Raw genomic sequence first — 56,948 nt, forward strand, 5'->3', positions numbered from 1 at the left:
GGCCGGCTCTCCGCTGGCCCGGGGCGGCACCGCACCGCCGGACCCCGTGCGCGGGATCGTCGTGCGGGCGCACGAGGTGGACGGACGGCCGGTGCGGGCGCGGCTGGCGGGTCCCTCGCCCTGGACTGCGGGCAGCCGGGCGGACGTGCTGGAGCGGCCCGGCCGGCCTCTGGACCCCGGCGCGGACGGCGCGTTGGAGCTGGATCTGACGGGTTTCGAGGTGGCCACCGTGCTGGCCTCGCCGTCGGCCGGCCCGCGGGCGGAGGGGCCCGGGATCGCCGCGCGGGAACCCGCCCAGCCGGTGTTCACCCGGTACTGGCTGCACAACTCCGGTCCGGCGCCCCGGGGCAACCTGCCCGTGGCCGTCCACCTCGCGCCGGCCGCGCTCACCGCCGACGGCCCGGTCACCGCGACGGTCCGCGTCTCCTCCGAACTCACCGACGCGCCGGTGTCGGGCACCGTGGCCCTCGATGTGCCACCCGGCTGGAGGGCCGAGCCCGCCGCACTGCCGTACGCGCTCGGCCCGGGCGGCTTCACGCTCACCGAGGTCACCGTCACTCCGCCGGCGGACCCCGTGCCGGGCCGGTACCTGCTCGCCGCGCGGCTGGCGTACGGCGGACAGACGTACGAGGACGTGGTCGCCCTGGACGTGCCCGGGGAGGCCGTGCCGGGCGGACCCGACGGGCGGACCGGGCCGGGCCTGGTGATGGAGCTGGGTGCCGACCGGATCGAGGTGCGCCGCGGCGAGCGGGTGCGGGTGCCGGTGCGCGTGCGCAACACCACGCGCGGTCCGGTGAGCGGAACGTTGTGGGCACTGTCGTCCTGGGGCACCTGGGCCGGTGTGGGGCCGGGCTGCCAGGGGTTCGCCGTGTCCGCCGGTGAGAGCACGGTGTGCGAGGTGGAGGTGGACGGTTCGGCGGTGCCTCCGGGCTCTTACTGGCTGATGGCCAAGGCGGGTTGGCACGGCTGCGTGGCCTACACGGAGGCGGTCGTCCTGGAGGTGACGTCATGAGCGGCCCCACCCTGGTGGGCGACGAGCCCGCACACGGACAGCCGGCACCGACGGCACGCCCCGCCCCGGGACGGCACGCGGCGCTGGTGCGTGGGGAGGCCGTGCTCGAGGAGCGGGTGGAGGCGGTGCTGGACGCGGTGCCCGCCCGGGAGCGGGAGGCACGCCCGGAGGCACTGGCGCGCGCGCAGCGGCAGCGCAGACGGTGGGCCACGCAGGTCGTGGTCGTCGACGAACTGGCCCGCCGCGCCTGCGCCGAGCGCGGCCTCGCACCGCCGCCCGAGGTGTCCCCGGCCCGGGTGCTCGCGGTGTCCGGGACCGAGGTCGCCGACCTGGGCAGCATCGTCGCCGTGGCACTCGCCCACTCCCCCGCCGTGCGCGCGCTGCTGGCGGCGCTGGAGGCCGAGCAGCAGGTGCCGGAGCGGGCCGCACGGGCCTACTACGACCGCAATCCGGACCGGTTCCTCACCCCCGAGGCGCTGCGGCGCGGTGTCGACCCGTACGGAGTGGCCGGTGCCGGGGACTTCCTGCCGTACGCGGCGGTCCGGGACGAAGTGGTGCGGGAGCTGCGGCGGGCGGTGGGCCGGCAGGCCTTCCTCGACTGGCTGGACCGGGCCCGCGCCGAGGTGGAGTACGCGCCCGGGCACGAGCACCCGGGCGACCCGTCGCACCCGGACCACGAGCACCGGCACTGAACACGCCGGTAACCACACGGAACCGAAAAGCAACACGGCAAGCCATTGACCTCCGATGAATTCTGGTCCACCTTTTCATCAGTCGGAGGCGAAGTTGGTGGTTTGAACCAGCAGTTCGAACCAGTGCTTCGGGCCAGCAGCCCGCATCAGCGGCTGACGGATCGCAGGAGGCAACATGCGTGCGGGAAGACTGACCGGAACCTTGGCAGGCGTCATAGCCCTGGCCCTGACCGCGGCCGGCTGCGGCCTGTCGGGCGGCTCCGACAGCGGGGACGCCACGGCCGGCGGCTGCGAGGTCGACCAGGGCAACGTCGGTTCCGGGAAGCTCACGGGGGACGTCGAGGGGAAGATCACCTTCCAGACGACCAACCTGAAGAAGGACTTCGGCGACTTCTTCAACGGCGTGATCAAGGCGTTCGAGAAGGCCCACCCCGACGCGTCGGTCAAGTGGATCGACGACCCCGGCGACAACACCTTCACCCAGCGCACCGTCGCCGACGCCCAGGCCTGTACGTTGCCGGACGTCCTCAACCTCAACTCCGAGACGGGGACGGCCCTCACCAAGGCCGGCTACCTGCTCGACCTCGGCGTCAAGGACCCCGACGCCAAGCAGCCGTTCGTCCCGGCGTTCTGGAACTCCAGCACCATGAAGGACTCCTCGGGCATGCCGCAGCACACGGTGCTCCCCTGGTACACCGGCGGCATCGTCCTGACGTACAACACCGATCTGCTGGAGCAGGCCGGGATCGACCCGGCGAAACCTCCGACGACCCTGTTCGGGCTGTTCGCCGACTACGAGAAGATCGCCAAGGCGGGCCGGGGCAAGTACTACGCGACGATGGCGAACCCGGTCTGGCGGATCCCGGCCGACTTCGACCAGATGAACATCAAGATGCTGGCCGACGACGGCAAGTCCGCCGTCTTCGCCGATGATCCGCGGACCACCGAGTGGGTCGCCTGGATGGCGAAGCTGTACAAGGAAGGGGCCATGCCGAAGGACTCGCTGTCCTCCAGCAACGACCCCTCCACGCTGTACAGCCAGGGCAAGGTCGCCTACGGCTCGACGAACCCGAGCTTCGTGCGGTTCGTGAAGCAGAACAGTCCGTCGGTGTACGCCAAGACCGGCGTCGGCCAGCAGCCCTACGACAAGCTCGGCCACACCACGGGGGCACCGCAGTACATCGGGGTCGCCGCCACCAGCAAGCACGCGCCCGCGGCGCTCGCCTTCGCGAAGTTCCTCACCGACGCCGAGAACCAGACGGCCTGGTGCAAGGACCCGGACGTGGTGATCTTCCCCACGACCACCGTCTCGCTGGACGACCCGTTCTTCCAGAAGGTGACCGGGGACGACCCCTTCTCGGAGGCCCGCAAGCTCGTCGCCGAACAGCTCAAGACCACCACCGCGTACCAGACCAACCTCTCCCCGGCCGTGCAGAACGCGATCGTGGCGCAGGTGCAGCTGGCGATGCAGGGCAAGAAGAGCCCCGAACAGGCCGTGAAGGACGCCCAGTCGAAGGCCGACGAGCTGCTGAAGCAGGCGGGCTGATCGTGGCGGCCCAGACCACGAACCCGGTGTCCGTGCCCGGTGCGGAGCGCACCGTCACCGTGCCCGGTGGGGGGCGCGCCTCCGTGCCGGGCCCGGCCCCGTCCCGGGTCCGACGCCTCGGCCGGGCCCTGTTGCCAGGACCCTCGGCCGGCGCCAACGGAGCGGCGCTGTACCGCCGTTGGTGGCTGCCCTGGCTGTGGACCGCGCCCGCCGTCGTCTGCGCAGTGGTGTTCGGCGTGTTCCCGTTCCTCAACACCGTCCTGCTGTCGTTCACCGACGCCAAGCCGCTCGGCGGCGCCGCGGACTTCGTCGGACTGTCCAACTACACCCGGATGCTCGACGACTCCGACTTCTGGCTCGCGACCCGCAACAGCGTCCTGTACGCGGTGATCGTCGTACCGCTGATGGTGCTTCTGCCGCTGATGCTGGCCGTCCTGGTGGAGAAGAACCTGCCCGGCATCGGCTTCTTCCGCTCCGCCTTCTACACGCCGGTGCTCGCCTCCAGCGTGGTCGTGGGACTGAGCTGGCAGTGGCTGCTGGCCGACGACGGGCTGATCAACACCTGGTTGGAGAAGGCCCATCTGATCAGGGACGCCATCCCCTTCCTGTCCGACTCCTGGCTGATCCTGTTCTCGGCCATGGGCCTGACGCTGTGGAAGGGGCTCGGCTGGTACATGATCTTCTATCTGGCCGCGCTGGGGAACGTGCCGAAGGAGCTGCACGAGGCGGCGTCCATGGACGGCGCCGGTACGGTCCGCCGCTTCTGGCACATCACGGTGCCGGGTGTACGGCAGGCCATGATGCTGGTCGGCACCCTGACCGGCATCGGCTCGCTGCGGGTGTTCACGGAGATCTACATGCTGGGCAGCTCCACCGGCGGGCCCGGCGGCGCCGACCGCACCCTGCCCTTCTACATCCGGGACGTCGGCCTGGACCCGCTCACCGGCAACGCCGGCTACGGCTCGGCGGTCAGTGTGGCCCTGTTCGCGCTGACGCTGGGGCTGACCCTGCTGGCGCAGCGCCTGACGAAGGAGGACGAGTCATGACGACGGCGGTGGACAGGCCCCGGCGGCCGGTGCCGCGCTGGCGGGACTACGGCCGCCCCCGTGAACTGGTCGTCCGCTACCTGCTGTTGCTCTTCGTGCTGGGCATCACCGTCGGCCCGCTGGTCTGGCAGCTCCTGGCCTCGCTGAAGAGCACGAGCGAGGACGTCTTCGGGGCCGACGCCTCGCTGCTGCCGCACCACCCGACGCTGCGGGCCTACCGGCAGGTCTTCGAGCAGGTGCCGGTGGCCACGTACATCAGGAACAGCGTGATCGTGGTCGCCCTGTCGGTCACCAGCCAGCTGCTGTTCTCCACCACGGCCGGCTACATCCTCTCCAAGCCGGGCTGGAAGGGCCGCACGGCGGTCTGGGTCGTGCTGGTCGCCTCCATGATGTTCCCCTTCGAGTCGATCATGGTGTCGCTGTTCCTGAGCATCCGCGACCTGGGTCTGGTCGACAGCCTGGCGGGCGTGTGGCTGCCCGGGTTCGTCGGCGCCATCAACGTCCTGCTGATGCGTGGCGCGTTCCTGGCGGTGCCGCGCGAGATCGAGGACTCGGCGATGCTCGACGGCGCGAACGAGTGGCAGCGCTTCCGGCACCTGTATCTGCCGTCCGCCTGGGGCGCGATCCTGGTGGTCACGGTCAACACCTTCATCAGTGCCTGGGACGACTTCCTCTGGCCGCTGATCGTGCTGCGCTCCGAGGACCACATGACGCTGACGCTGGGGCTCTCCCGGCTGCAGAGTTCGTCGTTCGGCTACGACCAGCGGGTGGTGATGGCCGGCTCGGTGATCTCGGTGGTCCCGGTGCTGGTGCTGTTCGTGATCACGCAGCGGTGGTTCTACAAGGGCGTGTCGTCGGGGGCCGTCAAACTCTGATCGCGCCCGACCTCGAGCACGAGGGGGACGGCGGTGAGCGCCTCCGCTGCCGACACCGCCACCCGGATCTCCACCGCCTGTGACGGTACGACCGTCTCCAGATCGGCGCCGACCAGCTCCAGTCGGTCGGCGCCGAGGTGTATCGCGACCGTACGGCGCTCCCCCGGCGCGAGCTCCACGCTCCGGAACGCCCGCAGTTCGAGCGTGCGCGGCCAGACGGGGGCGCGCAGCCGGCGGACGTAGAGCTGGACCACGGTGCGACCGGGCCGGGCGCCGGTGTTGGTGACGTCGACCTCGACCGTGTGCCCCGCCGACCGGGGCGGCCCGTGGTGGAACGTCGTGTACGACAGCCCGTGCCCGAAGGAGTAGAGCGGTCCGGCGTCGCCGTCGACGTAGGAGCCGTATTCGGTGTCCTTGTGGTTGTAGTGGACGGGGAGCCGGTCGGCCGAGCGCGGCACGGAGACGGACAGCCGGCCGACGGGTTCGGTGAGCCCGAGGAGCACCTCGGCGATCGCCTCGCCGCCCCACGGGCCCGGATACCAGGCGGTGAGCAGCGCGGCGGCCCGGTCCGCCGCCTCCGGAACAGCGTGCGGGCGGCCCTGGACGAGGACCACGACGGTGGGCGTGCCGGTGGCCGTGACCGCGTCCAGGAGCGTGTGCTGGGCCCGGCCCAGCCGCAGCCCGGCGAGGTCGACGCCTTCGCCGCAGGTCATCTCGGAAACGACCGTCCGCGCGGCCCCGTTGGCGTCGAACTCCGTGTCGGGGGTCCGGGCGCTGCTGCCGCCCAGCACCAGTACGGCCAGGTCACTGGCGGCGGCCGTCGCGACCGCCTCGGGGATGTCGGTGAGGTCGGCGCCGGTGAGGGCCGCGCCCCGGGCGTGGCGGACGTCCGTGCCGGGCGGGACGAGGCGGCGCAGCGCGTCGAGGACGCTCACGCCCGTGCCGGGGCGCTGTGGGGCGGTGTAGTCACCGAGCTGGTGGGCGGTGGTGGCGGCGTGCGGGCCGAGCACGGCGACGCGCCGCACGGCCGGCCCGAACGGGAGGACACCCCCGGTGTTGTGCAGGAGGGTGACACAGGCCCGCGCGAGCTCGGTGCTCAGTTCCCGTCCGGCGTCGGCGGGGACCGCCGTGCGGTGGGTGTACGGCTGCTCGAACAGGCCCAGCCGGAACTTCAGCCGCAGGACGCGGACGACGGCGGCGTCCAGGGCGGCCTCGCTCACCAGGCCCCGTTCGACGGCCTCCGCCAGGTGGGTGAAGCCCTCGTCCCAGAGGCTGAGGTCGACCCCGGCGTCGAGGGCGAGAGCACCCGCGGAGACCTTGTCACCGGTGATGCGGGCCAGCCGGTCCACGGCCAGCCCGTCGGCCATGACCAGGCCCTCGAAACCCCAGCGGTCGCGGAGCAGTCCTGTGAGCAGGGCACGGTTGCCGCAGCAGGGCAGACCGTCCACCTCGTTGTAGGCGGCCATGACGGCGGCGGCCCCGGCCCGGACTCCGGCCCGGGCGGCCGGGAGATGGATCTCGTGCAGTTCGCGCGGACCGAGTTCGGACTCGGCGGAGTTGCGGCCGCCGACCGTGGCGCCCTGGCCGGCGAAGTGCTTGAGGACGACGGGCGCCTTGTCCGCCGCGAACCGCTCCCCCGTGCCCTGCATCCCCCTGACCAGTGCCTCCGTCAGCCGGGCCGCGAGATACGGGTCCTCGCCGAAGCACTCCTCGGTGCGTCCCCAGCGCGGGTCCCGGGCGATGTCCAGCGCGGAGACGAGCGCCAGATGGCCGCCCCGGGCCCGCAGTTCGGCGGCGGCGTGGGCCGCCGCCCGCTCGTACAGGGCGGGATCCCAGGTGGCGCCGATCGCCAGGTTGACGGGGAGGACGGTGCCGTCGAGGGCCATGTGCCCGTGCGGCACCTCCTCGATGAACAGGGCGGGGATCCGCAGCCGGCTGCGCTCCAGCACCTGACGCTGGACCAGGTCCGCGAGGTCGGCGCTGTCCTCGAGGCCGGGTCCGTCGCCGTGGTCGACGCCGGACCAGGCGTCGGCGCGCATCAGACCGTAGAGGGCGCCGAGACCCGCGAAGCGCTCGGTCTCGGCGTGCAGGGCCTCGGTGAGTTCGAAGTCCCCGGCGGCTGTGCGGCGGTAGGCGTCCCAGCCGTACATCCGCTGATTGAGCTGGCCGACCTTCTCCCGCGGGGTCATCCGGGCGAGAAGATCGGCGACACGGGTGTCCAGCGGGGCGGCCGGGTCGAGGTACGGGGCGGCCGGGTGGTCCTGAGAGGGCATGGGACGTCCTTGCACGGGGCGCGTCAGGGGGCGGTGGCCCTGGAAGGGCAGGGGGTGCTCTTGCGCGGGGCGCGTCAGCGCGCAGTTCGGTGGGCAGGACGGGGATCCGGGGCGGAGCGACCGGGCGGTCCTGGAAAGACATGCGGCGTTCCTGCGCGGGGCACGTCAGCGGGCAGTTCGGTGGGCAGGGCGAGGATCCGGGGGCCGAGCGACCGGGCGGTCCTGGAAAGACATGCGGCGTTCCTGCGCGGAGCGCTTCAGCGGGCGGTGCGATGGGCGAGGCGGGCCAGGGCCACGGCGCCCGGGGAGCCGTCCGACACGGGGGTGACCGTGAGCGCGAGGTGCGCCAGGCGTTCGGTGAGAGGGGTGAGCAGGGGACCGTGCGGGGCGAGCAGGCCGCCGGTGACCACCAGGGGTTCGCCCGGGCGCGGGGCCAGGGCCGTCACGGTCTCCGTCAGCCGGCGCGCGGCCTCCCGCAGGATCTCCCCGGCGACGGGGTCCTTCTCCTCGGCGGCCCGGACGACCAGCGGCGCGTGGTCGGCCAGCCGGACCGGCGGCCGGTCCATGACGGCGGGCAGCAGATGCGCGCGGTAGGCGGTGCGCAGGACCGCGCTCCAGGCGGCGTTGTCCGTGACGCCGTAGGCCTCGGGGGGCAGGACGCCCGGCGGCAGCCCCAGCTCACGGCCGACCGCGCGGGCGAGGACGGTGGGCGCGCCCCGGCCGTCCGCCGCCCGCAGGGCCGAGCGGACGGCCGCGCGGCCGATCCAGAAGCCGCTGCCGTCGTCCCCGAGGAGCCAGCCGTCGCCGCCGGAGGTCGCGGTCGGCGCCCGGGCGGCGATCCGGGCCGCGACCGCGCCGGTGCCGGCCACCAGGACCAGGCCGTCGGCGGGATGACCGGGGGCGGTGGCGAACGTGGTCTCGATGTCGCTGTGCACGTCGACCGTCGGGGCGGCGATGCCCAGCCGGGCGAGCGCGCCGGACAGGGCCGTGCGGGCCCGCACCCGGCCGGGCTCGTCGGCGCCCTGGCGCTGGTGGCCGGTGCCGGCGAAGCCGCCCGCCACCGCGGCCACCCGCCCGCGCAGCGGTTCGGGCACCGCCTGAGCGAGAGCCTCGGCGAGGTGGTCGGCGAGCTCGGGACCGGGCACGGTGAGCGCGTTGCCCGGACCCGCCGTGCCCTCGCCCCGGATCCGACCGTCGCCGAGGTCCGCCAGGACGGCACGCGTGCGCGTGCCGCCGGCGTCGAGGCCGACCACGAGATCGCGGTCTTGGTTCAAATCACTATTCATTGCATCCCATGGTGGTTGATACATTCGCCCGAGACAAGGTCCGTCTCGCGAGGAGGACACCATCGACACGCACCGGTCCGCGCCCGAGCTCCGCTTCGGTGTCAACTACACCCCACGCCGGGGCTGGTTCCACGCCTGGCACGACTTCGATCCCGGGCTCGCGCGCGAGGACCTGGCACAGATCGCCGGGCTGGGTCTGGACCACGTCCGCGTCTTCCATCTGTGGCCGCTGCTCCAGCCCAACCGCACGCTGGTCCGCGCGTCGGCCGTGGACCAGCTCGTCCGCCTGGTGGACCTGGCCGCCGAGTGCGGCCTGGACGTCCTGGTGGACGGCGTCCAGGGGCATCTGTCGAGCTTCGACTTCTACCCGGAGTGGACGCGCAGCTGGCACCACCGCAACGTGTTCACCGACCCGGAGGCGATCGAGGCCCAGGCGCTGCTGCTGCGCACGCTGGGCCGCGCGCTGTCGGGTCACCCCCGTCTCCTCGGGCTCCAGCTCGGCAACGAGCTCAACAACCTGGTCGAGCACAATCCGGTGTCGGTGACCGAGGTGGACCACTACCTCGACACGCTGCTGGCCGCCGCGCGGGAGGGACTGGGCGACGGCGCGGGCCTGGTCACGCACTCGGCGTACGACGCCGCCTGGTACGGCGACGACCACCCCTTCACCCCGCAGGCCTCGGCCCGCAAGGGCGACCTGACCACCGTCCACCCCTGGGTGTTCTCCGCCGACTGCGCGCGGCGCTACGGTCCGCGCTCACCGCAGGTGCACCATCTCGCGGAGTACGGGACGGAACTGGCGGCGGCCTACGCCACCGATCCGGCCCGCCCGGTCTGGGTCCAGGAGACCGGGGCGCCCGAGCCGCACATCCCGGCGGCCGACGCCCCCGACTTCGCCCGCGCGACACTGCTCAACGCGGCCGGCTGCGCGCGGCTGTGGGGCGTCACCTGGTGGTGCTCGCACGACGTCGACCGCTCACTGGCCGACTTCCCGGAGCTGGAGTACACGCTGGGCCTGTTCGACTCCGCGGGCCGGCCCAAACCGATCGCGGAGGCGCTGTCCGCCACGGTGGCCGACCTCCGCGCCGCCCCCGGCCCTCCGCCGGCCCGGACCACGGCCCTGGTCCTGCACTGCACCCCGTCCACGCGTTCGGTGTCCGGCCCCGGCGGCGCGTTCTTCGACGCCTGGATGCGGTTGCGCCAGGAGGGGACCCGCCCGGCGGTGGTCCTGGCGGAGCGCGCGGCGGACACGGCACACCTGGCCGCGAGGGGAATCACGGAGCTGATCGACGGGAAGTGAGACGCCCGGGGGGCGGGGGCGGGGGTGGAGGCGAGGGGCGAGCGGCGAGGGCGGAGGGCGGGGGCCGGGGCCGGCCGGAACTCCGACCCCGGAGTCTCCGCCCCGGTCAGGAGGTGCGGCCCGTCAGCACCTCCGCCAGCGCCCGCAGGTTGACCCGCCCCCTGCCGTGCGCGCACACCGCGCTGCCCGGCTCCGGCAACCCGGTGGAGACCAGCAGGGCGTCCGGTCGCGCCGCCAGCAGCGCGTCCCGCAGGCGCCCCTGCCAGACGTACAGCTCGGCGTCGCACACGGCGACGACCAGCGGCCGCCCCTCGGCCGCCCGCAACACCTCCTCGACGACGACCTCCACGACGCCCCCGGCGTCCTCCGGCTCCCCGGCGAACGCCGTCCCGGTGACCGTCGGGTCGAGGGCGTGCCAGGCGGTCAGGAGGTCCTCGCCGCCCCAGTTGAGCGCGGGGTGCGGGGCCGGGAAGAGGTCGACGACATGGGCGCCCGGACCGGGTCTCGGCGACGGCCCCGCACTGCGCACGGCCCGCCGCGCCGCGGTCGGCCCGGCCTCCGTGTCCCACGCGGCCACCGCGCCCGGCCGGTACGGCAGCGCGTAGCGCAGCGCGAGCCGTCGCACCCGCTCCGCGGCCTCGGTCACCCGCGCCTCGGGCAGCTCCCCCGACCGCAGCGCGTCGAGCACGGCGTCCCGGCAGGCGAGGGTGACCTCCAGGTCCGGTACGGCGACGATGACCTGGTCCGCTCCCGCGGCGAGCGCGAGACGCGCGCCGGCCGCCTCGCCGTAGCGGTCGGCGATGGCCTTCATCTCCAGCGCGTCGCTCACCAGCACGCCGTCGAAGCCGAGTTCACCGCGGAGCAGGTCGGAGAGGATGCGCGGACTGAGGGTGGCGGGCCGGTCCGGGTCCAGCGCCGGAAACACGACATGGGCGCTCATCAGCATGGGCACACCGGCCTCGACGGCCGCCCGGAAGGGCGCGAGGTCGAGCCGCTCGTAGGGCCGCGGGTCGACCGCGAGCTCGTGATGGCTGTCGGTTACGGTCCCGCCGTGCCCGGGGAAGTGCTTGGCGCAGGAGGCCACGCCGCGTGCCTCGGTGGCCCCGATCCAGGCGCGCAGATGCCGGGAGACCAGCTCGGGGTCGGACCCGAAGGCACGGGTGCGCACGATGGGGTTCTCGGGCCGGCGCTGGACGTCGGCGACGGGGGCGTAGGAGGCGGTGATGCCGAGCGAGAGCAGGTGTCCCGCCAGGGCGTCGGCGCAGGCGGCGGTGAGCTGCGGGTCGTCCGTGACACCGAGCGCCCAGGAACCGGGCACCTCGGGGGCGCCCGCGGCCACCAGGTGCCCGATGCCGCCGCCCTCGTTGTCGATGGCGATCAGCAGGTCCTGGCGCAACGTCCGGAGTGTGCCGGTGAGTTCGCGGACCTGGTCGGCGTCGCGGACATTGCGCGTGAACAGGATGACCCCGCCCAGTCCGCGGTCGACGAGCCGTTTCAGGGTGTCGGGGACGGTGGTCGTGCCGTCGAAGCCCGCGACGAGACAACGGTGGGCCGCCTCGTCGAGGTCGGCGGAGAGTGCCGGGCCGGTGGGCCCGGGGGCGGAGTGCGTCACCCCCGGAATCCTCTGGCTCGTCAAGCCGAAAGTCAATATTGCGGTGGATTAACGATTCACTCTGCCGTCCGCGGCCGCCGTCGCCGTCGGATCCCGGGGCTATCCGGCGCGCCTGGACGGGCTCCGGCAGGAAAGCCGGGACCGCACGGCGACTCGCCGGATGTCGGGCACGTCGGGCCTCGGCGGCGCCCCGCGCGGGGTTACTGTCGCCGCCATGGACCGTGATCACCGAGGATGGCTCCCCTGTCTGCTCGGCGGAGCCGTCTTCGCCGTGTGCATGGCCGGCACCACGCTGCCGACCCCCCTCTACGGCCTCTACCAGGAGAAGTTCGGCTTCTCCGAGCTGACGGTCACCGTCGTGTACGCGGTGTACGCCTTCGGGGTCATCGGTGTGCTGCTGCTGGCCGGCAACGCCTCGGACACCGTGGGCAGACGTCCGGTGCTGATGGCGGGCCTGGGCTGCGCGGCGGCGAGCGCCGTGTCCTTCCTGGCCGCCACGGGGCTGGGCTGGCTGTACGCGGGACGGCTGCTGTCGGGGCTGTCCGCCGGGCTGTTCACCGGGGCCGCCACGGCGTACGTGATGGACCTGGCTCCGCCCGGCGGCGCCTCCCGGGCCACGTTCGTCGCGACGGCCGCCAACATGGGCGGGCTGGGCTGCGGTCCACTGCTCGCCGGAGTGCTCGCGCAGTACGCCGACTGGCCGCTGTACCTGCCGTTCGCCGTGCATCTCGCCCTGGTGGCCTGTTCGGTCGCCGTCGTGGCGTGGCTCCCGGAGACCGTGCGGCACCGGAAAGCGCTGAGCACCGTACGGCCGCAGCGGCCCGGCCTGCCCCCTGAGGTGCGGGCGGTGTTCGGGCCGGCGGCGATCGCCTCGTTCGTGGGGTTCGCGCTGTTCGGCGTGTTCACCTCGGTCAGCCCGGCGTTCCTCGCCGACTCCCTCGACGTGGACAACCACGCCGTGAGCGGTCTCATCGTCGCGCTGGCCTTCTTCGCCTCGACCGCCGGGCAGCTGGTCGTCGGCCGGGTCGGGGTCGGGCGCTCGCTGCCGCTGGGCTGCGCCGCGCTCCTGGCCGGGCTCGCGCTGCTCGCGGGCGCGTTGCGGTGGGAGGTGCTGGCGCTGGTGGTGCTGAGCGCGATCGTCGGCGGGGTCGGACAGGGGCTGGCGTTTCGCGGGGCTCTGTCCGCGGTGGCCGGGGCGTCTCCCGGGGACCGGCGCGCGGCGGTGATCTCGACGCTCTTCGTGGTCGCCTACGCGGGCATCTCGGTGCCGGTGATCGGCGTGGGTGTGCTGGTGGGTCCCCTCGGCCTGGAGGGTGCCGGGCTGGTGTTCATCGGGTGCATGGCCGTACTCGTCTCGACGGCGGGGGCCTATCTGCTCCGGCGGCCGGTACGGGTGGAGGACGTGAACGCCTGAGTCCCCGGACGCGGCGTATCGCGCCGGGGCACGGCACCGGGGTCGCGGGACAGGGTGGCACGCATACACGCTTGGCCGCATCCGTACGGGTGGGGTCGGCCCCGGGGCGAAGCGACAGGGGCCCGACCGGCGTTGTGCAGAACCCATCCGTCATCACCGGAAAGGCCCCTCGATGCGACGTACCGCCTTCCTCGCCGTCTGCGCCCTGCTCAGCGCCGCGGCCACGGGATTCTTCACCACCAGCGCCGTTCGCAGCCGCTGAGAACCGGGAGCCGGGGAAGCCTTCCGGCTTTCCCGGCTCCCGGCTACCGGCTCTCGTCCGACGCCCGGCGCCCGTCACCCGTCGTCAGGAATGGGAAGCCCGGTCACGGGTGGGCGAGCGGTCGTCCGACGGCACGTCCGTCCGTTCCGTGCTCGTGCCGCCGGGGTGCCGGAGCGCGCACAGGTATCCGACGCCCAGGGCGATCGCCATCCCGTAGAACACCCACTGGTTGGCCTCGGCGAAGTCCATCCGGATCGCCGACATCGAGTCCTGCACCGTCCGCGCGACCGGGCCGTCTCCGCTGAGCTGCCGGTCGTCGGCATTCCCGGTGATCGCCTCGGCGACGTTCCTCGCCGCGCTCTCCGCGGCCCCGGACGGCACTCCGCGCGACTGGAGCGTGTCGGTGACGTTGTCGGTCATGCGATGGGTCAGCACGGTGCCGAAGAGTGCCAGGCCCACGCTCGCGGCGTAGTTGCGGATCGTCTGGGTGATGCCGGTGACCTCACCGTAGGAGGCGTCGATCGCCCGGTTCACGGCGTCGGTGGAGGCAGGCGCGAGGATGAAGCCGATACCGGCCCCCGCGAGGGCCGCGTAGGGCCACTGGTCGTGCATGGACAGGTCGGTCAGCTTCCCGGCCCAGAGCGCGAAGCCCACCGCTCCGACCACGCAACCGATCTTCATGGCCGGCCGCGCGCCTCGCTTGTCCAGGATGCGCCCGCCCCACTGCGAGGCGAGCGCGAAGCCCACGAAGAAGTACAGCAGGTACAGGGCCGCCTGGTTGGGCGAGGCGCTGAGGGACACCTGCGCGTAGACGGAGGCGAAGAAGAACAGCGGGACGAACGCGAACATGGCGAAGAACAGCACGAGTCCGTCCGCCACGAAGGCGCGGTCCCGGAAGACCGCGAGCTGGACCAACGGGTGGGCCGTGCGCAGTTCGTAGCGGCAGAACAGCCACAGCACAGCCAGACCGCCCACGATGCAGACCCAGGTGAGCACGCTGTCCCAGCCCCACGCCGACGCCTGCTGGAAGCCGAGCACGCTCGCACCCATACCGACCGCGATCAGCACCGCGCCCCGCACGTCCAGGGACTCGTCACGGCGTCGATCGGACACATGGGCGAGCGCGGTCAGGATCAACGCGACGATGGCCACGGGCACGTTGACCCAGAAGATCGCCCGCCAGGTCCAGTCGGTGAGCCAGCCGCCGAGAAGCGGCCCGATGGCGGTCAGGGCCCCGGTGACACCGAAGAACAGGGCCAGGGCACGGCCGCGTCGCTCCACCGGGAAGACGGCCACGACCACCGCGAGCGCCGCCGGGAAGAGCAGGGCCGCGCCGAGCCCCTGGGTCGACCGGAAGACGATGAGCCACGTGAGCGCGAAGTCGCCGCTCGGTACACAGCCGCACAGGACCGACGAGACGACGAACACCAGGGTGCCCGCCACGACGACGCGTCGAGGACCGAACAGGTCCGCCAGCCGTCCGCCGAGGGCGAAGAACGCGGCCAACGCCAGCAGATAGGCGTTGACGACCCACTGCATACCGGAGGCGGACAGGCCGAGTTCGTTGACGATGTCCGGTGCGGCGATCGCCACGATGGTCTGGTCGATGAACGTCATCGCCACCGCGAACATCATGGCCGCGAGCGCCACCGACTGCGAAGGCCTGCGCGGGCCCTCCGGCGCACTCCCCGCCTGCTGTTTGGTGTACATGCCAGTCACGCCCTCAGTCTGAACCCGCTCGGCTGACGACGCATCCGGTGCACATCTCCGTCAGCAGGGCCCGTCAGCGCAGGGGCAGGCGCGCCCGGCGTGGACACCTGACCGGTCGTGGCGGCGGCCACGAACAGGGCGGGGAGGCGGGGGGTGCCGGCAGGGACCGACCGCGAGCGGTGGACGCGGGGCCCGTACGGCCGCGCGGGCGCGCTCGCCGCTCCCGGGGCCCGCTACTCCGGTTGAGTCACCGTCAGCGACCACCGGACGGCGTCGGCCGAAGCGTCCACTCCCACGGTGAAGGAGCCCGCCCGCACCACGCCGGCGGCCATGGTCGCCGAGCCCACCCCGGCGCTCCCCGCCGGGCAGTCGACCGAGAAGGCGGCGACCTCGGCCTCCTGCGACCGCATCGTCACCCGCACGCTGCCACCGCCCTCGCAGGCCACCGTGAGGACGGTCGGCAGGCCCTCCCAGGCGCCTCCCGACGCGACGCCGCCGTCCCCCGTCCACTCCTCCACCCACACCAGACCGTCCGGACCGGGGTGCGGCAGCAGCGGATCCCCGGCCGCGGCGGCGGGCGCCGTACCGGCAGCGGTCAGCGCACAGACGGCCAGCACCGTCACGACCAGGGATTTTCTCGCTCGGCTCATGTTCGCTCCTCCGTGATGTGTCATGAACCCCACACTCTGCCGGGGTGATCGTCCCCGGACCTGAGTACGCGTACTCAGGGGAGATCAGGTTGGCCGGAACCCGGCCCTGCCCCGGCTCCCCGCCGTCGGGATGCGCGGGAGCCCGGCCGGGTGGACGCTGATGATCATGGCGCGAAAGGGTGCACGACCCGCTCCACCCACTGCGGGGCAGGACGTGGAGCCGATGCTCGACGAGCTCTACGCCGCACCGCCGTCCGACTTCGTCTCCCGACGGGAGCAGCTGGCCGCCGAAGCCAAGCGCGACGGGCGCGGAGACGATGCCCGTCGGATCCACGCCGCCCGGCGCCCCACGCTCGCGGCCTGGGCGGCGAACCTGCTGCTGCGCTCGCGGCCGCAGGAGAGCGGGCGGTTCCTGGAGCTGGGACGGGCGCTGCGCGAGGCGTACCGGTCCCTGGACTCCGACGGGATCAGGGAGCTGTCCGAGCAGCGCCGGAGCATCGTCTCCGCGCTGTCCCGGCAGGCCGCCGAGCTGGCCCGTGAGGCCGGGCACCCGTTGTCGGGCGCGGCTCGGCAGGACGTCGAGTCCACCCTGCGCGCGGTGCTCACCGACGAGGACGCGGCGGAGCGGTGGGCCACCGGGCGTCTGGAGAGCGCCCTCACCCCGCCGGCCGACTTCCCCTCCCGTGACGCGGGGGCCGCCGGCCCCTCGCACCGGCCGCCCCGACCGGCTCCCGCGGCGCCGGAAGAGCGATCCCGGGCGAAGGACGAACTCGCCGAGCGGCGCCGCCTACGGCAGGGGCAACTCGGCCGGGCCCGGCGATCGGCGGAGGCCGCCGACCGGCGGCTCCGTGCGCTGAGCGACGGACGGGCCGATGCCGACGCGTCGCTCCAGCAGGCCCGCGAGCGGCGCGAACGGGCCCGTGAGCACGAGTCCGCGGCGGAGGAGCGGCTGCGCCGGGCGCGCCAGGAGCTCCGTGAGGCCGAACAGGAGCAGAAGGAGGCCGAGGAACGGCTGCGGACCGCCGCTCAGGCGGTGGACCGGGCGGAGCGGGCGGCCCGGGACGCCGCGCAGGAGGTGGCCCGGCTGGAGGAACCGATCAAGTAGCCCTCCTGGTGTCCGGTCGCCCGGCGACCGCCGAACACCGGGACGCGCGTGCGCGGGGACGGGCGGTCGGCCCGCCGCCTGACGGCCCCGCGGACGGCGCCGCCCCCGCCACGGATCACGCGTCGACTCCGTGCCGGCGCTCATGGTCGGCGGCGTCGCTTCCCGCATGGTGAGGGGCGTCCGGTGGTGCGACGCTGGAGGCAAGGGCGTCCGACACAGGGCAAGCCGGGAGGGCCGATGGGACGTGACGTCCCGGCGCTGGTCTTCACCCGCGAGGACCGCCGCCGGTACCGGATCAAGATGCAGGAGTGCCTCGATGTGTTCGCGCAGATGCTGCGCGAGTCGCGGTTCGAGTCCGAGCGGCCCCAGGTGGGTCTCGAGATCGAGCTGAACCTGGTCGACGACGAGGCCGAGCCGACGATGCGCAACAGCGACGTGCTCGACGCGATCGCGGATCCCGCCTGGTCCACCGAGCTCGGCCGCTTCAACCTCGAGATCAACGTGCCGCCTCGCCGTCTGACGCAGGGCGGTCCCGACGCCTGGGAGGCGGAGATCCGCGCCGCGCTCAACCACGCCGAGGAGCGTGCCCGCACGGTCGGCACGCATCTGATCATGATCGGTATCCTCCCGACGCTGCGGCAGGAGGACGTCGGCGAGTCGGCGCTGTCGGAGAACGCCCGCTACCGGCTGCTCAACGACCAGGTGTTCGCCGCGCGGGGCGAGGATCTGCACATCGAGATGGACGGTGTCGACCGGCTGCGGACCTACGCGGACACGATCACCCCGGAGGCCGCGTGCACCAGTACGCAGTTCCATCTCCAGGTCTCCCCCGACGAGTTCGCCGCCTACTGGAACGCGGCGCAGGCGGTCGCCGGCGTCCAGGTGGCGCTGGCGGCCAACTCGCCGTTCCTGTTCGGGAAGGAGTTGTGGCACGAGACCCGTATCCCGCTGTTCGAGCAGGCCACCGACACCCGCCCGCAGGAGATCAAGGTGCAGGGCGTACGGCCCCGGGTGTGGTTCGGGGAGCGGTGGATCACGAGCGTCTTCGACCTCTTCGAGGAGAACCTGCGCTACTTCCCCGCACTCCTGCCCCTGTGCGACGAGCAGGATCCGCGCGAGACACTGGCCGGAGGGGACGTTCCGGAGCTGGGCGAGCTGACCCTGCACAACGGCACCATCTACCGCTGGAACCGTCCGGTCTACGCCGTCGCCCACGACCAGCCGCACGTACGGGTGGAGAACCGCTGTCTGCCGGCCGGTCCGACCGTCGCCGACACCCTCGCCAACGGCGCCTTCTACTACGGCCTCACCCGGGCCCTGGTGGAGGACGAGCGGCCGGTGTGGTCGCGGATGTCCTTCCGGGCCGCCGAGGACAATCTGCACACGGCGGCGCGGGACGGCATCGACGCCCGGCTGTACTGGCCCGGTATGGGCGAGGCGCCGGTGGCCGAGCTCGTTCTGCGGCGCCTGCTGCCGCTCGCCCACCGGGGGCTGGAACTCTCCGGGATGGACGCGGCCTGGCGGGAGCCACTCCTCGGAATCATCGAACAGCGGTGCGTCACCGGCCGTAACGGCGCCGTCTGGCAGAAGGAGATGTTCCATCGCATCACCGCCTCCGCCCAGGCCGGCCGCCACGAGGCGCTGCGGCGGATGACGCAGCTCTACATCGACTACATGCACCTCAACGCCCCCGCCCACACCTGGCCGGTCGACTGAGCGGCGGCCCTCGCCGACCGCCCCGATCGGCGACTGTGAGGGCCGACACGACCCCTCGATTCGGCAGGGCCCGCTCGACCGTGCAGGATAGAACCATGACGTTCAAGATCTACTTCGACATCACCATCAACGACGAGCCCGCCGGGCGGATCAACTTCAACCTGTTCGAAGACGTCGTCCCCAAGACGGCCGAGAACTTCCGCGCGCTGGCCACCGGCGAGAAGGGCTTCGGTTTCGCCGGCTCTTCCTTCCACCGGGTCATCCCCGACTTCATGCTCCAGGGTGGCGACTTCACCCGCGGCAACGGAACGGGCGGCAAGAGCATCTACGGCGAGAAGTTCGCCGACGAGAACTTCCAGCTCAAGCACGACCGGCCCGGCCTGCTCTCCATGGCCAACGCCGGCCCCAACAGCAACGGCTCGCAGTTCTTCATCACCACGATCGTCACCGACTGGCTCGACGGCAAGCACGTGGTGTTCGGCGAGGTCGCCGACGAGGCCAGCATGGCCCTCGTCAAGAAGATCGAGTCCTACGGCTCGCGCAGCGGTTCGACCTCGGCGAAGATCACCATCGCGGAGTCCGGCCAGCTCTGACCCCGGTCTCGAGCGCCCGCCGGCCGGGGTCACCCCCGGCCGGCGGCGCGAGCGCCGTCGTGTCGTACGGGGCGCAGGTGTGCGGGTGGGCTCGACGTGGTCAGGCCAGGCTCACCTCGACCGGCAGCTTCTTGATGCCGTTGACGAAGTTGGACCGCACGCGCGGGACCTCGCCGGCCGGCCGGATGCCGGCCAGGCGCGGGATCAGCTCCTCGAACATGATGCGGCTCGGTCCATCGGCGGCGACGCGACCACGTCCGTCTGGCTCCAGCTGACCGTCCCGGTGGTTCTGGTCCTGGGCCTCGTCGTGGCGAGGCTGACCCGGCGGAGTCCGACCTCAACGGACTGACCTCCGGGGTTCCGGTGCCCGGCACCTGGTGGACGCCGGGCACCGGAACCCTCCGTAGTGCTCCCCGCCAGTCATGATGCGCGACCCGCGCGGGCCCGCGCACTGCCGGGTTCCGGCAGTGTTCCGCAGGGTCTCGATGCCGGTGGGCCGCCGGCGTCGGACGTCAGCGGTCGCCGGCGTCGGACCTCGACGCCAGTCGGGGTCGCACCTCAGCGGTAGTCGGGGTCGCACCTCAGCGGTAGTCGGGGTTGGGCGCGTCGAAGCGGCAGCCCGCGTCCCACTCCGAACGCTGGTTGCCGTGGGCGGGGACGCCGCCGTTGCGCTTGAGCAGGGCCGCGAGGTGCATCAGGTTCCACGTCATGAAGGTCGTGTTGCGGTTGGTGAAGTCGTTCTCCGGACCGCCCGAACCGGGATCCAGGTACGAAGGTCCGGGACCCGCCGGACCGATCCAGCCGGCGTCCGCCTGCGGCGGGATCGTGTAGCCGAGGTGCTGGAGGCTGTAGAGGAGGTTCATCGCGCAGTGCTTCACGCCGTCCTCGTTGCCGGTGATCAGACAGCCACCGACCCGACCGTAGAAGGCGTACTGCCCCTGCGGGTTGAGCAGCCCGGAGCAGCTGTAGAGACGCTCGACGACCTTCTTCGTCACGGAGCTGTTGTCGCCGAGCCAGATGGGTCCGGCCAGCACCAGGATGTCGGCCGCCATCACCCGCTCGTACAGGGCCGGCCAGGCGTCGGTGGCGAAGCCGTGTGCGGTCATGTCCGGGTAGACGCCGGGGGCGATGTCGTGGTCGACGGCCCGGATCTCGTCGGTGGTCACCCCGTGCGCGTCCATGAGGGCCCGGCTCTTGTCGACCAGGCCCTGGGTGTGGCTGAGCTGCGGAGACGGTTTGAGGGTGCAGTTGACGAACAGGGCGCTGAGGTCGGCGAAGCGGTACGTGTCGCCGGAGGAGGGCGAGGCTGCCATGACGGTCTCCCTTGCTGAAGGCCTGGGAAGCGTCTCGCGGAGAGTCCGTTCCGTCCCGGTCCGACGCGCGCGCTGCGTCTTACGGAGTGATGACGTGCCGGTCGGGTCGCGGGTCCCGGCCCGGCCGCGGCCCTAGCGTGGCCGTATGCGTGTACTGGTCACCGGCGGTGCCGGCTTCATCGGGTCCCATGTCGTCGACGCCCTGCGTGCGCGCGGGCACGAGGCACTCGTGTACGACGTCCGGCAGGACCCCGCCGCCGACGTGCGCGACCCCGTCGCCGTCGCCCGCGCCCTCGACGGCGTCGACGCCGTCTGTCACCAGGCCGCGATGGTCGGTCTCGGCGACGGGGTCACCGACGCGGCGGAATACGTCTCACGCAACGACCTGGGGACGGCCGTCCTGCTCGCCGCCATGGCCGCGGCCGGCATCGGACGGCTCGTGCTCGCCGGATCGATGGTCGTCTACGGAGAGGGGCGCTACGAGTGCCGGGAGCACGGGGTGGTGCGGCCGCGGCCACGGGCCGTCGCCGATCTCGACGAGGGACGGTTCGAGCCGCCGTGCCCGGCGTGCGGCAGGGCTCTCGCCCCCGGGCTCGTCGCCGAGGACGCCCCCGCCGATCCGCGCAACGTGTACGCCACGACCAAGCTCGCCCAGGAGCATCTGGCCGCCGCCTGGGCCAGGTCGACGGGCCGGACGGCCGTGTCGCTGCGCTACCACAACGTGTACGGGCCCCGGATGCCCCGTGACACCCCGTACGCCGGAGTCGCCTCCTTCTTCCGCTCCGCGCTGGCCCGGGGCGAGGCCCCGCGCGTCTTCGAGGACGGGCGGCAGCGGCGGGACTTCGTGCACGTACGGGACGTGGCCGCCGCCAACCTGGCCGCGCTGGACGCCGACACGCCGAAGGGCGCGCTGACGGCGTACAACACCGGAAGCGGGGAGCCGCACACGGTGGGCGAGATGGCCCGGACCCTGGCCGCCGCGTACGGCGGGCCCCAGCCGGTCGTCACCGGCGAGTACCGGCTGGGCGACGTCCGCCACATCACGGCGGACTCCGCCCGGCTGCGGACCGAGCTGGGCTGGAAGCCCCAGGTCGGGTTCCAGGAGGGAATGCGGGAGTTCGCACGGGCCGGCCTGCGCGGGGAGTGAACGACCGGAGCGGGCGCGGTGGGGGCGGAAGCGGCCGACGCGGAAGCCGTGGAGACGGAAGCGGCCGACGCGGAAGGCAGCCGGCGCGGAAGCGGCCGGAAAGGGAACGAAGGGGACCGGCTGGTCTCTTCCCGGCCGCTCTGATGCCGGTCGTCTCCGTCCCGGGCCACCTCCACCCCCGGTCGTTCCCGGCCTGGTTGCTCCCGTCCCACGCTGCACGGGGACGAGAGCCGGGCGTCCGGCGTCCGGCGTCCGGCGTCCGGCGTCCGGCGTCCGGCGTCCGGCGTCCGGCGTCCGCGGAGTCTCAGGGGGCCGTCGGCAGGGTCACCTCGAAGCGGCAGCCGCCCGGGATGTTGCGTACCGTGGCCCAACCCTGGTGGGCCTCCACGATCCCCCGCACGATGGCGAGGCCCAGCCCCGCGCCGGCCGGCGGCGTCCGGGCGTGCGTGCCGCGCCACCCGGTGTCGAAGACACGCGGCAGATCCTCCTCGGGGATGCCGCCGCAGCCGTCGGTGACGGAGACGACGACCCCGGCAGGAGAGCGTTCGGCGGCGACGGCGACCGTGCCGTCGGTGGGCGTGCGCCGGATGGCGTTGACGAGCAGATTGCCCAGCACCCGGCTCATCTCCTTGCCGTCCACCTCGACCGGAAGGGGCTCGACCCGGCCGCCGACGAGCCGTACGCCGTGTTCTCGGGCGAGCGGATAGGCACCGGCGAGGGCGTCGCCGACCAGGTCGTACACGGACATGCGCGAGGTGGACAGGGCGAGCGCGCCGGCGTGTATGCGGGAGAGCTCGAACAGGTCGCCCACCATGTCGTTGAGCCGCTCCACCTCGGTGCGGATCTGGCGCAGATAGCGGTCGGGGTCGGCCGCGACGCCGTCCTCCAGCGCCTCCGACATCGCCCGCAGTCCGGCCAGCGGAGTGCGCAGGTCGTGCGAGATCCAGGCGACGAGTTCGCGTCTGGACGCCTCCAGCGCGCGTTCGCGGTCCCGGGACTCGGCGAGCTTCCCGCTGGTCGCCGCCAGCTCACGGCTCAGCGCGTCCAGTTCGGCGGTGGTCGGGCCGTCGGGGGCGGTGAAGGCGCCGCCGTCGCCGAACGAACGGGCGGCACGGGTGAGTTCACGGCTGCGGGCGACCACCCAGCGGCCGAGCAGAAGGGCGGTGGCCAGTGACACCACCGCGGCCATGGCCACGACCGTCGTCACGACGCTCAGGTCGTGCCCGGAGAGGAACATCGCCTGCGCCACGGCCAGTGTGCCCGCCAGCATCGCGGTCACGGCGACGGCGGCCACCACGGTGAGCGACGCGGTGAGCGAACGGCGGCGCAGCAGCCACAGCGCCCCCGCGCCGAGCAACCCGGCGAGCAGGGCGCCGAGAAAGGCGAACAGGGCGATGAGCAGGGTGTCGCGCACGGTCACTCCCCCTCTCGGTCGGGTCCGGGTTCTCGGTCGGGTCCGGGTTCGAAGCGGTAGCCCACGCCCCACACCGTCCGGATCAGCCGCGGCCTCGCCGGGTCGTCCTCGACCTTGCCGCGCAGCCGGCGCACATGGACGGTCACGGTGGACAGGTCACCGAACTCCCAGCCCCACACCTCGTGCATCAGGTCCTCCCGGCCGAACGCCCGCCCGGGATGCCGCAGGAAGAACGCGAGCAGGTCGAACTCACGCAGGGTGAGGGCGAGTTCGTTGCCGTCCTTGGTGGCGCGGCGGGCGCCGGGATCGAGGAACAGGCCGGCCGCTCCCAGCACCCGCGCACCGGTGGCGGGCCGGCTGCGGCGCAGCACCGACTCCACCCGCAGCACGAGTTCACGGGGGCTGAAGGGCTTGGTGACGTAGTCGTCGGCGCCCACCTCCAGGCCCAGGATCCGGTCGTCCTCGTCGCCGCGCGCGGTCAGCATGATGACCGGCACGGGCCCGTGCCCGCGCATCCGGCGGCACACCTCGAGACCGTCCATGCCGGGCAGCATCAGGTCCAGCACCACCAGGTCGGGCCAGTGCGCGGCGGCCCGGGTCAGCGCGGTCGGGCCGTCGTCGGCCCGGTCGACGACATAGCCGGCCCGGTCCAGGTATCCGGCGACGACCTCCGAGACCGTGGGGTCGTCGTCCACGACCAGGACCCGGGCCGATGCCGGTGGAGGGGGCGGGGACTCGTGCGGCTGCTGCATGCGCCCAGCCTCGCACCGCGACCCGGTCCGTGCCGCGCCTCGGCCGCCCCGGCGCCCGGACGTCCGCGTTTCGTAAGGAACCGAAGACCGGTTTGTCCGGTTCGCGTTCGTAGGGTGAGGACCGTGACCACGGACGTAGAAGTAACGGACGTAGAAGTAGATGTCGTGCTCCCCTGTCTCGACGAGGCCGAGGCACTCCCCTGGGTTCTCGCCCGCGTGCCGAGCGGCTGGCGGGCCATCGTCGTCGACAACGGATCGACCGACGGCTCGCCGGAGATCGCCCGCGCACTCGGCGCGAGAGTCGTCCACGAACCGCGCAGGGGCTTCGGTGCCGCCTGCCACGCCGGACTGACCGCGGCCACCGCCGACGTCGTCTGCTTCTGCGACTGCGACGCCTCCCTCGACCCGGGGCAGCTCGCCCCGTTCGTCCAGGAGGTCCGCGCCGGCACCGCCGATCTGGTGCTCGGCCGCAGGCGGCCCAGCGGCCGGGGCGCGTGGCCCGCGCACGCCCGGGCCGGCAACCTCGCGCTCGCCCGGCTGCTGCGCCGCCGCACCGGGCTGCGCCTGCACGACCTCGGCCCGCTGCGGGCCGCCCGCCGTGAGCCGCTGCTCGCCCTCGGGCTCACCGACCGGCGCAGCGGCTACCCGCTGGAGATGGTGGTGCGCGCGGCCGACGCGGGCTGGCGGATCACCGAGCACGACGTCCCCTACCTGCCCCGTACGGGCGTTTCGAAGGTGACGGGCACCTGGCGTGGCACCTGGCAGGCGGTCCGGGACATGAGCCGCGTCCTCAACGGCGTTCCGGCGCGCGAAGGAGTCGCACGGTGACCACGCTGCTCGTCATCGCCAAGGAGCCGCTGCCGGGCCGGGTGAAGACCCGGCTCACCCCGCCGTTCACCCCACGGGAGGCGGCCGCGCTGGCGGAGGCGGCGCTGTCCGACACCCTGCGGGTGGTGGCGGCCACGCCCGCCTCCCGCCGCGTCCTGGTGCTGGACGGCGCCCCCGGACCCTGGCTGCCGTCCGGCTTCGACGTCGTACCGCAGTGCGCGGGCGGACTCGACGAACGGCTCGCGGACGCCTTCGCCCGGTGCGACGGCCCGGCCCTTCTCATCGGGATGGACACCCCGCAGGTGACGCCGGAGCTGCTGACCGCCGACTTCGACGGCTGTGACGCGTACTTCGGCCCGGCGCGGGACGGCGGCTTCTGGGCGCTGGGGCTCGCCGCGCCCGATCCCGCTCTGCTGCGGGGCGTGCCCATGTCGACGCCTTCGACGGGGGCCGCGCAGCGGGCGCGGCTCGTCGGCGCGGGGCTGCGGGTGCGCGACCTGCCGTGTCTGCGGGACGTGGACACGGCCGCGGACGCGACGGCCGTCGCCGCGCTGGCCCCGCACAGCCGCTTCGCCGACCGTCTCGCCGGGTGCACGGCGGCGGTGGGCCGATGAGCACCGCCTACGACCTCACCGGGGCCGGCCCCGCATCCGACGGCGACGCGGCAAGGGTAGCGGGTGCCGTGGAAGCCGCGGGGGTCGCCGCCGACTGGGCCGCCGCCGACCCGTACAGCGCCGCCCTGCGCACCGGCCGGGGCCCGCTGTTCCTGCGCCGCGCCGACGGCTGGCTGCTGCCGCTGGAGGTGGAACGGTGGTGCGCCCGCGCCGACCCGGCCGATCTGGCGATCCTGGACCGGTGCGAGGGAGCCGTGCTCGACGTGGGCTGCGGGCCAGGCCGGCTGGTGGCCGAACTCGCCGCCCGGGGACGGCCCGTGCTGGGCATCGACGTCAGCGAGGCCGCCGTCGCCCACACGCTGGAGCTGGGCGGCCAGGCGCTGCGGCGGTCGGTCTTCGACCCGTTGCCGGGCGAGGGGCGCTGGGCGACCGTGTTGCTCATCGACGGCAATGTCGGCATCGGCGGCGACCCGCTCGCCCTTCTGCGCCGGGCTGCCGCTCTGCTCGTCCCGGGTGGCCTGCTGATCGCCGAGACCGCGCCGGTGGACGTGGACGAGCGGGCCGAGGTCGAGGTCGTCGGCCTTCCCGAGGCGGGCGGCACCGGCCGGGCGTTCCCCTGGGCGCGGCTCGGCACGCCGGCCCTGCTGCGGTACGCGGGCCGCGAGGACTGGCGGACGGCCGGTCAGTGGACGGCCGGCGGCCGCTGCTTCCTCGCCCTGCGCAGTCGCAGCGCGAGGAGCAGCGCCGATCCGCCGAAGAGCACCGCGGTGATCAGCAGCCAGTGGGCGAGGAACCCGTCCGCCGAGCGGCCTGTCGCCGACCGGTAGCGGACTTCCACCCTCCCGCTGATCAGCGGGAACCACACGAGCAGCAGCAGCCCGGAGAGCGCGGCCGGCACCCGGACGTACATCGTCCGGCGTCGCTGACCGGTCGCGCCGAGCCCCTGTACGACGGCCCGGTCGGCCGCGGCGTACAGGGGCAGCAGCACGAGGTCGTGCAGCAGCGCCGCCCCCACCCACCACAGCGCCACGCCGAACCAGTCGTCGGCGAGAAGACGTACGCCCGCGTAGGCGGCGAGCGCGAACGAGCAGGCGAGCAGGAGGATCTGGAAGGGACTGCCGATCACCGGCCGGCGTCGCACGGGCGTCATCGCGTCTCTCCGAAGGTCATCCGGGCCACCCATTTGGTGTTGAGCACGCCGGGCGCGGCGGGCACGATGACGCGCGCCGGGTAGCCGTGGTCGGGGGTCAGGGCCTCGCCGTTGACGTACAGGGCGAGCAGGGAGCGCGGGTCGGCGACCTGGTTGGCGCGCAGGGCGGCGTGGCGGAAGGCGCCGCGCCGCTGGAGGGACTCGACGAACACGTCCGGCGGGTCGTCGTAGCCGACGAGCGCGGCGAGGTCCCGTAGCCGTACGCCCCGCCACCACTGGTCCGAGGTCGACCAGCCCTCGACGCAGGCGATGGGCAACGCCGCACTGTGCAGCGGGAGTTCACGGAGAGCGGCGCGACCGAGACGGAGGGTGCCGGTGCGCCCCGTGACGACGAGGCGCCAGGCGTCCTCGTCCGTCTCCGGCGCGGTGATCCCGGCGTAGGCGGCTGTCTTGTTGATCTGGAAGCCGTTCGGGCCGCTGCCCGGATCGGGTCCACCGTGCGGAGCGAGCAGGGCGGTGCGCCGCAGCGGTCCGTCGAAGCTCTGGCCGGCCGTCGTGGCGAACAGCAGCAGGGAGCCGCCTCCGACGAACCACAGCGCTCCGCGTCGGGAGACGGTCGCGGGGTCCGGGCGCGGGGAGACGAGCTCCTGCTCGGGCGCGGGCTCCTGCGACGAGGCCGGCTCCTCCGCCCGCAGGCGGCGCAGATTGCGTACGGCCGCCGGAACCTTCAGGACGGCGTGGGCGACGAACGCGGCGAAGAAGACCCATGCGCCGTAGAAGTGCAGGGGGTAGAAGGAGCCGGGGAAGACGTAGTCGAGCTGGACGTTGAGGACGCCGGTCGTGAACTCGAACAGGGCGCCGCCGACCAGCAACAGCAGGGAGAGCCGTTCGAGCGCGTGGGCGAGCGAGCGGGCCGGCGGCAGCGTGAACAGCCTCGGCACGACCGACCACAGCTTGGCCAGCAGGACGGGGATCAGGGTGATGCCGAGAGTGACGTGCACGCCCTGGACGACCCGGTACAGCCAGTGCGGGTCGGTCGGCCAGGAGAAGAGGTAGAAGCCGAGGATCCCCTTGTCCGGGGTCTTGTCGTTCACCGGGGAGAGGTCCGGGTTGTAGGCGGCGTACGAGACCAGCCCCGTCACGAACAGCACCGTGATGCCGACGAGCAGCACCAGGCCGAGCACCGAGGTGAACCAGGGGCCGCGCAGCGGGCTGCGCCAGAAGCCGGGGGAGGTGGGGAGCCGTGAGTCGTCTCGCATGATCCGACCGTAGGCCGCGGCACCCCCGGAAACGGGTGCGCGACCCATGACGAAACGCTGACGTCCGGCCCGGACGGCGGCCCGCGACCCGCCGCCCGGCCTAGCGTGCCGGTGTGAACAGCACCCTGCGCTCAGCCGAGCCGCGTGTCCGACGCTCCGGCGGCATCACCCGCGACCTCCGCCGCGACCTGTACGCGGTGGGCGCCGCCGCCCTGCTCGTGACGGCGGCCGTGCTGATCGGCCACCACATCCAGCACACCCATCACACCTTGCGCGTCAACTGGCCTCCTTTGTTGGGAAGTTGGGGCCCTCATCTGGGACCGGGCACGCCGGTGGCCGTCGTGGTGGCGGTCGTGACCGTGGGGTACGGTCCCGCCCTGGCCGCCCGCCTGCCCTGGCGGGCCCTGCTCGCGGCGGCCTGGGGCACCGCCACGGCCTGGATCCTTTCCCTCGCCCTGATCGACGGCTGGCAGCGGGGCGTCGCCGGCCGGCTCACCTCCCGCCACGAGTACCTCCAGGTCGTCGGCCGTTTCCACGACGTCCCGGCGGCACTGCGCGACTTCACCCACCACATCCTGCTGGAGTCCCCCGACAACTGGCCCGCGCATGTCGCCGGTCATCCCCCGGCGGCCACGCTGACGTTCGTCCTGCTCGACCGGATCGGGCTGCGGGGCGGAGGCTGGGCCGGAACCTGGTGCGTCGCCGTCGGCGCGACGGCCTGTGTGGCCGTCCTGGTGGCGGTGCGGGCGCTGGCCGACGAGGGGCTCGCGCGGCGGGCGGCACCCTTCCTGGTGCTGGCTCCGGCCGCGGTGTGGATGGGGACGTCGGCGGACGCGTACTTCGCCGCGGTAGCCGCGTGGTCCGTGGCGCTGCTGGCCCTGGCGGTCACGGGACGGCGGGTCAGGAGCCGGGCGCTGGGTTCAGGCCTGCTCTTCGGTCTGACCTGCTATCTCTCCTACGGCCTCACGCTCTTCGCGCTCATCGGCGCGGCGGTACTGCTGCTCGGCCGGGGGCGCGTCCGGGAGCGTCCGGAGCTGCTCGTCCTTCTGCTCGCCGGGGCGGCCGTCGTGCCGACGGCGTTCACCCTCGCCGGATTCGACTGGTGGGAGGCGTACCGGCTGCTGGTCACGCGCTACCGGCAGGGCGCGGGCGGGATCCGCCCGTACGGCTACTGGGTGTGGGCCAATCTCGCCTGCACGGTACTGATCACGGGCCTGGCGACGGCGGCCGGGCTACGGCGGACCGGCGCGACGCTCCGCCACCACCGCGGCGAGAGCCCCGCGCGGCCCGACGGCCCGCATCGCTCCGGCGCGGACGCCCGTCTCGCCCTGCTCGTGGCCGCCGCCCTGCTCGCCCTGCTCGTCGCCGACCTGTCCGGCATGAGCAAGGCCGAGACGGAACGCATCTGGCTCCCCTTCGCCCTGTGGCTCCTCCCGTGCTGCGCTTTCCTCACCCGCCCGCGTGCCTGGCTGGCCGCCCAGGCCGCCCTGGCCCTGCTGGTCAACCACCTGTTGCTGACCGGCTGGTGAACCGGGGCACGACGGGGCTCATCCGGCGAGTTCTCCGAGGAGTGCCCAGGTGCGGCGGCGTGCGGCTTCCCCGGCGATGCCCGTGCCCGAGAACACCACCTCCGTCGCCCCGGCGTCGCGGTAGCGGCGCACCTCGGCGGCGACCGTCCGCTCGTCGCCGATCACCGCCACGTCGCCGGCCCGCCGGCCGCCGGAGAGTGCGACGACCCGCGCGTAGGACGGGAACTGCTCGTAGAACGCGAGCTTCTCGGTGGCCTTCTCCCGTACGGCGTCGGCGTCGTCGGTGACCACTCCGTACACCAGGGCGACGATCCTCGGCGCGGGACGCCCCGCGGCCTCCGCCGCGGCGTTGACGGCCGGGACGATGTGCTCCTCCAGGGCGCGCGGTCCCGCCAGATACGGCAGGATCCCGTCCGCCAGCTCGCCGCTGGCCCGGAGGGCCTGGGGACCCATCGCGGCGACGAGCAACGGCACGCCGGCCTCGGCTCCCGGCACCCGCGCCGGGAGCGGGGTGGTCGCGGTGAGCAGTTCACCGTGGAAGTCGGCGGCGCCGGTCTCCGTCAACTGCCTCAGGGCGGTGAGGAATTCACGCAGGCGGGCGATGGGCCGTTCGAAGGGGATGCCGAAGCCCGCCTCGGTCAGGAGCTTGGTGCCGAGCGCCAGTCCGAGGTGGTAGCGACCGTGCGTGGCCGCCTGGGCGGTCTGGGCCTGGCTGGACACCAGCAGCGGGTGGCGGCCGAAGACGGGAATCGCGGAGGTCCCCACGTGCAGGCCGGGCACTTCGCGCCCGACGATCGCCGCGAGCTGGGGTGAGTCCGCGCCGAAGGTCTGCCCGAACCAGGCGGAGCGCAGCCCGGCCGCCCGGGCCTCCTGTGCGAGCCGCACGGTGGCGTCGATCTGGTTGTCGGCGTCGGTCGCGTCGAGTGCTACTCCCAAGGTCATGTCAGCGAGAACCAGGGGCGGCCGGCCGGGCATTCCGGTCCTGTGTGACGGCTCTTTGTCAGTCGTGTGAACGAGCCCGTGACGCGCGTCCGTCGGCCGGCCCGACGGAGTCCGCGCGCCCGTTCGCGACCGCCCGAGGAGGCCGGGCACACTGACGCCACATCGAGACGGAAAACAGTGCAACCTATGGGGCAATCAGGTTGTCTCTGTTTTTAACCGACACATCACCACACACGTCCCTCGGGGGAGATCATGGTGCGAAACAGAACACTCTGGGCCACCGCCGCTCTGCTGGCCGCCGCCCTGGGTGTGGCCGCGGTCCCGGCCACCGCCGCCCCGGCCACGGCCACCCGGGCCGCCACGGCCTGCCCCACCGGCTGGGGCAGCCTGGACAAGACGTACTTCGCCGGCACGGCGACGCCGCTGACGAACGTCAGGACCGGGCGTCACGACTGTTACGACCGGTTCGTCGTCGACGTGCCGGGCGCGGGCGCCGCCGAACTCGGCTTCTCGGTCGCGTATGTCGACCGGCTCTACCAGGACGGCTCGGGCCGCCCCATCGCCGTCGGCGGCGGTGCCATCCTGGAGGTGCGGGTCAACGCGCCCTCCTACAACCCCGAGACCGGCACACCCACCTATCCGGGACGGGTGGCGCAGCCGCTGCCGGGCGTGAACCTCACGGGGTACAGCACCTTCCGGGACACCCGGTACGCCGGGAGCTTCGAAGGGGTGACGCAGTTCGGGCTCGGCGTTCGCGCACGCCTGCCGTTCCGGGTGCTGCGCCTGGCCGACCACCTCGTGGTGGATGTCGCGCACACCTGGTGACACCGGCCGTCCGGACCGTCCCCGGCGCCCGGCCCCCTGGAGCCGAGCGCCGGGCGCGGCGCGCGTACGCAGGCCGTGAGCGCGTGTTCCCGCGGCACCCGGGACATCCCGGCCGGGATTTCGTAGGCTGTCGGTCGCCGTTCGCCACCCCCACCGCGCCCCGCAGAGGACCGGATGCAGACCTTCAGACTTGTCAAGTACCTGACATCGGCAGCCGTGGTTCTCACGCTGCTGACCCCGGCACCAGCCGCTGCCGCCGCGCCCCCGGTCGCCGCCGCCCACGACGCCGTCGCCGCCGCGTCCGGCACCGAGGCCGCTCCCCCGGCGGCGGAGGACTGGCAGCCGCCCCTGTCCACCCGGGGCCGCTACATCGTCGACGCGCAAGGGCGCCGCTTCCGCCTGAAGTCCGCCAACTGGGACGGTGCCCAGGGCTCGTGGTCGGGAAGCGGCAGCGCCGCCGATCCCGCCGACCACCACGCCGGCCAGAACTCCTCCGGCATACCCCTCGGCCTGGACCGCGCCCCGCTGTCCGAGCTGCTCGCCGACTTCCACCGGCTCGGCATCAACAGCATCCGGCTGCCGTTCTCCAACGAGATGATCCGCACGACGACCCCGGTGCCGGACACCGCGGTCGCGGCCAACCCGCGACTGCGCGGCAGCACACCCCTGCAGGTCTTCGACGCCGTCGTGGCCGCCCTCACCGGCGACGGGTTCGCGGTCATCCTCAACAACCACACCAACACCACCCGCTGGTGCTGCGGCGTGGACGGCAACGAACGCTGGAACAGCGGTCAGACCACCCGGCAGTGGACGGACGACTGGGTCTTCATGACCCGCCGCTACTCGGCCGACTCCCGTGTCGTGGGCGCGGATCTCTACAACGAGGTACGCCGTGACATCCTGGACGACCCCAACTGGGGCCTCGGCGACGACCACGACTGGTACGCGGCGGCCCAGCTCGCGGCGGACCGCATCCTCACCGAGGCCGACCCCGACCTCCTCATCGTCGTCGAAGGCATCAACTGGACCGGGCTGCCCGTGGACGGGCTGCCGCACGAGCGCCCCACCCTCACGCCCGTCCGCACGCTCTCGCACACGCTCCTGGACGCGCACAAGCTGGTCTACTCCGCCCACTTCTACGGCTACACCGGCCCCCGGCACAGTGGTGCCACCGGGATCGGCGAGACCCACGATCCGCGCTACCAGGACCTGACCCGCGACCAGTTGTCCCAGGTCCTCACCGACCAGGCCTTCTTCGTCACCGCGGAGGGACAGCACTACTCCGCCCCCGTGTGGATCAGCGAGTTCGGCATCGGCGCACAGGAGACCGGCGCCGCCGCCCGCACCTGGTTCGGCAACCTCACCGACCACTTCGCCGACCACGACGCCGACTTCGCGTACTGGCCCCTGGTCGGCTGGGAGGGCCACGACGACTGGGCGCTGCTGCGCTACGACACGACGGGGCGCCGGTACGGCATCCTCGACCAGGCCGACTGGCGCGCCGCCGCCTGGGATCGCCTGATGACGTCCGCGACCCGCACCGGGACCGTTCCGCCGGTGCCGGTCCGGCGCATGCTCGCCACCGACCACGGCGACGCGGTGCGGTCCCTGCGGGTACGAGCCGGCGGGGACTGGGATCCCGGAGCCTTCAAGGCCGCCTGCCCGGACGGCCTTCGGCTGATCGGTCTCAGCCACACCGGCGGCCGGGGTCTGTGCACCGACACCACCGGCGGCGACCTGCGGGCCCCGGGCGGCACGCAGACGGTCGTCGCCGACGAACGCCACGTCCCCGCCGGCGGCGACTGGGCCGGCGGCCACACCAAGCTCCAGTGTCCCGCTGGTCAGTTCCTCATCGGCTACAGCCGCCGCGGGGAGCGCGTCTCGGCCGCCCTCTGCGTGCCCGCCCGCACCGCGCTGGGCCGGGCCGGACGGACCGTCTGGTTCGACCGGTCCGACAACCGGCCCGCCGACACCGGCGGCGACTTCGCCCAGGGCCGCTACAAGGGCCAGTGCGCCGCCGACGAGTACGCCGCGGGCATCGCCTTCACCACCCGCTTCGGCAGCACACCGGGCCCCGCCGCCCTGCTGTGCGTCCCGCTGGGCCCCTGAACAACGCGCCCCCGACGGGCGTCGCACAGCTGCCCGTTGGGGGGCGGACGTCCATGCGTCCCGGAACCCCTGCGAAATTGTCCGTGATCGGTAACAGGCGGATCCCGCCGGGTCTTTTCCCCGTCCTGACAGCTGCACGGGATCACCGGGGGCACGGGATCCACCGACACGACACGAACAGGGCAGACATGGCGCGGCATGGCGGGCGGGGATGGTACGGCCGGGTTATCGCGGCGGCGGTCGGTGTGACGGCGATGGCCGCCGTCACCTCGGTATGGACCGCGCAGGCCGGACCGGTGGGCGGAGGGCAGGCGGGAGCGGGCGCCTCGGCGAGCCCCTCCGCGGGTTCCGCTCCGGCCCGGGTGTCGGTGGACATCGCCCATGCCTCGGACCACGGTGCCCGCGGCGTCAACATCACGATCGACGACGGTCCGGACCCCGACTGGACGCCGCAGGTCCTTCAGGTGCTGCGGGACAACAGTGTGAAGGCGACCTTCTGCATGGTGGGCACGCAGGCCGAGGCCCACCCGGACCTGGTCAAGGCCGTGGTGGCGGACGGACACCGGCTGTGCAACCACACGGTCTCGCACGACACCACCATGGACACCAAGCCCGACTCCTACCAGTCGCAGCAGATCCTGGACGCCGAACGGATGATCACCGAAGCCTCCGGGGGCGTCCGCCCGGTGTACTACCGGGCGCCGGGCGGTGCCTTCACCCCCTACAGCCGCGATCTCGCCGCCTCCCGCGGGATGCGGCCGCTGGGCTGGAACGTGGACACCAAGGACTTCGAGCGGCCGGGCGCCGCCGCCATCGTCGCCACCGTCAAGAGCGAGGTGTCCAACGGCCCGACGATCCTCTTCCACGACGCGGGCGGGGACCGCTCACAGACCGTGGCGGCCCTGCGCGAGATCCTGCCGTGGCTGAAGCAGCAGGGATACTCCTTCGGCTTCCCGGTGCGCTGAACGCGCGGTCACTGCGCGCCACGCCTGTCGTCCTCGCTCCAGGCACGGGTGTCCCGGGGCCGGACGTACGGTTCCTCGCCCTCGGGCAACCCTCCGGCCACGGCCCGCTGCCGGGCCAGCTCGGCGTCGAACTCCAGGCCGAGCAGGATCGCGATGTTGCTGATCCACAGCCACACCAGGAAGACGATCACGCCTGCGAGCGTGCCGTAAGTCTTGTTGTACGAGCCGAAATTGGCCACGTAGAAGGCGAAGCCGGCGGAGGCGACCAGCCAGATCACCAGCGCCAGCACGCTCCCGGGCGTGATCCACCGCAGTCCGCGCCCCCGGACGTTCGGCGTCGCCCAGTACAGCAGGGCGATCATGATCGTGACCAGGAGCACCAGCACCGGCCACTTCGCGACGGACCACACGGTCAGCGCCGTGTCCCCGATGCCCAGCGCGGCGCCGGCCTGCCGGGCCAGACCGCCGGTGAACACCACGATCAGCGCGCTGGCGACCGCGAGCACCAGAAGCACCACCGTCACCCCCACCCGCAGCGGCAGCACCTTCCACACCGGCCGCCCCTCGGGCATGTCGTAGACCGCGTTGGCGCTGCGGATGAAGGCCGCCGTGTAGCCGGAGGCCGACCACACCGCCAGCACCAGACCGACGATCGCCATGAGCGAGCCGACACCGCCCCGCCCCTGCAACTGCTGCACCGCGTCGCTGATGATGTCGCGGGCCGAGCCGGGCGCCACCTTGCGGAGGTTGTCCAGGACCTCGTCGGTCGCCGACTTCCCCGCCAGCCCCAGGAGCGACACCAGCACCAGCAGGGCCGGGAACATCGACAGCACCCCGTAGTACGTCAGCGCCGCGGCCCGGTCCGTGAGTTCGTCGTCCTTGAACTCCCGCAGGGTGCCCTTGAGGACGGCCGGCCAGGAGCGCTTCGGCAACTGTCCGGGACCGTCCGGCGTCCGCCGTTCCACCTGCTCGTCCGGCCCCGACGTGACCGCCCGACCGGTCGCCGACGGCGTGGTGTCGTCATGGTCGGATCTCGATGTGCGTGCCATGACGACGGAGTAACCGCGACCGGCCGTTCCATGCGTCGACCAGGGCAGCGGCCGGAACGCATCGGCTCCCCGGGCGCGGGACGGCGCGCGGAGCCGGTCGGGTCCGCTCAACGCGGGGCGGCGCACCGGCCGTAGTGGCGGGCCAGGGCGTGGAAGGCCTGCTTCGGTTCCCAGTGCCAGCCGGCTTCCGGACGGCCGGGGCGCCTCTGCACGGTTCTGGTGACGGCGTAGGACGCCATGTCGAGGTCGTATCGCGGGTCGTCGGCACGGTGCGGGGCGTCCGGGGTGACGAACTCGAAGGCCATCGCCGCGTACAGTCCCATCGACTCGAAGACGTCGAGGAGGGTGCTGACGTAGTCGGCCTGGGTGCGTTCGCTGCGGACGAGGTGGCCCTTGATCTCCTCGGGGTCCTTGTCGTGGTCGACCACGTCCCACCCCATGCCCCCCGTGTCCGGGGCACCCACATAGGCGCAGGTGCCGAACTCGGTGACGGCCAGCGGCTTCCCCCAGCGCGTGTGGCGGCGCAGCTCCTTCACATGGTCCGCGGGTCGCGGGTAGGAGGAGTAGTAGTCGATGCCGACGACGTCGAACAGCGACCAGTCGACCTGGTCGTCCTGTGCGGCGGCGTAGGACAGCCGGCCGTCGAAGACCGAGCGTCCGGTCCTCGCGGCACGCGCGGTGAAGGCGTCCAGACGGCGCTGCATGACCACGGGGTCGTAGGTCCCGTTCATGAGGTTGCGTACGCGCTCCAGCACCGTCTCCCCCGGCACGATGCCGGGCACGAAGAGCCAGAACTCGCAGCCCACGCTGAAGTCCACGCTCGCGCCCTGCCTGCGCAGCCGCTGCGCCACCCGGCCGGTCTCCGCGAGGTGTTCGAGGATGTCCCGCACCGGGACGTCCCCGAGCGTGGGCTGAAGCCATACGTGCAGGCCGTGTTCGGCGGCCTCGGTCGCGGTCGCGGCGAGGCGTTCGACGCCGTCGCCCGTGACGTCGACCGTGTCGGCGTGCAGGTCGTGGCGGATGGCGCGCAGGTCCGCCCGCATCCGCTCGGCGGTCCACCCCGTGGCCGGGGTCTCGCCCTCCCCCACCGTGTAGACGACACCCCGGTGCCGCAGCCCGCTCCCTCGTCCCGTGGCGTGCGCCCGTCCCGCCGGTCCGAGCACGGTCGCCGCGCCGACCGCCGCCGTCCCGGCCAGGAACCTGGCCCGACTGATCCGATTGGTTCGCTCCATGCCCCCACGGTGCCGGTGGCGCGCGGAGGACGCAGTCGGCCGATGGTCTGGATCGGCGCGCCGAAGGTCGGTGAGGGGGCCGGTCCTGCGGTCGTTCCGGCGGCCGGGACACGTCCGAAAGGCGTCGCCCGGAAGGTGCGGCGCCCCGGCCCCCGTTCCCTCAGCCGATCGTGCCCTGCCCGTACGGGACGAGCCGTACGGGTCCCACGAGACCGAAGTCCTGTCGGGCGACGGCGCCGAAGACCGCGGGCTGGGCGACTCGGAGCCGGTTGACGAGCGGGATCGCCACCTCGACCTCGATCACGTTGCGGCCGCGTCGGAGCAGGGGGCCCACGTCGACGACCGGGTGGAGACGGTCGAGGGGCGGGGCGCCGGTGCCGTTGACGGTGACGCGGGCGGTGTCGGAGACCTGGCCGAGTTCCAGACGGGCGCCGTGCGCGGAGGTCCACCCGGCCGGCAGGTCGATCGTCGTCCGGTAGCGTCCGATGCCCGCGGAGTCGGCCAGTTCCGGGATCTGCGACCAGGGCAGCAGCGTTTCGAGGGTCAGCGTGCGGTGCACGTGGTCGGTCCGGGTCGGGGAGGATCCGGGGTACCAGTCGTCGACGTCCAGCTGCCAGCGGCCCGGGGTGACGGGGGCGGGTACGGACGCGATGGTCGTGGCGACCGTACGGCCCGACGAGAGCCGGGTCGTACGGGTGCCCGCCTCGGTCGAACGGACCGTCAGCGAGCGCCCGTCGAAGAGGACTTCGGAGGCGTCCGTTTCGACGACGTGCGGCTTGGCCCCGTTGCGGTCGCCGAAGAGTCCCGGACGTCCCAGTGCGACGATCATCACCTGGCCGGGCTGGAGGGCGACCCGCACGGTGACGTCGCCGTCGTCCTCGGTGTACCGGGCGATCCGTGTGGCCTCTCCCGTCCAGGGATCGAGCAGGTAGGGAATCGTCGTCCCGCCCCGTGTGCGGCGGGTGTGGCGCAGTGTCACCTGGTGGTCGATCGCGGCCACGGGCGGTTTGACCGTCTCCGCGTGCTTGCCGTTGCAGAGGTAGTAGAAGTCGGCGTCCCGGGTGACGCGGTGTGCGTTCAAGAGCGTCGAGGCGGTGGCGTGGTGTACGTCCGGGGTGACTCCGAGCCCGGCGAGGGCGTCGCCCACGGCGGCCTTGTCGGTGATCCGGGTGACGTGGGGCAGAGCGAGCAGCCGGGTCAGGAGCTCCCGCAGCCGGTCGGTCTCGCCGTCGTCGGGGACCCCCGGGGTGAGCGGCTGGTCGAAGGCGCCCAGCAGGACGATCGGCAGGCCGGCCTCGGCCAGCGACAGCAGGCGGCGGGCGTCGGCCGTGGCGAGGGTGGGCGTGGAGGAGTAGAAGAAGTCGCCCTCGACGAACAGGGCCTTGTAGGCAGGCCCGTTCGGGGCGAGCCGGCCTCCCGAGACGGTGGCGTTCGGCAGGTCGAGCAGCGGACCGCTGAGGAACTGGTGGGTCCAGCCGAGCGGGATGCCGGTCGCGGTGAACCAGGACGCGCCGATGCCGGTGGCGGCGTAGCCGGTCTGCCGGAAGACGGCGACGTCGGCGCGGGCGGTGCCGGACTGGAGCACGCCGTGCACCCGGCCGAGGTAGGCGGCGATGTCCGCCACGTGGTGCCAGCTGGGCTGCCGGGGTCCCCACGACTCGCCGTACCCCGAGGCGCCGTTGTACGGGCTGAAGGCGGCGAAGCCGGGCCAGCTCACGCCGGGCGCGGTGGCGTAGGAGAACCCGTGGACGACGGTCTGGTTGACGCCCGCCGCGTAGGCGCCGCCCATGGTGCGCAGGAAGCGGTCCCAGGTGGTGCCGTACGCGGAGCCGTTGTAGGCGCCCGACTCGCAGGACAGCACCGTGTGGCCCGCCATGTCCCTGCCGCCCGCCAGGCAGCGGAAGTCGTCGAGGTTCTTGAAGCCGAGGGATTCGCCCTCGGGGATGTCGAGGATCGCCGCGGACTCGATCGCGTCGGTCTGGAGTCCGTAGGGCTGGGCGCGCAGGGTCATGCCGAGGGAGTGGGCCCAGTCCCGCAGCGCGCGCACGTGGTGCCGGTTGAAGAGTTCCGAGAAGGTCTCCCAGAAGTCGTGTCTGATCTGCCGGGTCAGCTGCGCCTCGAAGGCGAACACCTGGTTGCTGTCGCTCAGGACGAGGGCGGGCAGGTAGGGCAGCAGGGGCCGGCCGGTGTGCTCGGCGAAGGCGTCCGGCAGGGACGGGGTCCAGGTCAGGCCGTCCGTCTCCAGCTCCACGGAGTCCTCGAAGAAGGCGCCGCCGGCCGCTTTCAGCAGGCTCCGCACGGTGGGGGTCAGCACGTGCTGCTCCCAGAAGCCGGTGACGGCCGCGGTCCCCGCCGGGTCGAGGTGGTCGACGACGTAGGCGGCGGGCGCGGAGTGCGGGCCGGACTCGGGCTGCTGACCGCTGCCGCGCGTCCAGTAGGAGATCAGCGTCCACTCCCCCGTGTCGGGAGCCGTCCAGGTCAGGGTGCCGTCCTCGGCGACGTTGGAGGTGAGGTCGCGGACGCTGGAGAGGTCGAGTCCGGTCTCCTTGCGCGTGGAGTACGCGGGCTCGACGCGGGCGGCCTGTACGGCGAGGAGTCGCTGCCGGGTCACACCGGCGGCGGGGGCGTGCACGGGTGGCGGCACCGGTCCCTGGAAGGTGGCTCCGCCGCTCAACGAGGCCCGGCCGTGGACGAGTTCCTTGGCGGCGGCGGCGTCGTCCGGAGTGACGCCGGGGACCGCGACGGGCCAGCTCGGGCCGAGCGTGAGGTCGATGGTGAGGCCCCGTCTCGCGGCCCGGCGCAGGGCGGCCTCGACGCCGTCGCGCCACGGCCGACTGCCCCACCCGTGGTGCGCGGTGTCCAGGACCGACTTGTCCTTGATGCTGTGATGGACGGCGGCGATCTCCGCGCCGCCGAATCCCGCGTCCGCGATCTGGTCGACCTCGCGGGCGATCTCGTCGGTGTTCACCAGACCGTCCGGCCACCACCAGCGGAACTTGGGCCGCACCGAACGGGCGGGAGCGGCGAACCAGTCGGCGGCGGGTCCCGGCGTCCCGGTGACTGACGGCGCCGCCGCGGCCGCCGTCCCGGATCCCAGGGCGGCGACGATCCCGGCCGCGATGCCCACCGTCGTCCCGGCGGCGAGAACCGCCCGCCGTGACATTCCGCCGCCCTGCTCGACCTGCTCGACCGGTTCCCGCATGAGCGCTCCCAGATGATCGTTCTCGGTTTTGAATCGTTTCAATTCGACTCGAACGCGGGAACGCTAAGCCTCGGCTCGGAGCAAGGTCAAGATGTCGGACGGATCAAGTCGAGAAGAGGACGCGGAGGGTGGCGGCCAGGTGGCGAGCACGTCACCGGGGTGGGCGGCGAGCACGATGGACTTCGAAACTCGATCGCGGCACGAACAGCGGCGCGGTTCTCGGTGACCCCTTCGCGACGGGTGACGGCGATGTGCGGTTTGCCGATGGGAAGTTGCACAGGGTGGGAGGCGACACCGAAGGAGTTCGGGCACGGCAGGTCGACGTCGAAGCGGCGCTTCCCCGTCAGGCAGGCAGCGTGCGGCGCCGGCTGGACCCTCCGGACCGGCAAAACGACCGCCGCGTCGACGGGCGGAGCTTGAGTGGAGCGGAGCCCACGGGTCTCTCCGCATGTGGCGGGGATCACGTCGGGAGGAAAACCTGCGGTCCGGCTCGGGCGTCTAGCCGGTGTGAGATCAATCAGCAAGGCACCGCGCGCGCCGGACGAGGAGCGTCTCGTCCGGCTGGTGGCCAGAGGTGACCGTGCCGCGTTCGAGGAGCTGTACCGCCGTACTTCGCCGTGGTTGGCGGTGCGGCTGCGCCGCCGGTGCGCGGACGAGCAGATCGTCGCGGAGGTCATGCAGGAGACGTATCTGGCGGTGTGGCGCGCGGCGGGCGCGTTCGCCGGGGCCGCGGTCGGAGGATCGGCCACCGGTTGGCTGTGGACGATCGCGGCGCGCCGTCTCGTCGACGCGTTCCGGCGCAGGGCTCACCACGCGGAGCCGCCGCCGGCCGCCGCCGTGCCCGAGGCGGCGCCCGCCGCCGAGGAGGAAGCCCTCGCGGCGGCCGTCGGCGGCGATGTCGGGGACGCGCTGCGATGCCTCGCGCCGGAGCTGAGACAGGTACTGCAGGCGATGGTGCTCGACGGACTGTCCGTCCGGGAGACCGCGATCCTGCTCAAGTTGCCCGAGGGAACGGTCAAGACCCGTGCCCGCCGGGCCCGGATCGCGATGCGGAGGGCGCTGGCATGAACAGGGAACACGCGTCGAAGCGGATCATCGACGGCTACGCGGGCGGCGGCCCGGACCTCACCGCCGACGAGGTGTGGGCCGTGGAGGCCCATCTGGAGACCTGCCGTATGTGCCGTGACCGGCTGGCCGCCACCGTCGAGGCCGAGGTGCCCGCCGTGGCGGCGCTGGTCGACACCGTATGGTCCGGCCTCGAACCCCGGTTGGCGGTCACCCCCACGATGCCTCGCGGCCGGCGCTGGTCGGCGCCGCTGTCGCGATGGATGACGCCGACGATGGTGCCGTGGCTGGCCATGGTCGTGGGCGTGACACTGCTGGCCCTGCTGCTCGACCTGGCCGACACCGGCTACGGCGAGGTGTCGCTGGTGCTGCTGCTCGCGCCGGTTCTGCCGGTGCTCGGCGTCGCGGCGTCCTGGTCGCGCGGTCTGGACCCGGCCTACGAGCTGACGGCCTCGGTGCCCAGGGCCGGGCTCTATCTGGTGCTGCGACGCACCGCGTCCGTGCTCGCCGTGGTCGTCCCCGCGCTGCTGGTGGGCGGATGGGTGACGGGGGTGATGGTGGCTCAGTGGCTGCTGCCCTGTCTGGCCTTCACGACGACGACGCTGGCGCTCGGCGGTGTCGTCGGTGTGACCCGCGCCGCCGTCGTACTGGCTGCCGTGTGGGCCGCCGTGGTCGTGGCGCCGACCCTGGCCACCAGTCGTACGAGCTTCGCCCTGCAGACGGGCGGCCTGCCCGCGTGGGGGCTGATCCTCGCACTCGGCACCGGTGTCGTGATCGCCCGCAGAGGCGCGTACTCCCTGCTGGGAGCCCATCGATGACGATCCGGAAGGAACACCACATGACGTCCGCGGTGAGTGCGGCGGAGATCGCACCGACGACCTACGCCTGGGAGATCCAGGCGACCGGGCTGAAGGTCAGGGTCGGCAGGAAACGGATGGCCGTCAACGGCCTCGACCTCTCGCTGGGCACCGGCGTGCACGGCCTCCTCGGCCCCAACGGGGCAGGCAAGACCACGCTCATCCGGACGCTGGCCACCGTACTGCGTCCCACCGAGGGCACCCTGGAGATGCTCGGCGAGTCCGCGGGCGGCACGGGCGAGCACCGTGCGCTGCGCCGCCGGATCGGTTACCTGCCGCAGGAGTTCGGCTACTACAAGCGCTTCACGGTGCGCGAGTTCGTCGAGTACATGGCGTGGCTCAAGGAGGTGCCCAAGGCGGACATCCCGGCCGCCGTGCAGCGCGCCGTGGAGCGGGTGGGTCTGGCCGACCGCGCCGACGAGAAGATGAAGACCCTGTCGGGCGGCATGGTGCGCAGGGTCGGCATCGCCCAGGCGATCGTCAACGACCCGACGATCCTGCTGCTGGACGAGCCGACGGTGGGCCTGGACCCGGCGCAGCGGCTGCGCTTCCGTGAGCTGCTGCAGGAGTTGGGCACGGACACCTGTGTGGTCGTCTCGACCCATCTGGTGGAGGACGTCGCCGCCGCCTGCACCGGTGTGGTGCTCTTCGCCGAGGGCCGGCTGGTCTTCCAGGGCCCTCCGGACGAACTGGCCTCGGTGGGCGGCCCGGAGCACGTGGGTGACAGCCCACTGGAGCGCGGCTACTCGGCGCTGCTGCTCAACCCCGGTCAGGGAAGGGGAAATTGGTGAACGTCCGTGTCCTGCGTATCGAGCTGAGGCGCTCCGTCGCCCCGTGGGCCGGTGTCGTGGTCCTGGTGCCGGCGCTGGCGTTCCTGTACCTGATTCCCGGATCGTGGTGGACGGGGACCACGGCGTGGACGGCCCAGTGGACGTCCATGGCCCTGTGGACCCGCTCCCTGCTGTTCTACCTGTGGCCGCTCGCCGTGGGGCTCGGGGCGCTGCAGGGTCTGCGCGACCACCGCTCGAAGATGTCCGAGCTGCTGACGAGCACGCCGCGGCCCGCCCGGCACCGCGCGGCCGCGCTGGCGGGCCCGACGGCGGTCACACTGACCACGGCGTTTGCGCTTCTCGTCCTCGTGGGCGCGGTCCAGGTGGTCGCCAACACCCGGTACACGCACTTCGGGTGGCTGCCGATCTCGCTGGTAGGGGCACTCTCTCTCGTCGCGGGGGCCGTGCTGGGCATGGGGGCCGGGCGGGCCCTGCCGTCCGTGCTCACCCCGCCCGCGCTGGCCATGAGCGCCTTCGTGTTCACGGCCCTCATGCAGATGTCGTTGGGCCGCACGGAGACGACCACGGCGACGGGGATCCCGAGCACGGAGCCGAACCAGGTCTCCCTGCTGTCACCGGCGGTGCAGGACGCCCGCAACGCACTCGTCACGCTCTCCGCCTCCGTGCACGTCGGGCAGACGATCTGGCTGCTCGCCATGGCCGCGACCGGCTTCGCGCTGCTGGTCGCCGCGACCCCACGTGCCCGGCTGATCGCCCTGACACCCGTCCTGGCGGGCGCGGCGCTCGCCCTGCTCGTCCTCCCCTCCGACCCGCACCGGACCTACGTCGTCGACGAGGCCGCCGCGGAGCTGGTGTGCGACGGCCCGGTGTGCGTGACGAAGACACAGCAGGGGCGACTCGCCGACCTCGCGGGCCCTGGCAAGGAGGCGCTGCGCCTGCTGCATGCCGCCCTGGGCAGCCAGGCGCCGGTCGCGGTGCGGGAGAACGCCACCGTGCTGCCGGAAGGCTCCACGCCGCAGTGGTCCCGCAGGACCGTGCTCTTCGACTTCGACGACGACATCATCGCCGCCGCGAAGGGCGAGGAGCTGACCCTGGCCCTGATCGCCAAAGGCATGGTGCCGGGATGCTCCCCCGTCGGCTGGAGCAGCTTCGGGAACGACGAATTCGCGCAGACCGTCGCGGCGGGCTGGGTCCTCGGGGATCTCAGGCCGCTTCCCGGCACCCTGTCGGCGGGGCTGCGCCGCGAGGTCGACACCGAGACCCGCCCGGTGTGGAAGGAACTCGAGGCGCTGCCGCGGGCCGAACAGCTCTCGCGGATCAACGCGATGCGCACCGCCGCGTTCTCCTGCAAGGGGGACGCGTTCGACGCGCTGAACGGCGGTGCGTCCCGGTGAGATGGCTGACTCTGTACGCGCGCTCGCGTCAGGTACCCGCGTCGCTCGCCGCGGTGGTGATCAGCGCGGTGGCGGTGTGGTCACTCGCCCGGGACGGCAGCGGGGAGCCCGGCGATCCGCGGCTGCCCGCGCTCGTCCTCGCCACGGGAGCGATGGCGGCCTCGATCGGGCTCAGCGGGCAGGACCTCGCGCTGGACCGGACGGCCGCGATCCGCTGGGTGCCCCGCAGGGCGGCACACGTGCTGCTCTGCGGGGCGGTCGTCGGCACGGTGCTGCCGGCAGTGCAGTCGATGGGCGAGGACATGGCCACCACCGCGTTCGTCGTCCGGGACAGCGCGGGCCTGACGGGGCTGGTCGCCCTGGGCGCGGCGTTCTCGGGCGGCCGGTACGCCTGGACGCTGCCGTTCGCCTGGCTCTCGTTCTCGTTCTTCGCCCCGCCCCCGACGAATGCGCCGATGCGGGTGATGAGCTGGATGCTGCTGCCGCCCGGCACGGCAGCGGGCACCTGGACGGCCCTGGTCCTCGCGGTCACCGGCACCGCGGCCTACGCCGTCGCGGGACCGAGACGGTGACGAGCGCGGCGGGAGCGCGTGCGGCGGGGCCGGGGGGCGCGTGCGGCATGCGCACGCATCGGACAACACGCCGACACCGGGGCCGGATCTGCGGAACTGCTTCACCGTGTGCAAGGAACAGTTGAGCAGTCGGCCGGTGACGCGGGGGAGGCAGCGGCGGACCGTGCGTGGCCGCGCCCCACCTCGTCAGGGTTCACGGCAAGGGCTGCGGGCAGCCTTGTGGCGTCATCTCGCGAACTCGCACCGAAGGAGACCTGCATCGTGTTGCGCCGATCTGCCCTCACCCTCTTCACCGCAGCGGGCCTGGTCATGTCCGCGGCGCTGACTGCGCCGGCCGTCGCGGCGGCACCGGCCACGGCCGCCGCCTACCCCACCACCCCGGTCTACGTGGCCGACGGCGCAGGCAGTTACATCTCGGGCACCCTGACCTGGTACAACCGGTCGGTGGACTTCAAGGGGACGCTCAAGTCCGTCGGCTGCCGCAGAGCTTGGTACAGCGTCTTCGACGGTTATGCCAACCCGCTCGGCCCCAGGAGCAGCAGCACGCACTGCAACACGGTGACTTCGGTGCCCGCCACCCTGCCCGCCGATGTCGTCGGCGGGGGCTCGTACGTCGGGGTCTGCCTCGACGACGCGAACGGCAAGCCGGTGACGTCGTGCGGCGTCTACCCCCGTCCGCGACCGATCACCACGCGGTGAGGGGCCGCTCGATCTTTCCTCGGTGCCGCCCGAGTCGTTTCGAGGACGCGCCGCCGGGACGGCGATCGGGATGTCAGTTCGGGGCATCGCCGGTCGGCGAAGGCACGGCGTGTGGGCGCAGGACCATGAGTGAGCCTTCCAAGGTCGCCACCATGGCGAAGGGGAACCGGTCGACCTCGAGGCAGAGCGCGACGTCGTCGGAATGGACTCCTTGACGCACCCCCTCCGACAGTTCGGTGGCGGCGCGCGACTCGGCAGCGCGGCGGAGGAACTCAGCAGCGTCCGTCCCGGCCTCGGTGACCCTCCGGGCGATGTACTGAGCACACGCCAGATCTTCCTCGGCCCGGCCGTCTTCGCCGGTGACCACGAACGTGACACGGTCGCTCCTGCGCGTCCGCAGGAGCTGAGCCGTCGCCTCCGCCACCACGAAGCCGGCGCACAGCACCAGCGACGCCTCCTTGACCGCCAGGGCGCCGACCGTCCCTGCCGTGGTCTTCTGCACAACGGTCCGTCCGTCGAGGTCGACCGACCGCAGCAGGCCCGGGGAGTTGACGGCGTCGAACCCGGGCGCGGGCGGACCGTCCTTGAGTGTCACCCAATCCGGGTGGCGAGCCTTGAGCGCCAGGGCTTCGTCCAGCGACCCGGCAAGAACGATCTTTTCCGCCCCCTGGGCAAAGGCCCAGGCAGCCACGGTGAAAGCACGCATGACGTCGACCACGACCGCCACGGAAGGGACTTCGACCAGATCGGCGATGCCGAGGAAACGAGCGTCCATTCGGCTCATGATCGCGTACCCCCACCCGAAGCACCAGGAGGGTGGCACGCTTCACATCGACGGTCTCACTGGAACGCGACGCCTCCCGCTGCGATGCGTCCCCCGCTGCAGATCTGACGACCTGTGCGCGATCGGGCCGGGCACGACCCGGCCCCCGGCGGGAACCCGCCGGGGGCCGATCTCCTGACCTCGACCTGAAAGGGTCAGATCCGACCGCCGGTGAGCCGGGTGAGAGGGCCCTGCGGGTGGCGGCCGGAGCGACGGCCCACGGCGTACGAGGCCGCGGTCAGCGCGGAGAGGCCGGCGCCGACACCGGCGGCGATCAGCTTCCGGTGCGCGATGACCGTCCAGGCCGTCTTGGCGGTCGCGGCGACCTGGCCCGACGTCGCGACGATCGCCTGACGGCCCGCCTCGACACCGCGTGAGGCACTGTGCGCCGCGCTCTGCACGGCACCGGTGGTCGCCTCGGCCGAGCGCTGGACTCCCGACCTGGTGGCCGACGCGGCGTCGTCCGTCTTCGTCGCGGCGCTCTTCGCGGCCCGGGCCGCCGGAGCGGTCGCCTTGTCCGCGGTGCGCCGGGCCTTGGACGCGGTCACCCGCTCGGCTGCGGACTGTTCATTCGTCTTCCTGTTCGGTTCACTCATGGACATCGCGTTGCCGCTCACCGCGACGGCAAACCCGTCCGGTCGCGCGACATGGACGGCGAAGTCCCCTGGACGAGATCGGCGATCAACCGCTCACCGGTCACGGCCGGGTCGTCCTTGTGCGCTTCCCACCGGGCGAACGTCTGCGCGGCCGCCTCGGCGAAGACGGACGGTACGCCCACTTCCCGGCAGGCCTGGGCGATCTCGCGCATCTCCGGCTCCCAGCGCCACGCCCGCGGCCCGGCGGCGGCGAGGTGTTCCGTGCCGGCCAGCGGGGTGTCCGGCAGCATCCGTTGCGCCAGGTCGAGCAGGTCGTCCAGCACACCGTGACCGTCGGCCAGCGCGCAGGCCTGGGCGGCTAGGGCGTACGAGATCTTGTTGTACGCGGCGAAGGCCAACTTGAGCGCCGACGCCCGCCCGATCGGCCCCGCCAGGGTGACCGGAGTGAGCGCGGTGCCGTCGAACAGGGCCGAGACCCGTGCCACGGCCGTGTCGTCGCCCGAGAGATAGAGCCGGGTCCGGCCCGACTCGTGCGGGGGCGGTCCGGTGATCCCTCCGTCCACCACGGTCACGGCACTGTCCGCGAACACGCCGGTGATCTCGGCCATCCGCTCGGGACTCACCGCGTTGGCATCCACGTAGACGCCCCGGAAACCGGCCGCCGCCACCTGTCCGGCTACATCGAGCGCGGCGGCTGGAGGGCAGACGCTCAGCACGACCTCACAGGTCTCGGCCAGTTCCCGGATGCTCGCGGCGGACCGCAGTCCGTACTCGACGGCCCGGTCCCGACTCGCCGCCGACCGCCCTTGCGGCAGCCACCAGACCGCGGCTCCCGCCGTCACCGCCTGCGCCGCCACGCGCGCGCCCATGGCTCCCGGATGCAGAATTCCCACGTCTCGATGCCCCATGTGCGGACCCTAACCGGCAGGCCGCCCCCTCGAAGCACCAAGTTCGGGGCGGGTACGCGCGCTCGACCTCGGCGGGCGCACCCTTGTGGAGAAGACCGCGAGCGGCACGGCCGGGCGCCGGGCGCCCGCCCCGAGCATCGCGGACAAGCCGACCACCCATGGCCCGTCACCCGTTCGCGCCTGACGGCGAGTCACGCCTCAGCCGCCGCCCGGAACCGTGCCGCCCTTGAGGCGTTCCAGGTCCGAGGGCCGGACCTGGATCACGATGATCGCGATCAGAGCGGCGAGGACCGTGAAGATCGCCGCCATGACGAAGGCGGCCGAGACACCGGCCGTGAGGACCTCGTCGGACCAGGGGGCCGGGAGTTGGCCGGTGCGCCGGAAGTTCAGGCGTTCGGCCGGGGTCGCCTGGGCCAGGAAGTCGGGGATCTGCTTCTCCGCCTCGTTGCGGCTGGCGGTGCCGTACATCGTGACCAGGATGGACAGGCCGAGCGAACCGCCCACCTGCTGAGTGGCGTTGAGGAGTCCGGAGGCCGCGCCGGTCTCCAGTGGGGACACGTTGGAGAGCGCCATCAGCGTGAGCGAGACGAACTCCATGCCCATGCCCAGGCTGAAGACGAGCATCGGGCCGAGAACGCTGCCCGCGTACGTGGAGTGGACGTCGGTCAGGGTCAGCCAGGACAGGCCGCCCGCCGCGAGGATCGCGCCCACCACCATGAACGGCTTGGGGCCGTACGTGGGCAGGAACCGCGAGGCGAGGCCGGCGCCGACCGCGATGACCGCGCTGACCGGCAGGAAGGCGAACCCGGCCGCGAGCGGGCTGAAGCCGAGCACGTTCTGCACGAAGAGCGTGAGGAAGAAGAACATGCCGAAGATCGCCGCGGCGAGGCACAGCATGATGCCGTAGGTGCCCGCTCTGTTGCGGTCGGCGAACATGTGCAGCGGTGTGATCGGCTGCCGGGAGCGCCGCTCGACCAGGATGAACACCGCGAGGACGACGACGGCCGCGACGAACGAGGCGATCGTGAGCGCGTCCCGCCACCCTTCCTGCGCGGCTCTGATGAACCCGTACACCAGCAGCACCATGCCCACGGTGGAGGTCAGCGCGCCCGCGATGTCGAAGTGGCCGGGGTGGCGCTCGGATTCTTTGATGAAGCGGGGCGTGGCGAGGGCGATGAGCAGTCCGATGGGAACGTTGACGAACAGCACCCACCGCCAGTTCAGCCACTCGACGAGGATCCCGCCCGCGAGCAGGCCGATCGCGCCACCGCCCGCCGAGACCGCGGCGAAGACCCCGAACGCCCGGTTGCGCTCGGGTCCTTCCTGGAACGTCGTGCTGACCAGGGACAGGGCGGTCGGGGACGCGATGGCGCCGCCGACGCCCTGAAGGGCGCGCGCGGCGAGGAGTTGGGCCTCGTTCTGGGCGAGTCCGCCGAGCAGGGAGGCGAGGACGAAGAGCAGCACTCCGAAGATGAACACCCGCCGTCTGCCGAGGATGTCGCCGACCCGGCCGCCGAGCAGCAGCAGGCCGCCGAAGGTGAGGGTGTAGGCGTTGACCACCCAGGCCAGGCTGGTGGTGGAGAAGTCCAGGGAGCGCTGGATGTCCGGCAGCGCGATGTTCACGATGGTGATGTCCAGAACCACCATCAGCTGGCACGAGGCGATCACCAACAGCGCCATCGCGTTGCCCCCGCCACCCTGTCGGGCGGTGGTCCGGGGCGCTGAGGTCGGCTGCGGGAGGCTGCTCATGACGTGTCGCCCGCTCGGGAGCGGGCCCTGGGGAGAGGTCAGTGGACAGAGGCGTCCGCTGTCGGGTCCACCGTTCGACGGTACGCCCGTGGCCGGACCGTCACCACTCGATCATCCGCGGCCCATCCGCGGGCCCTACGTGGGCCGTCCGTGAGCGGTGCGCGCGGGCGGGCGGGTCCGTGCCGTGCCAGGACTCCCCCGTCGTCCTGGCACGGCCCCCGTTGTCGCGGCGGTGCGCCGCGGTGATCACCAGGATGCGGGAGAGGCGGGTGGTGTGTCGTTGGCGGACGGTCCACATCTGCTTGGCGGAGCGTCCACCGGTGGCGCCGGGGAAGGTCGAGAGGCAGCCGGGAGTGAGCCGCGGGGAACCCCGAAAAGCAAGCCGTCCTACGCCTCGGTCAGCGCCTGTTCGCGCAGTTCGCTGGGCGGGATCCCGTAGGCGGTGCGGAAGGCCCGGGTGAACTCGGCGGCCCGGGGGTAGCCCCAGCGGGCGGCAACGGCGCGGATGGGCAGGGCGCGCAGCCGGGGGTCGGCGAGGTCGCGGCGTGCGTGCTCCAGCCGCTGGTCGCGGATGTAGGACGCCACGGTGAGGCCTTCGGCCTGGAAGACGCGGTACAGATAGCTGCGGGAGACGTGGTGCGCGGCGGCGATCCCGGCGGGAGTCAGGTCCGGGTCGTCCAGGTGCCGGTGGATGAACGTCTTGACGTGGAGGACGAGGGTGCGGTCACGGGTCTCCGGCGGGAGCCGGAGGTCGGCGTCCACGGTGTGCGCGAAGAGGGCCGTGACCAGGTCGGCGACGACCGTGCCCAGCCGTGGTGCGTCCGAGGGCTGGTACGAGGAGGTGTCCGCGACCAGTTGGCGGAGGAACTGCGAGAGCAGCGCGCCGATCCCCTCGCGGCCCGACAGGAGGCTCCCCAGCACCTGATCCGCCCGGTCTCCGGGCACGGCCACCAGAGCACGCGGGACCTCGACGCCGAGGACGGTGACGGGCTCGGAGCCGGTGAGCACCTCCCACGACCGCGAGGAGGAGTTGATGTGGAAGTCGTTCATCCGGTAGGCCGCCTGCTGTCTGCCCCAGTCGGCCGCTCCCTCGCCCTTCAGCAGGAGGGACAGGTGGTAGGTCTCGGGGTCGGACTCGCGGATGAGTTTCGGCGTACGACGGAAGACCAGTTGGTCGAAGGTGGCCGGCCACACGACGACGTCGCCCAGCGCTATCACGCGTTGGGAGCCGCGGTAGTCCGCGTGGCGGTCGCTGCTGAGCCGCATGGGCGCGTGGGTCCGGCCCATGCGCTCCGCCCACGCCTCGAACCGGTCGCTCACCGGCAGGTCCGTGGTGCGGAAGACCGACTCGTGCAGCACGAGCGTAGTCAACCACACCGGCGACACGGGCCTGTTGGCGGCGGTCGGATCAGCCCAGATGAGCGGTGTCGACGGTGACGGAGTCGGTGTCGGAGGCGGTGAAGGTGAGGTAGCCGGGGTCGCCGTTGCGGTCGAGGTAGCACACCGCGTATCCGATGGAGACGGACGTCTTGCGCACCGGGTCGTCGGTGACGGCCTTCCGGCAGCCCTCCGCCGTCGGCACCTCGGACGAGCCCCATGAGGCGAGCCTGCCGTTGGTGGACATCAGAAGGCCGCCCTGGACGTAGAGAGCGTCCGTGCCTGCGTCGGCGACCACGGGAGGTGTGGGGGTGAAGTCGTAGCCCGTGGGGGCTTTCTGGCCGTCCGACAGTTCCATGACGAAGCCGCGCACCAGCGCGGTCGAGGGCGAGGACGTCGCGTCGGGCAGGGCTGCCGTGACCGCGGCGCCTCCTCCCCCGACGACCGCCACGGCGGTGAGTCCGGCGATCAGCGGATGGGCGTACGCCATGCTGAGCAGGGGCCCGATCACCGGGATCGAGAACTTCATGTGGGTGTTCTTCTGCGTGATCCTGGCGCTGCCGCTCGCGGTCGCCGTCTGCGTCGAGGAGTGGTGGGTGCCGGGCTGGGGTGGCACGAAGGCGTCGTCACGGGAGTCGTGGTCGCCGAGCTGCGCGCCGCGTGTGCGGTCGGTGTTCATGGCTCGGGACGCTAGCGACAGGCGACCCCGCGGTCTTGTTTTGTCGGAGATTGCCGCCAAGGGGCCGCTTTTGGCCGCCCTTTGTGATGCGAGTGATCGACGGAAGGACAGCTTCGAACTTGCTACTCGGCAGTCATATTACTGAAACGTAACCTACCGACCGCTACCCGAGGTAACCCAGCTCTCGCTACGGTCCTGACAGTTCGTCTAAGAGCGGTACGGGGCAACGGTGGACGACCGGGGCCCCGTGCCGCTCGGTCGTCACGGTCCGCACCCACCGGGCCGTCCGCCACCCGAGCCGCAGACGAAGGCTCGGCCTCCCCCTCACCGGAGGTCCGCCATGCCCGCCCCCACCCGCCTGCTCGCCGCAGCCGTCACCGCTGCCGCCTGCCTGGGCGTCACCGCCGTACCCGCCGACGCGACCACGCAGTCGGACGCCGTGGTCTCGCGCGGCGTCACCATCCCCACGTTCTACAACCCGCCCGCCGCCCTTCCGGCGGCCGACGGCACCCTGATCCGCTCCGAACCGCTGCCGCTGGCGTTGAGCCTGCCGGGCATCGACGGACCGCTGCCCGGCACGGCGACCCGCCTGATGTACAAGTCCACGGACTCGGCCGGCCGGCCCATGGCCGTCACCGGCGCGTACATCGAACCGACGGCCCGCTGGACGGGCAGCGGACCACGGCCCCTGGTCGTCGTGGCACCCGGCACGATGGGCCAGGGCGACCAGTGCGCCGCCTCGCTCGGTCTCGAACATCCGCTCGTCGTCAACGGCCAGACGCTGTCGGTCGGTTACGAGGACCTGGCGATCTACCGTCTGCTCGCGCGGGGCATCGCCGTCGTGGTCACGGACTACACCGGGCTGGGCACGACCGACCGGCTGCACACCTACGTCAACCGGGTCGACGAGGCCCACGCCGTCCTGGACGCCGTCCGCGCCGTCCGCTCCCTCGACGCCACGTCACTGACGTCCGGCTCCCGGGTGGCGCTGTTCGGTTACAGCCAGGGCGGCGGGGCCACGGCCGCCGCCGCCGAACTCCAGCCCTCGTACGCCCCCGACGTCAGCCTCGCCGGGACCTACACCGGGGCTCCGCCCGCCGACCTGGTCGCCGTCACCAAGGCCATCGACGGCAGCGACCTGGCCGGCGCGCTGGGCTGGTCGGTGAACGGCTTCCTGGAGTCCGATCCGGCTCTCGTACCGATCGCCGAAGCGCACCTGAACGCGGCCGGCCGCGCCGCGCTCAAGGACCTGTCGACGATGTGCGTGGGCGACGCCCTCCTCTCCTACAACTCGGCCAGCAGCACCGACTGGACCACGGACGGTCGCTCACTCAGCGACATCGTCCAGTCCGAGCCGGCCCTCAAGGCGTTCCTGGCCGACCAGCGCATCGGCGCCCTCGAGCCGGCGTCCCCCGTACGGGTGGCGACCGGCACCGCCGACGACCTGGTACCGCACGCGCAGGCGCGCGCCCTGGCCGTCGCATGGTGCGCCAAGGGCGCCGACGTCACCTACAAGCCCGTGATCCTGCCCGGTCTCGGCCGGTCCCTGATCAACCACTTCACGCCGTTGCTCGTCGACCAGGGCGACGCGATCTCCTGGCTGACCGACCGGCTCAACGGCAGGCCGGTCACGTCCAACTGCGCCACCCTTCCTCTCCAGCCCTGACACGAGTCAGCGGCGGCCGGTACGCGCAGTCGCGACGTACCGGCCGCCGCCGGGTCACGGATACGGGCCGGGCACAGGCGCATGACCGTCCGCCGGAGTCCGCCGAGTCGCTCCGCGTCGCGTCGGCCGGCCTCGGCCCGCGTCAGTCCGACAGACCCAGGCGGGCGACGATCCGCTTGCCGACCGGCTCCTGCGCGACGACGAAGTTCTCCACCACGGCCAGCACGATCTCCAGGCCGTGCCGGCCCACCCTCGTCGGATCAGGCGCCTGGGGCACCGGCAGCACCGGATCGCTGTCCCAGACGACGATCTCCACCGCGGCCCCGGCGATGCGCAGCTGGAGCAGGACCGGACCGGGCGCGTATCTGAGCGCGTTCGTGACCAGCTCGCTCACCACGAGCTGGGACAGATCCATGGCCCGGTCCGACACGGCGAGGCCGTCCCGGCTCTGCACGCGACGCAGGAAGTCGCCCGTGAGGCGGCGCGCCCGGGCGATGCAACCGTCCTTGCCGTCCAGCGCCACCGTCGTCTCGACAGGGTCCCCGCCGGGAGCGGAAGAACCCTGGTCGGGCGGGACAGGTTCCATCCGGACCGCCTTCAGTACCCCGTTCATACCGGCGCGACTACCCGCGAACCCACCCCTTACGCACCAGCCGCACCACTCACCCCTTCATCGGGCCCCTCGTCGTCCGAGGTGTCACCCGGAGAGGCACCCGGGTCACCGTCCGCGCCCGGCACGGGCCTCGCCCGGTCCCGGCGGGCCGCCGCGTACCCGGCCGACGCCACGAGGGCACCGGCGCCGACCGCGAAGACGACGACGCACGTGTTCAGCGTGTCGTAGACGCCGCTGCTCTCGTAGGCGGTCCCGTCGTCGAGTACGCAGTCGAAGGCGGGCGGGAAGTAGGAGGCCCGGTGGGTCACGAGGCGCAGACGGGTCTCCCGCGGGACCTCCTCCCCCCGGCAGGCGGGCGCGGGGGACGAGTCGGCGCCGGACCGGGACTCGTGCTCGGCGAACGCCACCGCTCCGCTCGAGAGCAGGTAGCAGCCGACGGCCGCCGCGACCGCCATCCCGGCCGACCAGCGCAACAGGTGCGCGGCCCGGTCCGGCCGCCGTCCCGGCAGTGCTGCGGAGACGAGCTTGACGAGGACGGCGATGCACCAGAGCGGGCTCGCGAAGAGAGCCGCCAGTCCCAACAGGGCCAACACGTCCGAGAACTCTCCTTCCGGCGTGTACCGCGCCCGGCAGGTGTCGCACGGATCGCTTCTGTCATGCACCGAGTGATCGGTTGCGTGCTCGACAGTGCCACGCTTTCGCTCGGAACCTCCGTCTCGAACCGGGCCCGGGTTCTTTCTGTAACGCTTTTCGCACCTCGTTCCAAGAACGGGTGTAGCGCCTTTGAAGGACCCGAGAAGGAGACGCCTGTGGACGACGCGGAACGGTTACCGGGTGGGCCCGCCGCGGCGGTACGTGACCCGCGGCTCTTCGAGGAGTTCTACCGCCGCCACCTGGAGGCGGTGATGCGGTTCGTGGCCCGGCGCGTCGACGACCCGCACACCGCGGCCGACCTGACGGCCGAGATCTTCCTCGCCGTCCTGCGTTCGGCGCACTCCTACCGGCCGGACCTCGGCAGCGAGACGGCCTGGCTGTTCGGCATCGCCCGCAACGTGGTGTCGTCGGAACGACGCCGGGTCGCCCGGGAGACGGAACGCGACCTGCGCTTCTCCGGGCGGCGGCTGCTGGAGGCCGACGACATCGTCCGCATCGAGGACAGACTCGACGCGGAGAGCCCGGGGCGGCGCGCCCTGGCCGCGCTGGCGAGGCTTCCCGAGGGCGAGCGGGCCGTCATGGAGTTGATCGCGGTGGACCAGCTCACGGTCACGGAGGCGGCGGCCGCACTGGGGATACGCCAGGTCACGGCCCGCGTACGACTGCACCGGGCACGCAAGGCGCTGCGGCGGGAGGCGGAGGCCCAGGCCGCGGAGGCGACTCCCCCGGCCGCCCGCACCAGCTCCACGGAAGCCACGACACCGGACGTACCGCTGCTGTACATCGCGAGGGGGGAAGCATGAGCACGAGGCGGACGTTCGAGGACCGGCTCCTGGGCGAGCTCCAGAGGGAGATCGAGCTGCGTGAGGCAGGAGTCCGCCGGACCGGGCCGGCCACGGTCGAACCCGGTGGCGGCGGAGCGAGGGCGTCCGTGCGCCGGTTGTTCACCCCGCTCCGGATCGCCGTCGTCGCGGCCGCCTGTGCGGCGGCCTGGTTCGGCGCGGCGGTGCTGCCCGGCTCGTCGCCCTACTCGACGGCGTACGCGGTGGAGCGCCACGGAGACGGCACGGTCACGCTCACCGTGAAGGAGCAGACGATCGACGTCGCGGCCCAGCGCGAACTCGCGACGAGGGTGAGCGCGTGGGGCATCGAGGTGACCATCGACGTGCTGGCTCCGGGCTATGTCTGCGAGCGCAGCAGGTTCACCCCGTTTCCGGTCTGGGCCGTCGACAGGCTCGGCAACCGTGTCCCCGTCATCCCGATCAAGGCCGGTTGGGACTTCACCCTGCGCCGGGGCAACGTACTGACCTTCGAGAACATGGAGGGCATGTCCCGGCCGCGTGCGGTCGAGTTGTACTCCACCAGGAGCCAGGCCGAGCCCTGCGTTCCGATGAAGGTAGCCCTGCCCGACGACTAGGGCCCGTCCCGGCCTGACGAACCTCTCACCCGCACAGAATCCGGTCCCCGTATGCAACCCCCGCCCCTGGTTCCTCCACGCCCGGAGAAGTCACCCTCAGTAATTGAACGGTCACTCACTCCGCTCCCGTCGGCGCGGTTGGGCTGGCTCGACGCGTTGCGCGCCGTCGCGGCTCTCGCCGTGGTCTTCGACCACTCGTCGTACGCGTTCCTGCCGGAGTTCCGGCAGGAACTGATGCCGCAGTTCACCATCGGACGGTACGGCGTCATGCTGTTCTTCCTGGTGAGCGGGTACATCGTCCCCGCGTCACTGGAGCGCCGGGGGTGCGTCCGGTCGTTCTGGATCGGACGGGTGTTCCGCATGTACCCGCTGTGGGCGGCCGCCGTCACCGCGGTGCTCGCGCTCGACCTGCTGGGCGTCGCCGAGCTGCGCGCCGGTCTGGGCCGGCAGAGCCTCACCACGGTCGCCGTCGCCCATGTCACCCTGTTCCAGGAGCTGCTGGGGACGCCGAGCGTCCTTCTCGTCCTGTGGACCCTCTCCTACGAGATGGCCTTCTATCTGCTGACCGTCGCGCTCTTCACGGTCCGTCTGCACCGTCGATCTGCGGCGATCGCCTGCGCCCTGGCCGCACTCGCCGCCGCGAGCGCGGCAGTGGGGGGCCGACTGCCGGTCTCCGCGCTCTCCGGCGCGGTCGGTACCGGCCCGCTGGTCGCGCTCGCCACGGTCGCCCTGGTGTTCGCCATCTGCTGCGCGAGCTCCGGGGCACCCGTGCTCCGTGTGGCCGCAGGTGTGCTGGGCGGGGTGTCGGCGCTCGTCCTGGTCGCTTTCAACGGCACGGTCGCGATGTGGGAGGGGCTGGTGATTCTCGCCGTGATGTTCCTGGGCACCGGGGTGCACCGGGCCGAGAACGGCGGGGGCGGACGGTGGTGCGTGGCCGGCACGGCGGCCGTGGTGCTCGCCTGCGCCGTGGGGAGTGCGTACGGGCAGGGCGACGGCGCCCACTTCACCCGGCGCGGCTGGATCCTGGCGTTCCTGGCGGCCGCGTTCACCTTCGGCGCCGGACTGGCGGCACGCCGTCTTCGCGTACCGCGATCGCTGGCCGCGCTGGGAACGATCAGCTATTCGGTCTACCTGGTGCATCCGGTGCTGCTGGCGGTGACCGACGGCACGGTCGGCCGGTGGCGGCGGGATGTGCCCGCGCTGGAGGCGGCGTTCTTCGCCGTGCTGCTGCCGCTGTGCGCACTGACCTACCGGTACGTCGAGGTACCGGGCCAGGCGTGGGGCCGCAGACTGGCGCGCCGCCTCCAGCCGGGATCACGCGGAGGCGGTCAGCCGATGCGGTAGCTGTCGCCGTACACCTTCCAGTCCAGGGGCGGGTCGAGGTCGAGGTTGCCGTTGCGCAGGAAGACTCGCTGGGCGGTGTCGACCCGACTGGTGTCGCTGTGCGCCTCCTCCTGCTTCATGGCCCAGACCCGGGCATCGAGGAAGGCGTTGAGATACGTCGTCTCGTTGCCGCCCTGGGCCGGCGGCTTCGCCTTCGACAGCGCCCGCTTGCGGATGTTGCGGAAGCTCGTGGGGTCGGTTCCGTCGCCGTGCATGACGATGGCGTCGTAGTAGGCGAACTGGCCGAGGACCCGCAGGCCGTCCGTCTTGCCCTGCCGGACGG

General features: G+C 72.6%; 50 protein-coding genes (2 of these 50 only partly in view). 28 read left to right on the forward strand and 22 right to left on the reverse strand.

All coding sequences use genetic code 11. The annotated features are described in order from the left end of the window. The 5 genes from OG736_RS03090 to OG736_RS03110 form a co-directional block, all read left to right on the forward strand. A protein-coding gene (locus OG736_RS03090; protein WP_327181018.1) for a glycoside hydrolase family 38 N-terminal domain-containing protein crosses the window boundary here: on the forward strand, positions 1-1,012 show its 3' end. It extends 3,254 nt beyond the left edge of the window; the window shows 1,012 of its 4,266 coding nt (coding positions 3,255-4,266); the start codon falls outside the window, past its left edge; the stop codon is at positions 1,010-1,012. After that, complete coding sequence (locus OG736_RS03095) at positions 1,009-1,704, forward strand: peptidyl-prolyl cis-trans isomerase (protein WP_327181019.1); 696 nt, start codon at positions 1,009-1,011, stop codon at positions 1,702-1,704. Before OG736_RS03090 ends, OG736_RS03095 begins: the two co-directional genes overlap by 4 nt. A gap of 175 nt (positions 1,705-1,879) precedes the next feature. Continuing rightward, positions 1,880-3,250 (forward strand): extracellular solute-binding protein, encoded by a 1,371-nt coding sequence (locus OG736_RS03100; protein ID WP_327181020.1) that lies wholly within the window; start codon positions 1,880-1,882, stop codon positions 3,248-3,250. Then, the gene (locus OG736_RS03105) at positions 3,250-4,296 is read left to right on the forward strand and encodes a carbohydrate ABC transporter permease (protein WP_442817153.1); all 1,047 of its coding nucleotides are present in this window, start codon (positions 3,250-3,252) and stop codon (positions 4,294-4,296) included. Before OG736_RS03100 ends, OG736_RS03105 begins: the two co-directional genes overlap by 1 nt. Continuing rightward, positions 4,293-5,171 carry a carbohydrate ABC transporter permease gene (locus OG736_RS03110; RefSeq protein WP_327181021.1) on the forward strand — a complete coding sequence of 293 codons (879 nt, stop codon included), beginning with the start codon at positions 4,293-4,295 and terminating at the stop codon, positions 5,169-5,171. The genes OG736_RS03105 and OG736_RS03110 overlap by 4 nt, the downstream gene beginning before the upstream one ends. Here OG736_RS03110 and OG736_RS03115 read toward each other — a convergent pair. Both OG736_RS03115 and OG736_RS03120 read right to left on the reverse strand, forming a co-directional pair. Then, entirely contained in the window at positions 5,135-7,444 is a 2,310-nt protein-coding gene (locus OG736_RS03115) for a glycoside hydrolase family 3 N-terminal domain-containing protein (RefSeq protein ID WP_327181022.1), read from the reverse strand. The two genes, OG736_RS03110 and OG736_RS03115, sit on opposite strands and share 37 nt — an antisense overlap. Positions 7,445-7,701: 257 nt before the next feature. Next, positions 7,702-8,730 carry an N-acetylglucosamine kinase gene (locus tag OG736_RS03120; RefSeq protein WP_327181023.1) on the reverse strand — a complete coding sequence of 343 codons (1,029 nt, stop codon included), beginning with the start codon at positions 8,728-8,730 and terminating at the stop codon, positions 7,702-7,704. Positions 8,731-8,998: 268 nt separating this feature from the next. On the opposite strand from OG736_RS03120, the gene OG736_RS03125 reads away from it, so the two are divergent. Continuing rightward, the gene (locus OG736_RS03125; protein ID WP_327181024.1) at positions 8,999-10,030 is read left to right on the forward strand and encodes a glycoside hydrolase 5 family protein; all 1,032 of its coding nucleotides are present in this window, start codon (positions 8,999-9,001) and stop codon (positions 10,028-10,030) included. Between the two features lie 106 nt (positions 10,031-10,136). Here the strand turns inward: OG736_RS03125 and OG736_RS03130 are convergent, their stop codons facing one another. Continuing rightward, positions 10,137-11,642: a glycoside hydrolase family 3 N-terminal domain-containing protein gene (locus OG736_RS03130; RefSeq protein ID WP_327181025.1), complete on the reverse strand. Its 1,506-nt coding sequence runs from the start codon at positions 11,640-11,642 to the stop codon at positions 10,137-10,139. A gap of 214 nt (positions 11,643-11,856) precedes the next feature. On the opposite strand from OG736_RS03130, the gene OG736_RS03135 reads away from it, so the two are divergent. Continuing rightward, positions 11,857-13,056 carry an MFS transporter gene (locus OG736_RS03135; RefSeq protein WP_327181026.1) on the forward strand — a complete coding sequence of 400 codons (1,200 nt, stop codon included), beginning with the start codon at positions 11,857-11,859 and terminating at the stop codon, positions 13,054-13,056. 346 nt (positions 13,057-13,402) lie between these two features. Here OG736_RS03135 and OG736_RS03140 read toward each other — a convergent pair whose 3' ends face one another. Beyond that, positions 13,403-15,028: an MFS transporter gene (locus OG736_RS03140; protein WP_327187497.1), complete on the reverse strand. Its 1,626-nt coding sequence runs from the start codon at positions 15,026-15,028 to the stop codon at positions 13,403-13,405. Between the two features lie 233 nt (positions 15,029-15,261). Further along, positions 15,262-15,678: a hypothetical protein gene (locus OG736_RS03145; RefSeq protein WP_327181027.1), complete on the reverse strand. Its 417-nt coding sequence runs from the start codon at positions 15,676-15,678 to the stop codon at positions 15,262-15,264. A gap of 166 nt (positions 15,679-15,844) precedes the next feature. Here OG736_RS03145 and OG736_RS03150 point away from each other — a divergent pair, with 166 nt between their 5' ends. The 3 genes from OG736_RS03150 (at position 15,845) to OG736_RS03160 (ending at position 19,092) form a co-directional block, all read left to right on the forward strand. After that, positions 15,845-16,783: a hypothetical protein gene (locus OG736_RS03150; RefSeq protein ID WP_327181028.1), complete on the forward strand. Its 939-nt coding sequence runs from the start codon at positions 15,845-15,847 to the stop codon at positions 16,781-16,783. A 237-nt stretch (positions 16,784-17,020) separates the two neighbouring features. Further along, positions 17,021-18,499, forward strand: a complete 1,479-nt coding sequence (locus OG736_RS03155; protein WP_327181029.1) for a glutamate-cysteine ligase family protein — start codon at positions 17,021-17,023, stop codon at positions 18,497-18,499. 95 nt (positions 18,500-18,594) lie between these two features. Next, positions 18,595-19,092 (forward strand): peptidylprolyl isomerase, encoded by a 498-nt coding sequence (locus tag OG736_RS03160; protein ID WP_171395077.1) that lies wholly within the window; start codon positions 18,595-18,597, stop codon positions 19,090-19,092. Positions 19,093-19,673: 581 nt separating this feature from the next. On the opposite strand, the gene OG736_RS03165 is transcribed toward OG736_RS03160, so the two are convergent. Continuing rightward, positions 19,674-20,405 (reverse strand): flavodoxin family protein, encoded by a 732-nt coding sequence (locus OG736_RS03165; RefSeq protein WP_327181030.1) that lies wholly within the window; start codon positions 20,403-20,405, stop codon positions 19,674-19,676. 145 nt (positions 20,406-20,550) lie between these two features. On the opposite strand from OG736_RS03165, the gene OG736_RS03170 reads away from it, so the two are divergent. Then, positions 20,551-21,552 carry an NAD-dependent epimerase/dehydratase family protein gene (locus OG736_RS03170; protein WP_327181031.1) on the forward strand — a complete coding sequence of 334 codons (1,002 nt, stop codon included), beginning with the start codon at positions 20,551-20,553 and terminating at the stop codon, positions 21,550-21,552. A gap of 304 nt (positions 21,553-21,856) precedes the next feature. Here OG736_RS03170 and OG736_RS03175 read toward each other — a convergent pair whose 3' ends face one another. Further along, complete coding sequence (locus OG736_RS03175) at positions 21,857-22,966, reverse strand: sensor histidine kinase (RefSeq protein ID WP_327181032.1); 1,110 nt, start codon at positions 22,964-22,966, stop codon at positions 21,857-21,859. A gap of 2 nt (positions 22,967-22,968) precedes the next feature. After that, entirely contained in the window at positions 22,969-23,718 is a 750-nt protein-coding gene (locus OG736_RS03180; protein ID WP_327181033.1) for a response regulator transcription factor, read from the reverse strand. Between the two features lie 114 nt (positions 23,719-23,832). Between OG736_RS03180 and OG736_RS03185 the strand changes: the two genes are divergently transcribed. The 3 genes from OG736_RS03185 to OG736_RS03195 are packed head-to-tail and all read left to right on the forward strand — an operon-like array spanning position 23,833 to position 25,987. Next, positions 23,833-24,546 (forward strand): glycosyltransferase family 2 protein, encoded by a 714-nt coding sequence (locus tag OG736_RS03185; RefSeq protein ID WP_442816995.1) that lies wholly within the window; start codon positions 23,833-23,835, stop codon positions 24,544-24,546. Continuing rightward, the gene (locus OG736_RS03190) at positions 24,543-25,160 is read left to right on the forward strand and encodes a TIGR04282 family arsenosugar biosynthesis glycosyltransferase (protein ID WP_327181035.1); all 618 of its coding nucleotides are present in this window, start codon (positions 24,543-24,545) and stop codon (positions 25,158-25,160) included. Before OG736_RS03185 ends, OG736_RS03190 begins: the two co-directional genes overlap by 4 nt. After that, positions 25,157-25,987, forward strand: a complete 831-nt coding sequence (locus tag OG736_RS03195; protein WP_327181036.1) for a class I SAM-dependent methyltransferase — start codon at positions 25,157-25,159, stop codon at positions 25,985-25,987. Before OG736_RS03190 ends, OG736_RS03195 begins: the two co-directional genes overlap by 4 nt. Before the next feature lie 319 nt (positions 25,988-26,306). Here OG736_RS03195 and OG736_RS03200 read toward each other — a convergent pair whose 3' ends face one another. Further along, positions 26,307-27,569 (reverse strand): molybdopterin-dependent oxidoreductase, encoded by a 1,263-nt coding sequence (locus tag OG736_RS03200; RefSeq protein ID WP_327181037.1) that lies wholly within the window; start codon positions 27,567-27,569, stop codon positions 26,307-26,309. A gap of 164 nt (positions 27,570-27,733) precedes the next feature. Here OG736_RS03200 and OG736_RS03205 point away from each other — a divergent pair, with 164 nt between their 5' ends. Further along, the gene (locus OG736_RS03205) at positions 27,734-29,098 is read left to right on the forward strand and encodes a hypothetical protein (RefSeq protein ID WP_327187498.1); all 1,365 of its coding nucleotides are present in this window, start codon (positions 27,734-27,736) and stop codon (positions 29,096-29,098) included. 18 nt (positions 29,099-29,116) lie between these two features. Here the strand turns inward: OG736_RS03205 and OG736_RS03210 are convergent, their stop codons facing one another. Further along, the gene (locus OG736_RS03210; protein WP_327181038.1) at positions 29,117-30,040 is read right to left on the reverse strand and encodes an LLM class F420-dependent oxidoreductase; all 924 of its coding nucleotides are present in this window, start codon (positions 30,038-30,040) and stop codon (positions 29,117-29,119) included. 252 nt (positions 30,041-30,292) lie between these two features. Here OG736_RS03210 and OG736_RS03215 point away from each other — a divergent pair, with 252 nt between their 5' ends. The 3 genes from OG736_RS03215 to OG736_RS03225 all read left to right on the forward strand — a co-directional run bounded on the left by OG736_RS03215 (position 30,293) and on the right by OG736_RS03225 (position 33,939). After that, entirely contained in the window at positions 30,293-30,865 is a 573-nt protein-coding gene (locus tag OG736_RS03215) for an AMIN-like domain-containing (lipo)protein (protein WP_327181039.1), read from the forward strand. A gap of 174 nt (positions 30,866-31,039) precedes the next feature. Then, on the forward strand, positions 31,040-32,974 hold the full coding sequence (locus tag OG736_RS03220; RefSeq protein ID WP_327181040.1) for a glycoside hydrolase family 5 protein: 1,935 nt from the start codon (positions 31,040-31,042) through the stop codon (positions 32,972-32,974). A 188-nt stretch (positions 32,975-33,162) separates the two neighbouring features. Continuing rightward, positions 33,163-33,939 (forward strand): polysaccharide deacetylase family protein, encoded by a 777-nt coding sequence (locus OG736_RS03225; protein WP_327181041.1) that lies wholly within the window; start codon positions 33,163-33,165, stop codon positions 33,937-33,939. Between the two features lie 8 nt (positions 33,940-33,947). Here the strand turns inward: OG736_RS03225 and OG736_RS03230 are convergent, their stop codons facing one another. The 3 genes from OG736_RS03230 to OG736_RS03240 all read right to left on the reverse strand — a co-directional run bounded on the left by OG736_RS03230 (position 33,948) and on the right by OG736_RS03240 (position 39,422). After that, positions 33,948-34,988, reverse strand: a complete 1,041-nt coding sequence (locus tag OG736_RS03230; protein ID WP_327181042.1) for a YihY/virulence factor BrkB family protein — start codon at positions 34,986-34,988, stop codon at positions 33,948-33,950. Positions 34,989-35,095: 107 nt separating this feature from the next. After that, positions 35,096-36,220, reverse strand: a complete 1,125-nt coding sequence (locus OG736_RS03235; RefSeq protein WP_327181043.1) for a glycoside hydrolase family 113 protein — start codon at positions 36,218-36,220, stop codon at positions 35,096-35,098. Between the two features lie 160 nt (positions 36,221-36,380). Further along, the gene (locus tag OG736_RS03240) at positions 36,381-39,422 is read right to left on the reverse strand and encodes a glycosyl hydrolase (protein WP_327181044.1); all 3,042 of its coding nucleotides are present in this window, start codon (positions 39,420-39,422) and stop codon (positions 36,381-36,383) included. A gap of 507 nt (positions 39,423-39,929) precedes the next feature. Between OG736_RS03240 and OG736_RS03245 the strand changes: the two genes are divergently transcribed. From OG736_RS03245 to OG736_RS03270, 6 genes are all read left to right on the forward strand, one after another. Then, positions 39,930-40,490 (forward strand): RNA polymerase sigma factor, encoded by a 561-nt coding sequence (locus OG736_RS03245; RefSeq protein ID WP_327181045.1) that lies wholly within the window; start codon positions 39,930-39,932, stop codon positions 40,488-40,490. Beyond that, on the forward strand, positions 40,487-41,305 hold the full coding sequence (locus tag OG736_RS03250; protein ID WP_327181046.1) for an anti-sigma factor: 819 nt from the start codon (positions 40,487-40,489) through the stop codon (positions 41,303-41,305). Before OG736_RS03245 ends, OG736_RS03250 begins: the two co-directional genes overlap by 4 nt. Beyond that, positions 41,302-42,135 (forward strand): ABC transporter ATP-binding protein, encoded by an 834-nt coding sequence (locus OG736_RS03255; RefSeq protein WP_327181047.1) that lies wholly within the window; start codon positions 41,302-41,304, stop codon positions 42,133-42,135. Before OG736_RS03250 ends, OG736_RS03255 begins: the two co-directional genes overlap by 4 nt. Continuing rightward, positions 42,132-43,529 (forward strand): hypothetical protein, encoded by a 1,398-nt coding sequence (locus OG736_RS03260; RefSeq protein ID WP_327181048.1) that lies wholly within the window; start codon positions 42,132-42,134, stop codon positions 43,527-43,529. Before OG736_RS03255 ends, OG736_RS03260 begins: the two co-directional genes overlap by 4 nt. After that, the gene (locus OG736_RS03265) at positions 43,526-44,101 is read left to right on the forward strand and encodes a hypothetical protein (protein ID WP_327181049.1); all 576 of its coding nucleotides are present in this window, start codon (positions 43,526-43,528) and stop codon (positions 44,099-44,101) included. The genes OG736_RS03260 and OG736_RS03265 overlap by 4 nt, the downstream gene beginning before the upstream one ends. Before the next feature lie 261 nt (positions 44,102-44,362). Beyond that, on the forward strand, positions 44,363-44,800 hold the full coding sequence (locus tag OG736_RS03270; RefSeq protein WP_327181050.1) for a hypothetical protein: 438 nt from the start codon (positions 44,363-44,365) through the stop codon (positions 44,798-44,800). A gap of 73 nt (positions 44,801-44,873) precedes the next feature. Here OG736_RS03270 and OG736_RS03275 read toward each other — a convergent pair whose 3' ends face one another. From OG736_RS03275 to OG736_RS03300, 6 genes are all read right to left on the reverse strand, one after another. Continuing rightward, a complete protein-coding gene (locus tag OG736_RS03275; RefSeq protein WP_327181051.1) occupies positions 44,874-45,575 on the reverse strand; it encodes a 2-phosphosulfolactate phosphatase in 702 nt (233 codons plus the stop codon). A gap of 203 nt (positions 45,576-45,778) precedes the next feature. Beyond that, a complete protein-coding gene (locus OG736_RS03280) occupies positions 45,779-46,225 on the reverse strand; it encodes a hypothetical protein (protein WP_142268593.1) in 447 nt (148 codons plus the stop codon). A gap of 11 nt (positions 46,226-46,236) precedes the next feature. After that, the gene (locus tag OG736_RS03285; RefSeq protein ID WP_327181052.1) at positions 46,237-47,127 is read right to left on the reverse strand and encodes an NAD(P)-dependent oxidoreductase; all 891 of its coding nucleotides are present in this window, start codon (positions 47,125-47,127) and stop codon (positions 46,237-46,239) included. 198 nt (positions 47,128-47,325) lie between these two features. After that, complete coding sequence (locus OG736_RS03290) at positions 47,326-48,876, reverse strand: MFS transporter (protein WP_442816996.1); 1,551 nt, start codon at positions 48,874-48,876, stop codon at positions 47,326-47,328. A 387-nt stretch (positions 48,877-49,263) separates the two neighbouring features. Further along, positions 49,264-50,235 (reverse strand): AraC family transcriptional regulator, encoded by a 972-nt coding sequence (locus tag OG736_RS03295; protein WP_327181053.1) that lies wholly within the window; start codon positions 50,233-50,235, stop codon positions 49,264-49,266. 49 nt (positions 50,236-50,284) lie between these two features. Then, positions 50,285-50,932, reverse strand: coding sequence for a hypothetical protein (locus tag OG736_RS03300; RefSeq protein WP_327181054.1), 648 nt, complete (start codon positions 50,930-50,932; stop codon positions 50,285-50,287). 340 nt (positions 50,933-51,272) lie between these two features. On the opposite strand from OG736_RS03300, the gene OG736_RS03305 reads away from it, so the two are divergent. Further along, positions 51,273-52,598 (forward strand): alpha/beta fold hydrolase, encoded by a 1,326-nt coding sequence (locus tag OG736_RS03305; RefSeq protein WP_327181055.1) that lies wholly within the window; start codon positions 51,273-51,275, stop codon positions 52,596-52,598. 142 nt (positions 52,599-52,740) lie between these two features. Here OG736_RS03305 and OG736_RS03310 read toward each other — a convergent pair whose 3' ends face one another. Together OG736_RS03310 and OG736_RS03315 are read right to left on the reverse strand one after the other, a co-directional pair. Continuing rightward, positions 52,741-53,184 (reverse strand): ATP-binding protein, encoded by a 444-nt coding sequence (locus OG736_RS03310; RefSeq protein WP_327181056.1) that lies wholly within the window; start codon positions 53,182-53,184, stop codon positions 52,741-52,743. Positions 53,185-53,240: 56 nt separating this feature from the next. Further along, positions 53,241-53,804, reverse strand: coding sequence for a hypothetical protein (locus OG736_RS03315; RefSeq protein WP_327181057.1), 564 nt, complete (start codon positions 53,802-53,804; stop codon positions 53,241-53,243). A gap of 216 nt (positions 53,805-54,020) precedes the next feature. Here OG736_RS03315 and OG736_RS03320 point away from each other — a divergent pair, with 216 nt between their 5' ends. The 3 genes from OG736_RS03320 to OG736_RS03330 all read left to right on the forward strand — a co-directional run bounded on the left by OG736_RS03320 (position 54,021) and on the right by OG736_RS03330 (position 56,626). After that, positions 54,021-54,668: an RNA polymerase sigma factor gene (locus OG736_RS03320; RefSeq protein WP_327181058.1), complete on the forward strand. Its 648-nt coding sequence runs from the start codon at positions 54,021-54,023 to the stop codon at positions 54,666-54,668. After that, positions 54,665-55,282 carry a hypothetical protein gene (locus tag OG736_RS03325; RefSeq protein ID WP_327181059.1) on the forward strand — a complete coding sequence of 206 codons (618 nt, stop codon included), beginning with the start codon at positions 54,665-54,667 and terminating at the stop codon, positions 55,280-55,282. Before OG736_RS03320 ends, OG736_RS03325 begins: the two co-directional genes overlap by 4 nt. A gap of 138 nt (positions 55,283-55,420) precedes the next feature. Further along, complete coding sequence (locus OG736_RS03330) at positions 55,421-56,626, forward strand: acyltransferase family protein (protein WP_327181060.1); 1,206 nt, start codon at positions 55,421-55,423, stop codon at positions 56,624-56,626. Here the strand turns inward: OG736_RS03330 and OG736_RS03335 are convergent. Beyond that, positions 56,611-56,948, reverse strand: partial view of a chitosanase gene (locus OG736_RS03335; RefSeq protein ID WP_327181061.1) — the end only. The gene runs 505 nt beyond the window's last position; only the last 338 of its 843 coding nucleotides appear in the window; its start codon lies beyond the right edge, outside the window — the gene reads right to left on this strand; its stop codon occupies positions 56,611-56,613. The two genes, OG736_RS03330 and OG736_RS03335, sit on opposite strands and share 16 nt — an antisense overlap.

This window comes from Streptomyces sp. NBC_01334, from assembly GCF_035983595.1.
Classification (GTDB): Bacteria; Actinomycetota; Actinomycetes; order Streptomycetales; family Streptomycetaceae; genus Streptomyces; species Streptomyces coriariae.

Bases quoted from the DNA above. Each gene is read 5' to 3' on its own strand.
- OG736_RS03095 (WP_327181019.1), top strand. From the start codon at position 1,009: ATGAGCGGCCCCACCCTGGTGGGCGACGAGCCCGCACACGGACAGCCG.
- OG736_RS03100 (WP_327181020.1), top strand. From the start codon at position 1,880: ATGCGTGCGGGAAGACTGACCGGAACCTTGGCAGGCGTCATAGCCCTG.
- OG736_RS03110 (WP_327181021.1), top strand. From the start codon at position 4,293: ATGACGACGGCGGTGGACAGGCCCCGGCGGCCGGTGCCGCGCTGGCGG.
- OG736_RS03115 (WP_327181022.1), bottom strand. From the start codon at position 7,444: ATGCCCTCTCAGGACCACCCGGCCGCCCCGTACCTCGACCCGGCCGCC.
- OG736_RS03120 (WP_327181023.1), bottom strand. From the start codon at position 8,730: ATGAATAGTGATTTGAACCAAGACCGCGATCTCGTGGTCGGCCTCGAC.
- OG736_RS03135 (WP_327181026.1), top strand. From the start codon at position 11,857: ATGGACCGTGATCACCGAGGATGGCTCCCCTGTCTGCTCGGCGGAGCC.
- OG736_RS03140 (WP_327187497.1), bottom strand. From the start codon at position 15,028: ATGTACACCAAACAGCAGGCGGGGAGTGCGCCGGAGGGCCCGCGCAGG.
- OG736_RS03145 (WP_327181027.1), bottom strand. From the start codon at position 15,678: ATGAGCCGAGCGAGAAAATCCCTGGTCGTGACGGTGCTGGCCGTCTGT.
- OG736_RS03150 (WP_327181028.1), top strand. From the start codon at position 15,845: ATGGCGCGAAAGGGTGCACGACCCGCTCCACCCACTGCGGGGCAGGAC.
- OG736_RS03155 (WP_327181029.1), top strand. From the start codon at position 17,021: ATGGGACGTGACGTCCCGGCGCTGGTCTTCACCCGCGAGGACCGCCGC.
- OG736_RS03160 (WP_171395077.1), top strand. From the start codon at position 18,595: ATGACGTTCAAGATCTACTTCGACATCACCATCAACGACGAGCCCGCC.
- OG736_RS03165 (WP_327181030.1), bottom strand. From the start codon at position 20,405: ATGGCAGCCTCGCCCTCCTCCGGCGACACGTACCGCTTCGCCGACCTC.
- OG736_RS03170 (WP_327181031.1), top strand. From the start codon at position 20,551: ATGCGTGTACTGGTCACCGGCGGTGCCGGCTTCATCGGGTCCCATGTC.
- OG736_RS03180 (WP_327181033.1), bottom strand. From the start codon at position 23,718: ATGCAGCAGCCGCACGAGTCCCCGCCCCCTCCACCGGCATCGGCCCGG.
- OG736_RS03195 (WP_327181036.1), top strand. From the start codon at position 25,157: ATGAGCACCGCCTACGACCTCACCGGGGCCGGCCCCGCATCCGACGGC.
- OG736_RS03200 (WP_327181037.1), bottom strand. From the start codon at position 27,569: ATGCGAGACGACTCACGGCTCCCCACCTCCCCCGGCTTCTGGCGCAGC.
- OG736_RS03210 (WP_327181038.1), bottom strand. From the start codon at position 30,040: ATGACCTTGGGAGTAGCACTCGACGCGACCGACGCCGACAACCAGATC.
- OG736_RS03215 (WP_327181039.1), top strand. From the start codon at position 30,293: ATGGTGCGAAACAGAACACTCTGGGCCACCGCCGCTCTGCTGGCCGCC.
- OG736_RS03220 (WP_327181040.1), top strand. From the start codon at position 31,040: ATGCAGACCTTCAGACTTGTCAAGTACCTGACATCGGCAGCCGTGGTT.
- OG736_RS03225 (WP_327181041.1), top strand. From the start codon at position 33,163: ATGGCGCGGCATGGCGGGCGGGGATGGTACGGCCGGGTTATCGCGGCG.
- OG736_RS03230 (WP_327181042.1), bottom strand. From the start codon at position 34,988: ATGGCACGCACATCGAGATCCGACCATGACGACACCACGCCGTCGGCG.
- OG736_RS03235 (WP_327181043.1), bottom strand. From the start codon at position 36,220: ATGGAGCGAACCAATCGGATCAGTCGGGCCAGGTTCCTGGCCGGGACG.
- OG736_RS03240 (WP_327181044.1), bottom strand. From the start codon at position 39,422: ATGCGGGAACCGGTCGAGCAGGTCGAGCAGGGCGGCGGAATGTCACGG.
- OG736_RS03250 (WP_327181046.1), top strand. From the start codon at position 40,487: ATGAACAGGGAACACGCGTCGAAGCGGATCATCGACGGCTACGCGGGC.
- OG736_RS03255 (WP_327181047.1), top strand. From the start codon at position 41,302: ATGACGATCCGGAAGGAACACCACATGACGTCCGCGGTGAGTGCGGCG.
- OG736_RS03275 (WP_327181051.1), bottom strand. From the start codon at position 45,575: ATGGACGCTCGTTTCCTCGGCATCGCCGATCTGGTCGAAGTCCCTTCC.
- OG736_RS03280 (WP_142268593.1), bottom strand. From the start codon at position 46,225: ATGTCCATGAGTGAACCGAACAGGAAGACGAATGAACAGTCCGCAGCC.
- OG736_RS03285 (WP_327181052.1), bottom strand. From the start codon at position 47,127: ATGGGGCATCGAGACGTGGGAATTCTGCATCCGGGAGCCATGGGCGCG.
- OG736_RS03290 (WP_442816996.1), bottom strand. From the start codon at position 48,876: ATGAGCAGCCTCCCGCAGCCGACCTCAGCGCCCCGGACCACCGCCCGA.
- OG736_RS03300 (WP_327181054.1), bottom strand. From the start codon at position 50,932: ATGAACACCGACCGCACACGCGGCGCGCAGCTCGGCGACCACGACTCC.
- OG736_RS03305 (WP_327181055.1), top strand. From the start codon at position 51,273: ATGCCCGCCCCCACCCGCCTGCTCGCCGCAGCCGTCACCGCTGCCGCC.
- OG736_RS03310 (WP_327181056.1), bottom strand. From the start codon at position 53,184: ATGGAACCTGTCCCGCCCGACCAGGGTTCTTCCGCTCCCGGCGGGGAC.
- OG736_RS03325 (WP_327181059.1), top strand. From the start codon at position 54,665: ATGAGCACGAGGCGGACGTTCGAGGACCGGCTCCTGGGCGAGCTCCAG.